46 protein-coding genes and 1 riboswitch (1 of these 47 cut by a window edge) are annotated in these 57,671 nt (G+C 71.7%); of the genes, 31 read left to right on the top strand and 15 right to left on the bottom strand.

The annotated features are described in order from the left end of the window. Positions 1-44: the start of a glycine oxidase ThiO gene (thiO, locus tag ACIQ9E_RS19360; RefSeq protein WP_403708539.1), read on the bottom strand. Its footprint begins 1,240 nt before the window's first position; 44 of the gene's 1,284 nt are visible here — the first part of the coding sequence; the start codon lies at positions 42-44; its stop codon lies beyond the left edge, outside the window. Further along, a riboswitch (TPP riboswitch) is annotated at positions 42-154 on the bottom strand. Its footprint overlaps the gene before it by 3 nt. Before the next feature lie 106 nt (positions 155-260). Between thiO and ACIQ9E_RS19355 the strand changes: the two genes are divergently transcribed. The 6 genes from ACIQ9E_RS19355 (at position 261) to ACIQ9E_RS19330 (ending at position 5,488) form a co-directional block, all read left to right on the top strand. Next, positions 261-599 (top strand): hypothetical protein, encoded by a 339-nt coding sequence (locus tag ACIQ9E_RS19355; RefSeq protein ID WP_403708537.1) that lies wholly within the window; start codon positions 261-263, stop codon positions 597-599. A 121-nt stretch (positions 600-720) separates the two neighbouring features. Next, positions 721-1,932, top strand: a complete 1,212-nt coding sequence (locus ACIQ9E_RS19350) for an NAD(P)/FAD-dependent oxidoreductase (RefSeq protein WP_403708840.1) — start codon at positions 721-723, stop codon at positions 1,930-1,932. A gap of 130 nt (positions 1,933-2,062) precedes the next feature. Then, positions 2,063-2,428, top strand: a complete 366-nt coding sequence (locus ACIQ9E_RS19345) for an Rv2175c family DNA-binding protein (RefSeq protein WP_366257779.1) — start codon at positions 2,063-2,065, stop codon at positions 2,426-2,428. Positions 2,429-2,722: 294 nt separating this feature from the next. After that, the gene (gene thiE, locus ACIQ9E_RS19340) at positions 2,723-3,388 is read left to right on the top strand and encodes a thiamine phosphate synthase (RefSeq protein WP_403708534.1); all 666 of its coding nucleotides are present in this window, start codon (positions 2,723-2,725) and stop codon (positions 3,386-3,388) included. Between the two features lie 69 nt (positions 3,389-3,457). Further along, a complete protein-coding gene (metF, locus tag ACIQ9E_RS19335; RefSeq protein ID WP_403708532.1) occupies positions 3,458-4,375 on the top strand; it encodes a methylenetetrahydrofolate reductase [NAD(P)H] in 918 nt (305 codons plus the stop codon). Between the two features lie 39 nt (positions 4,376-4,414). After that, entirely contained in the window at positions 4,415-5,488 is a 1,074-nt protein-coding gene (locus ACIQ9E_RS19330; RefSeq protein ID WP_403708530.1) for a hypothetical protein, read from the top strand. A gap of 133 nt (positions 5,489-5,621) precedes the next feature. Here ACIQ9E_RS19330 and ACIQ9E_RS19325 read toward each other — a convergent pair whose 3' ends face one another. The 4 genes from ACIQ9E_RS19325 to ACIQ9E_RS19310 all read right to left on the bottom strand — a co-directional run bounded on the left by ACIQ9E_RS19325 (position 5,622) and on the right by ACIQ9E_RS19310 (position 11,437). Further along, a complete protein-coding gene (locus tag ACIQ9E_RS19325) occupies positions 5,622-7,142 on the bottom strand; it encodes a phytoene desaturase family protein (RefSeq protein WP_403708528.1) in 1,521 nt (506 codons plus the stop codon). Between the two features lie 705 nt (positions 7,143-7,847). Beyond that, on the bottom strand, positions 7,848-8,456 hold the full coding sequence (locus ACIQ9E_RS19320) for a TetR/AcrR family transcriptional regulator (RefSeq protein WP_403708838.1): 609 nt from the start codon (positions 8,454-8,456) through the stop codon (positions 7,848-7,850). Positions 8,457-8,577: 121 nt separating this feature from the next. Continuing rightward, positions 8,578-10,665 (bottom strand): YhgE/Pip family protein, encoded by a 2,088-nt coding sequence (locus tag ACIQ9E_RS19315; protein ID WP_403708526.1) that lies wholly within the window; start codon positions 10,663-10,665, stop codon positions 8,578-8,580. Next, positions 10,637-11,437 carry an ATP-binding cassette domain-containing protein gene (locus ACIQ9E_RS19310; RefSeq protein WP_403708524.1) on the bottom strand — a complete coding sequence of 267 codons (801 nt, stop codon included), beginning with the start codon at positions 11,435-11,437 and terminating at the stop codon, positions 10,637-10,639. The genes ACIQ9E_RS19315 and ACIQ9E_RS19310 overlap by 29 nt, the downstream gene beginning before the upstream one ends. 173 nt (positions 11,438-11,610) lie before the next feature. On the opposite strand from ACIQ9E_RS19310, the gene ACIQ9E_RS19305 reads away from it, so the two are divergent. From ACIQ9E_RS19305 to ACIQ9E_RS19295, 3 genes are all read left to right on the top strand, one after another. Then, positions 11,611-12,192, top strand: a complete 582-nt coding sequence (locus ACIQ9E_RS19305) for an SAV_6107 family HEPN domain-containing protein (protein WP_403708522.1) — start codon at positions 11,611-11,613, stop codon at positions 12,190-12,192. 245 nt (positions 12,193-12,437) lie between these two features. Further along, positions 12,438-13,220 (top strand): class I SAM-dependent methyltransferase, encoded by a 783-nt coding sequence (locus ACIQ9E_RS19300; RefSeq protein ID WP_403708520.1) that lies wholly within the window; start codon positions 12,438-12,440, stop codon positions 13,218-13,220. Between the two features lie 256 nt (positions 13,221-13,476). Continuing rightward, positions 13,477-13,890: a DUF3040 domain-containing protein gene (locus ACIQ9E_RS19295; protein WP_403708518.1), complete on the top strand. Its 414-nt coding sequence runs from the start codon at positions 13,477-13,479 to the stop codon at positions 13,888-13,890. 375 nt (positions 13,891-14,265) lie between these two features. On the opposite strand, the gene ACIQ9E_RS19290 is transcribed toward ACIQ9E_RS19295, so the two are convergent. The 4 genes from ACIQ9E_RS19290 to ACIQ9E_RS19275 form a co-directional block, all read right to left on the bottom strand. After that, a complete protein-coding gene (locus tag ACIQ9E_RS19290) occupies positions 14,266-16,692 on the bottom strand; it encodes a DUF3488 and DUF4129 domain-containing transglutaminase family protein (protein ID WP_403708516.1) in 2,427 nt (808 codons plus the stop codon). Continuing rightward, positions 16,689-18,125: a DUF58 domain-containing protein gene (locus ACIQ9E_RS19285; protein ID WP_403708514.1), complete on the bottom strand. Its 1,437-nt coding sequence runs from the start codon at positions 18,123-18,125 to the stop codon at positions 16,689-16,691. The genes ACIQ9E_RS19290 and ACIQ9E_RS19285 overlap by 4 nt, the downstream gene beginning before the upstream one ends. Then, positions 18,125-19,168: an AAA family ATPase gene (locus tag ACIQ9E_RS19280; RefSeq protein ID WP_403708512.1), complete on the bottom strand. Its 1,044-nt coding sequence runs from the start codon at positions 19,166-19,168 to the stop codon at positions 18,125-18,127. Before ACIQ9E_RS19280 ends, ACIQ9E_RS19285 begins: the two co-directional genes overlap by 1 nt. Before the next feature lie 368 nt (positions 19,169-19,536). Beyond that, positions 19,537-20,079 carry a beta-class carbonic anhydrase gene (locus tag ACIQ9E_RS19275; RefSeq protein WP_403708510.1) on the bottom strand — a complete coding sequence of 181 codons (543 nt, stop codon included), beginning with the start codon at positions 20,077-20,079 and terminating at the stop codon, positions 19,537-19,539. Between the two features lie 412 nt (positions 20,080-20,491). On the opposite strand from ACIQ9E_RS19275, the gene rsmH reads away from it, so the two are divergent. The 16 genes from rsmH (at position 20,492) to ACIQ9E_RS19195 (ending at position 38,590) form a co-directional block, all read left to right on the top strand. After that, on the top strand, positions 20,492-21,457 hold the full coding sequence (gene rsmH / locus ACIQ9E_RS19270; protein ID WP_403708508.1) for a 16S rRNA (cytosine(1402)-N(4))-methyltransferase RsmH: 966 nt from the start codon (positions 20,492-20,494) through the stop codon (positions 21,455-21,457). Positions 21,458-21,566: 109 nt separating this feature from the next. Then, positions 21,567-22,094, top strand: coding sequence for a septum formation initiator family protein (locus ACIQ9E_RS19265; protein ID WP_403708506.1), 528 nt, complete (start codon positions 21,567-21,569; stop codon positions 22,092-22,094). 4 nt (positions 22,095-22,098) lie between these two features. Beyond that, positions 22,099-24,090, top strand: coding sequence for a peptidoglycan D,D-transpeptidase FtsI family protein (locus ACIQ9E_RS19260; protein WP_403708504.1), 1,992 nt, complete (start codon positions 22,099-22,101; stop codon positions 24,088-24,090). Positions 24,091-24,161: 71 nt separating this feature from the next. Then, the gene (locus tag ACIQ9E_RS19255) at positions 24,162-25,874 is read left to right on the top strand and encodes a UDP-N-acetylmuramoyl-L-alanyl-D-glutamate--2,6-diaminopimelate ligase (RefSeq protein WP_403708502.1); all 1,713 of its coding nucleotides are present in this window, start codon (positions 24,162-24,164) and stop codon (positions 25,872-25,874) included. 4 nt (positions 25,875-25,878) lie between these two features. After that, positions 25,879-27,309, top strand: a complete 1,431-nt coding sequence (murF, locus tag ACIQ9E_RS19250) for a UDP-N-acetylmuramoyl-tripeptide--D-alanyl-D-alanine ligase (protein ID WP_403708500.1) — start codon at positions 25,879-25,881, stop codon at positions 27,307-27,309. Beyond that, a complete protein-coding gene (mraY, locus tag ACIQ9E_RS19245) occupies positions 27,306-28,376 on the top strand; it encodes a phospho-N-acetylmuramoyl-pentapeptide-transferase (RefSeq protein WP_403708498.1) in 1,071 nt (356 codons plus the stop codon). Before murF ends, mraY begins: the two co-directional genes overlap by 4 nt. After that, the gene (murD, locus tag ACIQ9E_RS19240; RefSeq protein ID WP_403708496.1) at positions 28,373-29,794 is read left to right on the top strand and encodes a UDP-N-acetylmuramoyl-L-alanine--D-glutamate ligase; all 1,422 of its coding nucleotides are present in this window, start codon (positions 28,373-28,375) and stop codon (positions 29,792-29,794) included. The genes mraY and murD overlap by 4 nt, the downstream gene beginning before the upstream one ends. 85 nt (positions 29,795-29,879) lie before the next feature. Next, positions 29,880-31,289: a putative lipid II flippase FtsW gene (ftsW, locus tag ACIQ9E_RS19235; RefSeq protein ID WP_403708494.1), complete on the top strand. Its 1,410-nt coding sequence runs from the start codon at positions 29,880-29,882 to the stop codon at positions 31,287-31,289. Between the two features lie 6 nt (positions 31,290-31,295). Next, complete coding sequence (gene murG, locus ACIQ9E_RS19230; RefSeq protein ID WP_403708492.1) at positions 31,296-32,384, top strand: undecaprenyldiphospho-muramoylpentapeptide beta-N-acetylglucosaminyltransferase; 1,089 nt, start codon at positions 31,296-31,298, stop codon at positions 32,382-32,384. Positions 32,385-32,446: 62 nt separating this feature from the next. Beyond that, on the top strand, positions 32,447-33,235 hold the full coding sequence (locus tag ACIQ9E_RS19225) for a cell division protein FtsQ/DivIB (RefSeq protein ID WP_403708490.1): 789 nt from the start codon (positions 32,447-32,449) through the stop codon (positions 33,233-33,235). Between the two features lie 279 nt (positions 33,236-33,514). Beyond that, positions 33,515-34,711: a cell division protein FtsZ gene (gene ftsZ / locus ACIQ9E_RS19220; protein ID WP_403708489.1), complete on the top strand. Its 1,197-nt coding sequence runs from the start codon at positions 33,515-33,517 to the stop codon at positions 34,709-34,711. After that, a complete protein-coding gene (gene pgeF / locus ACIQ9E_RS19215) occupies positions 34,708-35,472 on the top strand; it encodes a peptidoglycan editing factor PgeF (protein ID WP_403708487.1) in 765 nt (254 codons plus the stop codon). The genes ftsZ and pgeF overlap by 4 nt, the downstream gene beginning before the upstream one ends. Then, a complete protein-coding gene (locus ACIQ9E_RS19210; protein WP_403708485.1) occupies positions 35,469-36,191 on the top strand; it encodes a YggS family pyridoxal phosphate-dependent enzyme in 723 nt (240 codons plus the stop codon). Before pgeF ends, ACIQ9E_RS19210 begins: the two co-directional genes overlap by 4 nt. 143 nt (positions 36,192-36,334) lie before the next feature. Then, positions 36,335-36,955 (top strand): cell division protein SepF, encoded by a 621-nt coding sequence (locus ACIQ9E_RS19205; RefSeq protein ID WP_403708483.1) that lies wholly within the window; start codon positions 36,335-36,337, stop codon positions 36,953-36,955. A gap of 71 nt (positions 36,956-37,026) precedes the next feature. Next, positions 37,027-37,317, top strand: a complete 291-nt coding sequence (locus ACIQ9E_RS19200) for a YggT family protein (protein WP_403708481.1) — start codon at positions 37,027-37,029, stop codon at positions 37,315-37,317. Positions 37,318-37,381: 64 nt separating this feature from the next. Continuing rightward, a complete protein-coding gene (locus tag ACIQ9E_RS19195) occupies positions 37,382-38,590 on the top strand; it encodes a DivIVA domain-containing protein (RefSeq protein WP_403708479.1) in 1,209 nt (402 codons plus the stop codon). Positions 38,591-38,928: 338 nt separating this feature from the next. On the opposite strand, the gene ileS is transcribed toward ACIQ9E_RS19195, so the two are convergent. Next, positions 38,929-42,066: an isoleucine--tRNA ligase gene (ileS, locus tag ACIQ9E_RS19190; RefSeq protein ID WP_403708477.1), complete on the bottom strand. Its 3,138-nt coding sequence runs from the start codon at positions 42,064-42,066 to the stop codon at positions 38,929-38,931. A 557-nt stretch (positions 42,067-42,623) separates the two neighbouring features. On the opposite strand from ileS, the gene ACIQ9E_RS19185 reads away from it, so the two are divergent. The 4 genes from ACIQ9E_RS19185 to ACIQ9E_RS19170 all read left to right on the top strand — a co-directional run bounded on the left by ACIQ9E_RS19185 (position 42,624) and on the right by ACIQ9E_RS19170 (position 46,901). Beyond that, positions 42,624-43,355, top strand: coding sequence for a TraR/DksA family transcriptional regulator (locus ACIQ9E_RS19185; RefSeq protein ID WP_403708475.1), 732 nt, complete (start codon positions 42,624-42,626; stop codon positions 43,353-43,355). A gap of 55 nt (positions 43,356-43,410) precedes the next feature. Then, the gene (gene lspA / locus ACIQ9E_RS19180; RefSeq protein ID WP_403708473.1) at positions 43,411-43,980 is read left to right on the top strand and encodes a signal peptidase II; all 570 of its coding nucleotides are present in this window, start codon (positions 43,411-43,413) and stop codon (positions 43,978-43,980) included. 64 nt (positions 43,981-44,044) lie between these two features. After that, a complete protein-coding gene (locus ACIQ9E_RS19175; RefSeq protein WP_403708471.1) occupies positions 44,045-44,986 on the top strand; it encodes an RluA family pseudouridine synthase in 942 nt (313 codons plus the stop codon). Positions 44,987-45,314: 328 nt separating this feature from the next. Beyond that, positions 45,315-46,901 (top strand): Na+/H+ antiporter, encoded by a 1,587-nt coding sequence (locus ACIQ9E_RS19170; RefSeq protein WP_403708469.1) that lies wholly within the window; start codon positions 45,315-45,317, stop codon positions 46,899-46,901. 10 nt (positions 46,902-46,911) lie between these two features. Here ACIQ9E_RS19170 and ACIQ9E_RS19165 read toward each other — a convergent pair whose 3' ends face one another. Next, positions 46,912-47,997, bottom strand: coding sequence for a mechanosensitive ion channel family protein (locus ACIQ9E_RS19165; RefSeq protein ID WP_403708467.1), 1,086 nt, complete (start codon positions 47,995-47,997; stop codon positions 46,912-46,914). Between the two features lie 23 nt (positions 47,998-48,020). Here ACIQ9E_RS19165 and ACIQ9E_RS19160 point away from each other — a divergent pair, with 23 nt between their 5' ends. Then, positions 48,021-48,683: a dienelactone hydrolase family protein gene (locus ACIQ9E_RS19160; protein ID WP_403708465.1), complete on the top strand. Its 663-nt coding sequence runs from the start codon at positions 48,021-48,023 to the stop codon at positions 48,681-48,683. 42 nt (positions 48,684-48,725) lie between these two features. Here the strand turns inward: ACIQ9E_RS19160 and ACIQ9E_RS19155 are convergent, their stop codons facing one another. The 4 genes from ACIQ9E_RS19155 to ACIQ9E_RS19140 form a co-directional block, all read right to left on the bottom strand. Continuing rightward, positions 48,726-50,378 (bottom strand): alkaline phosphatase D family protein, encoded by a 1,653-nt coding sequence (locus tag ACIQ9E_RS19155; RefSeq protein ID WP_403708463.1) that lies wholly within the window; start codon positions 50,376-50,378, stop codon positions 48,726-48,728. Between the two features lie 182 nt (positions 50,379-50,560). Beyond that, positions 50,561-51,388: a thioredoxin domain-containing protein gene (locus ACIQ9E_RS19150; protein ID WP_403708461.1), complete on the bottom strand. Its 828-nt coding sequence runs from the start codon at positions 51,386-51,388 to the stop codon at positions 50,561-50,563. 203 nt (positions 51,389-51,591) lie between these two features. Beyond that, complete coding sequence (locus tag ACIQ9E_RS19145; protein WP_403708459.1) at positions 51,592-52,293, bottom strand: hypothetical protein; 702 nt, start codon at positions 52,291-52,293, stop codon at positions 51,592-51,594. Positions 52,294-52,390: 97 nt separating this feature from the next. Then, positions 52,391-53,749 carry a DUF2252 domain-containing protein gene (locus ACIQ9E_RS19140; protein WP_403708457.1) on the bottom strand — a complete coding sequence of 453 codons (1,359 nt, stop codon included), beginning with the start codon at positions 53,747-53,749 and terminating at the stop codon, positions 52,391-52,393. 237 nt (positions 53,750-53,986) lie between these two features. Between ACIQ9E_RS19140 and dnaE the strand changes: the two genes are divergently transcribed. After that, positions 53,987-57,526 carry a DNA polymerase III subunit alpha gene (gene dnaE / locus ACIQ9E_RS19135; RefSeq protein ID WP_403708455.1) on the top strand — a complete coding sequence of 1,180 codons (3,540 nt, stop codon included), beginning with the start codon at positions 53,987-53,989 and terminating at the stop codon, positions 57,524-57,526. Positions 57,527-57,671: the final 145 nt, after the last annotated feature.

The following is a 57,671-nucleotide window of genomic DNA, read 5'->3' as shown; positions in this document are numbered from 1 at the left end:
GGCCGTGCGGCGGCCGGTGCGGATGCTTCGGGGGTACGCGACATGGGCGTCCAGCCCCTCCCTTCGCCGGCATGACCCGGATCAGGTTCGTACGGTCGGAGGCCGGTCAGCCTCCCTCTCAGCCCGGTCCGTCCGGGCTCCCGCGAGTGCTTTACGGTGGCCAGCCTAACCCCCGGGTCCGCAGCGGAGTAAGACGGTCGGGGCGGCTGCACCGGGCCGGTCCGCAGGGGACGCCCGGACACGAGGAGAGGCTTTCACCCATGGCGGGCTCACTGGACGGACGTGTGCTGTCCCCGGTCGCCGATCAGGCGCCGGGCCAGGTCGGCACCCGTACCCGATTCGACTACCACGAGGAGGAGGGCCGGATCTGGGCCGAGTACGAGGGGGGCGACGTGGTCCACGGCCGTCTGGTCGGCACCAGGGAGGGCGACCGCCTCGACTTCCGCTATGTGCAGCTCAAGACCGACGGCGGCACCTCGTCGGGCCACTGCGTCTCCACCGTCGTCGAACTGCCCGACGGGCGGCTGAGGCTGGAGGAGAGCTGGTCCTGGGAGTCCCGGGACGGCAGTGGTACGAGCGTGGTGGAGGAGCTGCCCTGACCGCGGCTGTCCGGGGCCCCATATCCCTGATGGAATGTCAGGTGCTTAAGGTGGAGGGGTGAACGATCAGCAGACGGAGCGGGTGCGGCAGCCGGCGGGCGTGGTCGTCGTCGGTGCGGGCATGGCCGGGGTGCAGACGGCGGTCGCCCTGCGGGAGCTGGGCCACAACGGCTCCGTGACGGTGATCGGGGCCGAGCCCCACCAGCCGTACGACCGGCCGCCGCTCTCCAAGGCGGTCCTGCTCGGGACGGCCGAGGGATCCGCCTTCGAGGTGGACTTCGAGGGGCTCGGGATCGAACTGCGCCTCGGGCTCGCCGTGACCGGGCTGCGCGCCGCCGCCCGGGAGCTGGACACGGAGGCCGGGCCCGTCCCGTACGACGTCCTCGTCCTCGCCACCGGTGCCGAGCCCGTGGCCCTGCCCGGTGCGGAGGGCGTGCCCGGGGTCCATCTGCTGCGGACCCTGGACGACGCCGAACGGCTCAGGCCGGTGCTCGCCCGGCAGCACGACGTCGTGGTCGTCGGTGCCGGTTGGATCGGGGCGGAGTTCGCCACCGCGGCCCGCGCCGCGGGCTGTGCGGTCACCGTCGTGGAGGCCGCCGGGCGGCCGCTGGCGGGCGCGCTGCCCGCCGAGGTCACCACCCCGATGGCCGACTGGTACGCCGAAGCCGGGGCCGAGCTGATCACCGATGCCCGGGTGGCGTCGGTGGAGCCCGGGGCCGTGGTCCTGTCCTGCGGTCGCCGGATCGCCGCGGGCGCCGTCGTCGTCGGTATCGGGGCCCGTCCCGCCACGGCCTGGCTGGCCGGTTCCGGCATCGCGACCGGCCCCGACGGTTCGGTCACCGCGGACGAAGGACTGCGCACCGGTCTGCCCGGGGTGTACGCGGTCGGGGACTGCGCCTCCTTCCCCTCCGCCCGCTACGGCCGACGTCTGCTCGTCCACCACTGGGACAATGCCCTCCAGGGCCCGCGCACGGTCGCCGCCAACATCATCGGAGACCTGGAGGCGGCCGCCCGCCCCGAGGACGCACCGCCCGGACCCGCCGCGGCCCCCGCCGTCTACGACCCCGTGCCGTACTTCTGGTCCGAGCAGTTCGGCCGCTTCGTGCAGTACGCGGGCGACCACGCCGGGGCCGACACCCTCCTGCGGCGCGGCGATCCCGCCGACGCCGCCTGGTCCGTGCTCTGGCTCCGGGACGGCGCGCTGGTCGCGGTACTCGCCGTGGGACGGCCCCGCGACCTGTCCCAGGGCCGCCGGATCATCCAGTCGGGCGGACGGCTGGATCCGGTCGCCGCGGCGGACCCCGCGACCCCCCTGAAGGCCGCCGCCCGCTGATCCGGCCCGGGTTCCGGCGGTGCTCCGGCCGCCGCCGCCGGCCGGCCGCCGGGTGCGGCGTGGGCCGGATGGCCGCTGTCCGAGGGGGCTCCCGCTACCCACTGTCGGCCCCAGATGGCACGCTTGTCCTGTGACCGAGATTGACGAAAAGATTGATGCCCTCGTGCCCGCCTGGCTCACGCTTCCCGATATCGCGGAGAAGCTGGATGTCGAGGTGACACGGGTGCGACAGCTTGTGAAGGAAGGCGGCCTGATCGCGGTGCGCCGCGGAGAGAACCGGGTTCTCCAGGTCCCCGCCGCGTTCATCAGCGGTGAGAAGGTCGTCAAGGGCCTTGCCGGCACCCTGACCCTGCTCAAGGACGACGGCTTCACCGACGAAGAGATGCTGGAGTGGCTCTTCACCCCCGACCCGACCCTCCCGGGCACCCCTGCCCAGGCCCTCAGTGAGAACCGCGGTACGGAAGTGAAGCGACGGGCCCAGGCGCTCGCCGTCTGACTCCGCCGCGGGTCCCCGGCAACCGGCGACCCGGCCCGGCGGGCGACCCGGGCCGGCGGCTGGCCGCCCGGGGCCGCGAGCCGGTGCCCGGTGTCGGCCCCGCCCGCGGGACGCCGCGGACCGGGGCGCTGCCCGGCTCCCCGCCGGTCCGGCCCTGCCCGCCTCCGGTCCGGCGCCTGCCCTGCTCCGGTACGCGGTCGGGTCCGACCGCCGGGCGCCGCACCGCTACCACCGGGTACTTTGCCGGGCCGGGCCCGACCGCGTACCGCCGAACCACCCCTGGGGGAATCCACCATGCCCGCGACACCGCACCACCGCGCCCGGCTCGCCGACGCCCGGCTCTATCTCTGCACGGACGCCCGGACCCGCCAGGGCGACCTCCCCGAGTTCCTCGACGCGGTGCTCTCCTCAGGCGTCGATATCGTCCAGCTCCGCGACAAGGGCCTGGAGGCGGCCGAGGAACTGGCGCATCTGGAGGTCTTCGCCGACGCCTGCCGCCGCCACGGCGCCCTCCTCGCGGTCAACGACCGCGCCGATGTCGCCCATGCCGCCGGTGCCGACGTCCTCCACCTCGGCCAGGGCGATCTGCCCGTACCCGCCGCCCGCGCCCTGCTGGGCGACGGGATCCTCGTCGGCCGCTCCACCCACAGCACCGCCGAGGCCGGGGCCGCCGCGCTCCAGCCCGGCGCGGACTACTTCTGCACCGGCCCCTGCTGGCCCACCCCCACCAAGCCCGGCCGGCACGCACCCGGCCTGGACCTGGTCCGGGCGACCGCCGCCCTGGACACCGACCGGCCCTGGTTCGCCATCGGAGGCATCGACGAGGGCAACCTCGACCAGGTGCTGGACGCCGGGGCCCGCCGGATCGTCGTCGTCCGGGCCGTCACCGAGGCCGACGACCCGGGTGCCGCAGCCGCCCGTCTCAGCAAGCGGATACGGGAACGCTGTGACCAGCCATGACGTGAACCGGGCCTGTCCGAAGGATGGACTGCGGTTGGGACACCTCCGTCCCCCCGATAACCTGCGAGTATGGCCCTAGGAACAGCATCGACCAGGACGGACCGGGCGCGGACCGTTCGCGAGGTTCTCGCGACCGGGCGGACGTCCCACTCCTTCGAATTCTGGGCGCCCAAGACCGAGAAGGGCGAGCGGAACCTCTGGAACGCGCTACGGCGGGTGGAGGCCGTCGCACCGAGCTTCGTCTCCGTCACCTACGGCGCGGGTGGCTCGACCCGCGCGGGCACGGTGCGGGCGACCGAGCAGATCGCCTCCGACACCACCCTGACCCCCGTGGCCCACCTCACCGCGGTCAACCACTCCATCGCCGAACTCCGCAATATGATCGGCCAGTACGCCGATGCCGGGATCCGCAATATCCTCGCCGTCCGCGGCGACCCGCCCGGCGATCCGATGGGCGAGTGGGTCCGCCATCCGGAGGGTGTGACCTACGCCGCCGAACTGGTCCGGCTCATCAAGGAGTCCGGCGACTTCTGCGTCGGTGTCGCGGCCTTCCCCGAGATGCATCCGCGCTCCGCCGACTGGGACACCGACGTCCGTCACTTCGTCGACAAGTGCCGGGCCGGGGCGGACTACGCCATCACCCAGATGTTCTTCCGGCCCGCGGACTACCTGACACTGCGCGACCGGGTGACGGCGGCGGACTGCGACACCCCGATCATCCCCGAGATCATGCCCATCACCAGCGTCGGACAACTGGAACGATTCGCTCAGCTCAGCAATGCGGCGGTCCCGCCGGAACTGAAAGAACGCATCCTCGCGGTCAAGGACGATCCGGCGGCTGTACGCTCCATAGGTATCGAGTTCGCAACGGAGTTCTGCGCGGAGCTGCTCTCGGAGGGTGTGCCGGGGCTGCACTTCATCACTCTCAACAACTCCACCGCGACGCTTGAGATCTACGAGAATCTCGGACTGCACGAGCAGGTGTGACCGGCCGTACCCGACGACGGCCGGAGGAGAGGGGCGGGGATGGGTCTTACGGTCCTCTACATCGCTTTCGGCGTCGTGGCGCTGTGGCTGCTGGGTGAGGTGCTGCTGCAGTACAAGGCGCGGCTGCGCTGGCGGCTCCTCGCCTTCGGCGGCTTCCTCACGGTCGTCCTGGGCGTTCTGGTGGCCTCCCAGGTGGTCATCGTCCTCGGCACGCTCGCCTTCGCCGTGGGGCAGACGTATGTGACGCTCTCCTTCCGGAAGGGCTTCTCCACCGGCTGGGCGATCGGCGGCCGTCCGGGCGCCAGCCGCCGCCGCAGGGACGGTGCGAAGGAGCCCCGCCCGGCGGCCGCGGACCGGGCCTCCGGCGAGGAGACCGGCCCCCGGCGGGCGTACGGTGCCGACGGCATCGCCCACACCGACGGTGCTGACGGTATCGGCGATATCGACGGCTTTGACGGTATCGGCGTTCCGGATGCCGGGGACCGGGGATTCCCGGCCACCCCCGAGGCCGGCGTTCTCACCGGAGCCGGACCCGGACCCGGTGCGAGTGCCGGAGCAGGCGCGGGAGCGGCGGGCGTCGCCGGTTCGGTGTACGAGCCGCAGCCGATGCCCGACGAGACCGGTCAGTACGGTGTCTACAGCGACACCGCCTACCTGCCCACGGTGCAGCAGCAGGACGGCGTCCTGCCGGACGGCACCCCGGACGGCGGTGCCTACGACAGCGGCTACGCCCCGTACTACGGTGAACACTCCGCCCCCGACGCGCCGGCCGGAGCCCCCGGCGGCTACGACTTCGGCGGTGAACAGCAGCAGTACCCCGCCTACTCGGATCCGTACGTGGGCGGCGCCCAGCAGTACACCCCCTACGAAGGCGGCTACGACAGCTTCGGCAACCCCCAGCCGTACGGCGCGCAGGACCCCTCCGGCTACTACCCGCAGGACGGGCTGACGGACACTCCGCCCGGCGGGGTGTGGGTGCCTCAGCAGCGGGACAACGAAGCGGCGCAGCATCCGGGCCCCGATGGCGAACAGCCCCCGTACGACTACGGCCAGGGCGAAGGCCACGGCCACGGCCAGGGGTACGACAACGAGCAGCAGCAGTACCGCTACTGACCCGGCGCCCGGACCCGGCGGAGCACCGGCCGGGTCCGCTGCCCGGGGCACCACGCGACCGGGTACCGGCCGATGGGCCCGCCGGACCTCCGGCGGGCCCATCGGCATGCGGGACGACCGGTGCCCCCGCGGCTCACCGGGAGCCGCGGAATCCCGCGCCCTCCACGATCAGACCGGCGACCAGCGCCCCCGACATTCCCTCGTGCGCCAGCCCGCCGCCCGGGTGGGCCCGGCCGCCGACGAGATACAGCCCCGGCAGCCGGGTGCTGTTCGCCGGATGCAGCCAGCGGCCCCCGGGCCCGGCCAGCGCGGGCGCCGGCAGGGCACCCGTCTCCGCGGGCGTCAGAACCTCCCGCCACAGCAGCCGTTCCCGCAGCGCCCCCGCCCCGCCGAAGCCGGGGTCCGCGGCGGCGACCGTGTCGATCAGCGTCTCCGCGACCCGCTCACGCAACGCCTTGTCGGTCCAGTCGGGGCCGGTCCCGGGAGCGCCCGGCGCATGGTGCCCGGCGACCGTCGCGGTCAGGGTGACGGCCTCATGCCTGTCGTCCGGGCGGCTCAGCGGATCATCCGGCCGCAGTACCGTCACCGTGGGCCGGTCCGCGATACCGCCGCCGAACACGGCCGCCGCCTCCGCCGACGGGTCGGGGGAGTGCACCACGCTCCGATGGGCCACGCCCGCCCCGGCCGCGCCCCGCAGCGCCAGCAGGACCGTGAACCGGCCGGGCGGCACCCGCTCCGGGAGCCGGACGTCCCCGTCCGACCAGAGCACGTCCGCCCCCTCGGTCAGCAGCGCCGCCGTGTCCGCGCCCGCGACCACATGATCCGCGGCCACGGCCGTGCCGTCGGCCAGGACGATCCCGCCGGCCCGGCCCTCCCGGACCGTGATCGACACCACCTCCGAGCCGAAGGCGAACTCCACCCGGCGCTTGCGGCACCGCTCGTACACGGCCCGCGCCAGCTCCCGCAGCCCGCCCGCCACGTACCAGGTGCCGAAGGTCTGCTCCAGATACGGCAGCACGGCGGCGCTCGCCGGGGCGTGGCGGGGGTCGAGCCCGTAGGCCAGGGCGTACCAGGAGAAGAGCGCGGCGAGCCGCGGATCGGCCAGCTCCCGAGTACCGACCTCGGCGACCGTCGACGCCCGGCGGGTCCGGAGGAAGGACCGCCGTTGCAGGGCCGGGTAGGGGTCGCGCTCCAGTACCTGCCAGTCGGCCCGGAGCGGCTCCTCCAGCAGCGGACGGCGGGAGCGGTCCCAGGCGTCCCTGGCCCGGCCGAGGAAATCCCCCCACCGGCTGCCCGCACCGGTGCCGAGTGCCCCGTCCAGTGCGGAGACGATTCCGGCGCGGGAGGCGTCCGGCAGCTCCACGACGGTGCCGTCGGCGAAGAGATGGCGGCTCGCGGGCGAGACCGGGACCAGGCCGATGCAGTCCTCCAGCGGCTCCTTGCCCGTCTTCAGGAAGAGATCGCGCCAGACTGCGGGCAGATGGAGCAGCCCGGGACCGGTGTCGAAGACGAACCCGTCCCGCTCCAGGACGCCGAGCGCGCCCCCGTACGTCCCCGAACGCTCGTACACCGTCACCCGGTGGCCGGCCACGGCCAGCCGGGCGGCGGCCGCCATCGCGCCCATTCCGGCGCCGATCACCGCAATCCTTGCCATGTCCGTGACTCTATCGACCGCCGTCGGCCGTCCGGGCACCTGCCCGGCCCTGCCCGCCCCCGTACGCGTCTCCGTGACGGGTGGGGCGGCGGAGGCCTGAGTATGCGTACCTAGCCACGCAGATGAGTAGGTATGCGGATGGGACCGGACCCCGCGGGGCGGGAGAGTGGAACCACCGAAGGGGAGAGGGCCGGTACCGCAAACACGGGGTTGCGGAACGGCAGGCTCCGCGGAGGGAACGGGGTGCAGTACGGAGGACTTCGCCAGAGGTTCTCCACGACCGCGGGGGAACAGCGGTTACGGGGCCGGACGGCCACGGGGGTCTCGGGGGAGACGGACGTCCGGAGCGGGAAACAGGGGGAACGGCCGTGTGCCGGTCCGCCCGGGGCCGGGAAGTGGGCCCGCGGCGGACCGGCACCGTCGTGCGTACGCGCCCCCGCCGCACGCCCCTATCGCACGCCCCCGCACACGACCTCGTACCAACCCTCCGCACACGACCTCGTACCAACCCTCCGCACACGACCTCGTACCAACCCTCCGCACACGACCTCGTACGGGCCGCGCGGCAAGAGACTTGTACCCGGCCTCGTACAGAGCCCTGGTACGAAGCCTCGTACAGAACCCCTCCCGCGGAGCCTGTCCGGGGCCCCGTCCGGACACCGGTCCACCCCGGTCCACCCCGGTCAGTCCCCGGTCAGTCCCCGGTCAGCGCCCGCTGACCCGCCCGTGCAGCAGCCGGGACAGCGCCGCGTGCACCTCGTCCAGCGACCGCTCCGGCTGGAAGGACTGCCAGTCCAGGGCGGCCACCAGCACCATCCCGACCAGCGCCGCCGCGGTGAGCGGAATGTCGATCTCCGCGCTCAGCTCGTCCTGCTCCACCGCCTCCGCGAGCACCGTCTCGACCACCGCGACCGCCTGCTGCCGCACCACCAGCAGCGTCTCCTGCCAGGCCCGGTTGGTCCGCCACAGCTCGGCGACGTACAGCTGGGTGAAGGCCGGATAGCGGTCGATGAAGACCAGACCGGCCCGGATCATCGCGTCCAGGGCCTCGACCTTGGTGCCGCCGCGCTCCGCCGTCTCGTCCGCGGCGGTCTGCAGCGACGAGGTCAGCAGCCCGACTCCGAACCGCAGCAGCTCCTCGAAGAGTTCGGTCTTGCTCTTGAAGTTGTAGTAGACCGTGCCCTTGGCCACTCCGGCACGCTCGGCGATCTCGTCCACCGTGGTGGCGGAGAACCCCTGCTCGGCGATGAGCACCACCGCGGCCTCGTAGAGCTTGGCCCGGGTCGCCCGGCGGCGGGTGCTGGTGCTGTCCATGGCGTCCATGGTGTCGATTCTCACAGGTCCCATCCGTTGCACGGACCGCCTTCCCGTACGGTCTCAACTGGTGATACCGGTGCGGCCGGGAACACCGGCGGCCGTACGGGAAGGCGAGGGGTCACAGGCTCAGTTCCGGGTGCAGCCGGTCCGGAGTCCAGACCTGCCTGCGCCGCGCGGTGAGCGCGGTGAGCGCCAGGGCGCCCGCGGTGAAGACCAGCAGCACCGCCGCGGCCTGCCACACCGGCTCCGTGCTCCCGCCCGTGATCAGCCGGCGCAGCGCCTCCACCACATGGGACATCGGCAGGAACGGGTGGATCGCGTTGAAGAAGCCGGGGCTGGTCTGGACGGGGTAGGTGCCGCCCGCCGAGGTCAGCTGGAGCATCAGCACCGCGAGGACCAGGATCCGGCCCGCCGCCCCGAACCGTGCGTTCAGCCACTGGATGATCGCGGCGAAGCAGCCCACGGTCAGGGCGAGGAAGGCGACCGTCGCCGCTCCGCGCACCGGGTCGAGGCCCAGCCCCCAGTGCAGGACGGCCATCAGGACGGCCACTTGGGCGAGCCCGATGGCGAACACCGGCAGCCAGCCCGCGAGCGCGATCCGCCAGGAGGACGCCCCCGCGGCCAGAGCGCGCCGGTTCATCGGCTGGATGATCATGTACGCGACCATCGAGCCGACCCAGAGGGCGAGCGGGATGAAGTACGGGGCGAATCCGGTGCCGTAGTTGGGCGCGGTGTGCAGGGAGCTGCCGGCCAGCTTCACCGGATCGGCCATCACCTCCGTACGGCGGTCACGGTCCTCCCGGCCGTAGTCGGGGATCTTCGCCGCACCGTCGGTGAGCCCGCTCGCCAGCTCCGTCGAGCCGTCGACCAGCTTGAACAGCCCGCCGTCGAGGTTTCCGGCACCCGTTTTGAGCCTGCCCACCCCGGTATCGAGTTCGGCGGAGCCCGAGGCGGCGTTCAGCAGTCCGCTGTGCAGCGCGTTGGCACCGTCCGCGACCTTCCCGGCCCCGGCGTTGAGCGCGTTGACGCGGGAGACCGCGGAGGCGAGGTCGTCGCCCAGCTTCGGCGCGCTCCTGGCCAGCTCGGCCGACTTCTTCTGGAGGTCGGCGAGCTGGGTGTCGAGACGGCCGAGGTCGGCCTGTTCGCCGCCGATCACGGTGCCGACGCGGTCGGCGACCGTACGGACCTCTGCCGCCGTGTCCCGGGCGCGCTGGAGCGCCGGGCAGAGCGCGGGGTCGGGGGCCGCGGCCCGCTCGCACTGCGCGGCGTACAGCTCGGTGAGTTCGGCGGCCGAGGTCCGCGCCTGGACGGCCGCGGGCGGGGCCGACTTCGTCAGCCGGTCGAGCTGTGTGCGCAGGGTGCCCGCGGTGTCGGAGACCTTACGGGCCGTCGCGCCGATCCCCGCCCCGCCGTCCTTGAGCTGCGGACCGGCGCCGTCGGCGAGGCCGTTGACCTTGGCCGCGAGGCTGCGGGTGCCGTCGGCGATCCGGCGCGAGCCCGATTCCAGTTCGCCCGCCCCCTCGGTGAGCCTGCTCAGTCCGCCGGACAGCTTCCCGGTGCTGTCCTTGGCGTTCTTCAGACCGTCGGCCAGATCGGCGGAGCCCTTTTTGGCCTTGCCGATACCGCCCTTCAGCTCGTCGGCGCCCTTGGCCGCCTGCTCGGTCCGGTCGTGGATATCGGAGAACGAGATGAAGATCCGGTCGAGGAAGGAGCGGGACGCCTTGGTGGAGGCGGCCGTACGCACCTCGGCGAAGACGGTCCGGGAGATCTGCCCCACGATGTAGTTGTTGGCGTCGTTCGTCCGCACCTGAAGGGCGCCGGTCTCGGGCGCATCGCCCGCACCGGACGCGATCCGCCGGCTGAAGTCCCCGGGCACGGTCAGCGAGAGGTAGTAGGTGCCGTCCTCGACGCCCTTGCGGGCCTCGGCCGCGCCGACCTCGTGCCAGGAGAAGACGTCGCTGTCCCGGAGCCCCTGGACGATCTCGTCGCCCGCGGCCACCTTCTCGCCGTCGGCCGTGGCCCCCCGGTCGTCGTTGACGAGGGCGACCGGGATCCGGTCGAGGTGCTGGTACGGATCCCAGAAGGACCACAGGTAGAGCGCGCCGTACAGCAGTGGCAGCAGCACGATCGACACGATCGCGGCCCGGGGCAGCCTTCCCCGTCCGAACCGCTTCAGCTCAAGCGCGGCCAGCTTCGGCGAGCGCATCGGCCGTCCCCTCCCCCTCGTTGTCGCCGTCGTCCTCGATGCCGGTGCCGGTGCTTGTCCTCCGGTCCGGTGCGCCGTCCGTACGGACGACGGTGGTGCACTCCTCGGTCCGCGCCTGGCTGCACACCGCGAGGACGGTGGTGCCGGAGTCCGCGACCGAACGCAGCAGTCGCCAGACGGCGATCCGGTCGGCGTCCGGGAGCTTGAGGTCGGTGTCGTCCACCGCGAGCAGCCCGGGGCGGCCGATGAGCGCCAGGGCGATCGACAGCCGCAGCGACTCCAGGCGTTCCAGATCGCGTACGGCGGTACGCCCCTCCTTCGCCAGCCCGGACCGGTCGAGGCCGGCCGCCGCCAGTGACTCGTCGATCCGGCGCCGCGCGTCCCGGGCCCCCTCGGCGCGCGGACGCAGCAGTGAGCGGAAGGGCGCGTCGAAGCGCCGCCGCAGCAGGGCCCGTTCGTGCAGATGCTCGTCGACCGTGAGCGCGGGGTCGAGATCACTCACTCCCGGTACGGGACCGAGGGCGCTGATCCGGCGTACGGCGGCCATACCGCGGGGCAGGGTGTGCCCGCCGACCTCGGCCCGGCCCTCGGTCGGCCGCATCCGGCCGGTGAGCGCCAGCAGCAGACAGGTACGGCCGGAACCGGACGGGCCCGCCAGGGCGATCAGGGAACCGGGCGCGGCTTCGATATCCACCGGACGGAAGGCCCAGCCGCGCGGGCCCTTCAGTCCCAGGCCCTCGGCGCTGACGGCCGCCCCTCCCGGGCTGTTCACATGCTCTCCCCTCAGGAGCCCGACGGTCAGTTTTTGAACTGACCGGTCAGTCCAAAAATTAGCGTGAACCGGGAACGGGCACAAAACCGCAGGTCAGGACGGATTGTCAGTGGTGGCGGCCACCATGGACACCTACGGCTATTACGCCGTCACACGACGACAGGAGGTTCGTCATGGCCCGTCACCATGCGGCCGCCGCACACCGGCGCCGCGCCACCGGCCCTGTCCCCTCACTGACCGGGCCCGCGGACGATGTGCACCCCGTGCCACGGAGTGCCTCCGCACCGCCGGCCGCCCTCGACCTGCTCGCCCGGGCCCGCGCCTGCCTGGCCGAGGCCGCCGGCCTCGACACGCCCAACGAGCGTTACGCCACCGCCCATCTCGCCGCCCTGCGCACGGCCGCCGCGGTGCTGGCCGCTCGGGGCTACCCCGAAGATCCGGTCCCGGCCGCCCCCGGCACCGCCCGGCGCCGCGGCCGCCGCGCGGGTATCCGCAGCGCCTGGGAGCTGCTGCCCGAGTCCGCCCCGGAGCTGGCCGAGTGGAGCGCCCACTTCGCGGCGGGAGCGGACCGCAGGGCCCGCGCCGTGGCAGGCATCCGCGGGGCCGCCGGACCGCAGGACGCCGACTCCCTGCTGCGCGATGCGGAGATCTTCCTCCGCCTCGCCGAACGGCTGCTGATGCTCCAGCCGGTGCTGCCCCGCCCGAGGCCGGAGCCGCCGCCCCCGGCGCCCGCGGCCGGTGAGCGGGCGGGCTGACCGGCACCGCACCGGCCGGCCGCCGGGGAAGGCGCCGGGCCCGGACCGGCGGGAAGGGGTGCGGCGTCCCGGCCCGGGGCCCCACCGGGAAGGGACGCGGCGTCCGGCGGGACAGGCCATAGGGTGGGGTTTGTCGTTCGGCACCACGAACGCCGCAGCGGCACCGCCGCCCGCACACCGTCCACCGCCCGTCCGGCCCCGCTTCCCGCGCGGCCGGACCCGCACCGCCCGAGGAGTCAACTGCCGTGCCGGACCAGGCCCCCCGTGGGGAGACCCCGACGCGTTCGCCCCGAGCCTCCCTCCGTACGTCCGTCGTATGGGAGGTGCTGAAGGAGGCCATCGACCGCCGGGCCGAAGCCACCGGATCGCCCGTGCTGGACATCCTCGACACCGGCGGCGGCAGCGGCTCCTTCGCCGTGCCCCTGGGCCGGATCGGCCACCGGGTCACCGTCGTCGACCCCAGCCCCAACGCTCTCTTCGCGCTGGAGCGCCGGGCCGCCGAGGCCGGTGTCGCCGACCGGGTCCGGGGCGTCCAGGGCGATGTCCACGGCCTCTTCGACGTCGTCGAGCCCGGAGGGTACGACGCGGTGCTCTGCCACGGCGTCCTGGAGTACGTGGACGACCCCGCCGAGGGCGTACGGAACGTGGTCGACGCGCTACGGCCCGGGGGCGCGCTCAGCCTGCTCGCCGCGGGACTCGGCGGTGCTGTGCTCGCCCGGGCCCTCGCCGGACACTTCGCCGAGGCCCACCGGGCCCTCGGCGACCCTGCGGGCCGCTGGGGCGAGGGCGACCCCGTTCCCCGCCGTTTCACCGCCGAACAGCTCACCGAGCTGGTCCGGAGCGCCGGGGCCGAGCCCGGTGCCGTCCACGGGGTCCGGGTCTTCGCCGATCTCGTCCCGGGGGTTCTGGTGGACACCCAGCCGGGGGCCCTGGACTCGCTGCTCGCCCTCGAAGCCGCCGCGGCCGAACTGCCCGCCTTCCACTCCGTGGCCACCCAGCTCCATGTACTGGCGCGGAAACCGGGCTGATCAGCGGCGCAACCGCAGACGGAGTACGCCGCGCACCCCCCGAACGAGTCGTTCGCACCGTATGATCGAGGGACACCGTCCGGCATGACGGATCGACGGCCGGGGAATCAAAGCCTCAGCAGCCGAGCCGCCGTGGCGGCCCGAACCAGCGATTTGACGTACTGACATAGAGGGCGGGTTTCACGGGGGCGATTCCCTGCCTATCCTGAAAGGGCCGCAAACGGTCGCCCCCGCGGCCGACGACTAGGAGGACTCCGTGCCGCTCTCGGAGCACGAGCAGCGAATGCTCGAGCAGATGGAGCGAGCGCTGTACGCCGAAGACCCCAAATTCGCGACAGCGCTTGAGGGAAGCGGGCTGCGTACGTACACCCGGCGACGGGTCTACCAGGCGATTGCCGGTTTCCTGGTGGGTATCGCGCTCCTCATGGCCGGGGTCGCGCAGCAGACGATCTGGATCAGCGTGGTGGGCTTCCTCGTCATGCTGGGCTGTGCGGCTCTGGCGGTCACCGGCTGGCGCAAGGCGCCCAAGCCGGGCGAGAAGCCGCCCCTGGGGGAAACACCGGGAGGAGCGGGCGCCCGTCGCCGGCCCCGCCGGACAGGTCAGCGCAAGTCGGTGATGAACCGCATCGAGGAGCGGTGGCAGCGCCGCCGTGACGAACAGGGCCACTGAGACAGTCCGCTCCTGAGACGGCACCGCCGTCCGGTGCGCCTGCCCGGCCGGAGCCGTCAGGCCCCGGGCGCCACGGCGCGGAGACGAACTCTCGACCCCGTCACCCCATGGTGACGGGGTCTTCGCATACCGCCACCGGGCCCGTCCCGGTGCGAAGGCCTCCATGAGCCGTTCCCCTCGGGGTCCCCGGCGGGTGTGCGCCGGGCTCAGTGCCCCGGCGCACCCACCCGGCGACCGTTCCGGCAGGATTCCGCAGGCGTCGCCATCGGGGCTCGCGGGCCCCCGGCTTCTCCGCGTCCGGTGGACCCACCCGCCCCCACGAGACCCGGACCCGTCCGGATCTCGTGGGGGCGGCCGCCCCGGACGGCCGCCCCCTCAGCCGCGTCCGCGGAAGGGCCTTCGCAGTCCTGGCAGACGGGCCTGCCAGGAGTCGGCCCGGTCCCGGAGCCGGCCGGTGACCGCCTGCCGACGGGCCGCGAGCGCCCAGACCACCCGGACGGACGACCGGGGGAACACCGCGGCCCGGATCCGCCCCCACCGGCCCGCACCCGCCGACAGCCCCGCCCGCACCCGGGCCACATCGTCCACGAGACCGGGCACCGGACGGGGGCCCGGTGCGTACAGCACCTGTTCCACGGCACGGGCCGTCCGGTGCACCGACTCCGCCGCCGCGCCCTCCAGCTTGCCCAGAAGCACGATCCGCACGGCCGACCGGCGGGCGGTGAGGGACTCGTCGGGCGGTATCCCGTGGTCCCACGCCAGATCGGTCACCTCCTGCCAGGCCAGCAGGGTCCGTTCGGCCGCATCCTCGTCCGTACGGCCCCGGGAGCCCAGCCGCCGGGCCGTGACGCGGATCCGCCACAGCATCGGTACCAGCGGCAGCAGAAGTGCCAACGCCGCGGCCGGTATCAGCAGGAACGGCCGCCAGGACGGCGGACCGCCCGAACCGGTGACCGCGCCCTCCCCGGCCGTGGCGCTCCCGGCGCACTCACCGCGCTGCCGCACGTCCGCCGGGCAGCTGTCCGAGGCGGACACGGTCGGCGCGGGCGCCTGCGACGCCGTCTCCCGCGGCTCCGACGGAGCCGCGGACTCCTCCGCCGAGGGGGAGTCGGGAAGGCTGTAGTCGGGGGCGCTGCCGATGCTCGGCGTCGGCTCGAACCGGGTCCACCCCACACCTTCGAAATACAGTTCGGGCCAGGCATGGGCGTTGCGGTTGCTCACCGACATCGAACCGTCACCGCGCGCGGTGCCCGGGGTGAAACCGACCGCGACCCGGGCCGGGATGCCCAGCGTCCGCGCCATGGCCGCCATGGAGGCGGAGAAATGGACGCAGAAGCCTTCCTTGTCCCGGAGGAAGCGGGCGATGGCCCCGGTACCGCTGCCCGAGTTCACATCGGTGTCGTAGGTGAAGCCGCCGGTCGTGGTGAACCACTCCTGGAGCCGTACCGCGGCGTCGTAGTCGCTCTCGGCGCCGGCCGTGACCTGGCGGGCGGTCTCCTCGACGACGCTCGGCAGCGAGGGAGGCAGCCTGGTGTACTCGGTGGCGATGTCCGCGGGCGGCGCCGGGGACGTCGCGAGCTGCTGGGCCGTCGGCTGCACCAGCAGACTCCGGATCGTGTACTCCAGGTCCCGGGTGTTCTGGCCCCGGTCACCGACCAGGGAACGCCCCTCCGGCTCGAAGCGCCACCGCCCTTCGGCGCTCACCCAGGCCGCGGGGAAGGGCATCGGCAGCCAGTCCTGCGCGTACGAACCGGCGGCGCTGATGCTGGTCTCGACCTCCTGGGTGCGGACCGATGAGCTGAGGCCCTCGGGCCGCGGCAGCCGGTCCGGCAGATCCTCCACATCGCGCTCGGACTGCATCCACTGGGAACCGTCGAACCGGTCGAGTGCGACCAGCCTGAGGTACATGCCGTTCGTGTCGGCGGCGTTCGTCCGGTAGCGCAGCCATTCGCGTTCGGCAGGCTGGTTCAGACTGTTCTGCAGCGACACCATCGGGTTGACCGCGCTGATCGTGCCGTTGCCGGAGCCGGAGCCGTCGGCCCCGCCGAGGTCCGACAGCAGACCGCCGTCGAGCGTGGGCAGCGCCAGCGGCACCACCAGGGCGATACCCAGCGCCAGCACACCGATCCGGCGGCCGGTGCGCACCGGCACCCCCGGAGTGCCCCCGCTGCCGAAGGCCCGCTCGCCCCGCTGCGGGGCCGACGGTGTCCCGGAGAAGACCCGGCCCCACTGGGAGAGCCGGTCCCGGCTCTCCGCCAGCAGGAGCAGCAGATACCCGGACGCGGCGAGCAGGAACCACAGGGCGCTCGCGGCACCCCCGGCCAGTCCTGCGGCCACGGAGTACAGCGCGAGCAGCGGCAGCCCGGCGGGAGCCGCGCTGCGGAACGTCACCGCGATCGTGTCCACCATGAGCCCGATCACCAGCACGCCGCCGACCAGCATCAGCCGGATGCCCTCGGAGGCGGGCGCGGGTATTGCATACCGCTCGATGTCCTGCCCGCCGATGCTCATGAGTTCACCGAACCGGACCAGCGTGTCCGGCCCCGGCACCACTCCCAGCAGGGCCCGGTCCCCGGCGAAGACCAGGGTGAGCAGCATCAGTGCGGTCAGGGCCTGAGCGGCGACGGTCAGCGCGGACGGCAGCGGCAGCCTCCGCGCCAGCGCGCCCACCCCGCTCTGCACCGCCAGCAGGAATGCGGCCTGGACCAGCCAGCCCGGCGAGTCGACCAGTGGCAGCAGCGCGCCGGCCGCCATCAGCGTCGCGGCGTACGCGCAGAGCGCGAGCCGCCCCCGGCCGCTCATCGGTGCCCCCCGGCCTTCAGCGCGGGACCGGATCCGAACGGCCCGGGCCCGGCCGGGCCGCCCACGGCCTCGGCCCGCTCCCGGGCGGCCTGCTCCCAGAGCGCGGGCAGCCCCGTACCCGGCGGCACCGCCAGCGCGGTCCAGCCCGCCTCGCGCAGTATGCGCAGCGCGTTCCCGGTCTCCCCGCTCATGGCCCCGCCCGTCCATGTCTCACCGTCGAGGAGGAAGGCGACGGCGGTCGCGCTGCGCTGCCGCATCCGGGCCACCAGCGCCGCCTGCTCCTCGTCGAGATCGCCGAAGAAGGCGATCAGCAGCCCCTCGGCGCCGTCGCGGAGCACCTCGTACGCGGATTCGACGCCCTCTCTTTCGGAGTGGTCGACCACCGCCAGCACATCCATCAGCAGCCCCGCCGATTCGGCGCTTTCCACGGCCGTCCCCGAGAGCCCGCCCCCGGCGGAGTCGGCCCCTCCGTGCAGCGGGCTGCCCTCGTCCGTCAGCAGCCGTACCGCATAACCCTGCGTCAGCAGATGCATCAGTACGGACGCCGCACCGGACACCGCCCATTCGAAGGCCGCGTCCGGACCCACCCCCCGGTAGGCGATGCCCCGGGTGTCGAGCAGGACCGTGCAGCGAGCCCGCCGGGGCTGCTCCTCGCGGCGGACCATCAGCTCGCCGAAGCGCGCGGTGGAGCGCCAGTGGACCCGGCGCAGATCGTCCCCGTGCCGGTAGGGGCGGGGGATGGTGTCGTCGTCGCCCGCGAGCGCGAGGGCCCGCAGCCGTCCGTCGCCCTGACCTGCACCGTCGCCCAGCAGCGGCACGGCGGGCAGCTCCTCGGTCCGCGGAACGACGGTGAGCTGGTCGAAGGCGGTGAACGAGCGGGTCAGCTCGCACATGCCGAACGGGTCGTTCAGCCGCAGCTGGAGCGGGCCGAGCGGATAGCGGCCGCGGAGGTCGGAGCGGACCCGGTACGAGACCTCGCGCCGGCCGCCGGGCTCCAGCCTGTCCAGCACGAACCGGGGCCGCGGCCCCAGCACATAGGGCACATGGTCCTGGAGCATCAGCAGCCCGGTGGGCAGCTTCGACACATTGTCCATCCGCAGATGCACCCGGGCCTCCGAACCGGCGGCCACCCGGGCGGGGGTGAGCCGGCGGCTGCCCGCGACCCGGTAGCGGGTGCGGTAGAGGACGGTGGCGCAGACCAGCGGCAGTACGGCCAGCAGCAGGCCGACCCGGAGCAGATCCTCCTGCCCGAGCACATAGGCGCACACCCCGGCGGCCAGCCCGGCGGCGACGAAGGACCGGCCGCGCGTGGTGAGCCCGGCCAGGGCGATCCGGACCGCCCCCTTGCCCCGGTCGCCCGGTGCCCGCCCGGGGCCCTCCTCGTCGGCTGTGCCCCGTACCTGGCCCGCGGCGGCGGGATCCCGGTCCGGCATCAGAGCCGCCGGTTGCCGGGCCGCTGGCCGTAGAGCGGCGCGGTCCGGCCGCCCGTACCGAACGCGGTCTCGGTGCCGTCGGCCGCCGGGACCGGGGTCCGCTGGAGGATCTCCAGCACGATCTGCTCGGCCGTTCTCCGGTTCAGCTGGGCCTGTGCGGTCGGCAGCAGCCGGTGCGCCAGCACCTGAACCACCAGCGCCTGGACGTCGTCCGGCAGGGCGTAGTCCCGGCCGGAGAGCGCGGCCTCGGCCTTGGCGGCGCGCAGCAGATGCAGGGTGGCGCGCGGCGATGCACCCAGCCGGAGGTCCGGATGGCTGCGGGTGGCGGCGACCAGTTCGACCGCGTACCGCTGGATGGACTGGGCGACGTGCACTTGGCGCACGGCCTCGATGAGTTTGACGATGTCATGGGCGTGGGCCACCGGCTGGAGGCCGTCCAGAGGGGACGCCCCGCCGTGGATCCCCAGCATCCGCAGCTCGGCGTCCGCGCTGGGATAGCCGATGGACACCCGGGCCATGAAGCGGTCCCGCTGGGCCTCGGGCAGCGGATAGGTGCCCTCCATCTCCACCGGGTTCTGGGTGGCGACCACCATGAAGGGGCTGGGCAGTTCGTAGGTGATCCCGTCGACGGTGACCTGGCGCTCCTCCATCGATTCCAGCAGCGCCGACTGCGTCTTCGGCGATGCCCGGTTGATCTCGTCGCCGATCACGAACTGGGCGAAGATCGCGCCCGGCTTGAACTCGAAGTCCCGCTGCTGCTGGTCGAAGACCGATACGCCCGTGATATCGGACGGCAGCAGATCGGGCGTGAACTGGATGCGCCGTACCGAACAGTCGAGTGACCGTGCCAGGGCCTTGGACAGCATGGTCTTGCCCACGCCCGGCACGTCCTCGATGAGCAGATGCCCTTCGGCCAGCAGGACGGTCAGCGACAGCCGTACGACCTCCGGCTTGCCCTCGATCACGCTCTCCACCGACCTGCGGACACGATCCGCGGTCGCGGTCAGATCCGTGAGACCAGTTCGCTCGTCATAGGTCGTCACCCGGCCCTCCTCGGCCCTTTCCCGGCCGGGGACACACATTGGCCCGGCCCACCCCGAGGCACCCAGCCCCGGTCTGTACCCGGGGGGTGCCCGTACCGGCATTCTTGTTGCCGTCGGCGTGTCGTGTCACTTGCCTGTGGACAACCGCAGGAGTTTTGTCGGATTGGCCGTTTTTTCCCGCGGTGTTCGACGCGTCACACGCACACTCCTCACACGTTGATCACCCGGAAAACGGTTCCGGGGGCACGGATTCCGGTGGCCGGTGGCCGGTGGCCGGTGGCCAAGGCCGGGTCCGGTAGTCGGCCGTGCGCGGTCCCCGGACGCGCGACCGCCCCGCCGGAGCACTCCGGCGGGGCGGTCGCGGCCCGCTACTGCGCCGGGTCGATCTCCCTCAGCAGCCCGCTCTTCACGTCGAAGACGAACCCGCGGACATCGTCCTTGTGCCGCAGGAACGGCGAGGTCCGCACCCGCTGCATCGACTGGCGTACGTCCTGGTCGACATCGCGGAACGCCTCGACCGCCCACGGCGGACGCTGCCCCACCTCGTCCTCCAGTTCGTGCCGGAAGTCCTCGGTCAGTGATTCCAGCCCGCAGCCGGTGTGGTGGATGAGGATCACGCTGCGGGTGCCCAGCGCCCGCTGGCTGATGGTCAGGGAGCGGATGACGTCGTCGGTGACGACTCCGCCCGCGTTGCGGATGGTGTGGCAGTCGCCCAGGTCGAGCCCGAGCGCGGCGTGCAGGTCGAGCCGGGCGTCCATGCAGGCGACGACGGCCACCTGCAGTACGGGACGGGCGTCCATCCCGGGGTCCTTGAAGTCGGCGGCGTAGCGCTGATTCGCCTCCACGAGGCGATCGGTGACCTGTCCGCCGGTACGCGTCGGTCCGGGGGAGGGGTGCGCAGAAGTCGTCATGTCGACGACGGTAACGGGGACCGGCGTCCGGGGCTCGTCGTGAGAGTGGACAAAGAACATCAACAACGCTTGTTGTGAGGTAACCCACAGAGGGGGTGCGCGGCCATCCGTTCGAGTGAATTGCGCGGTCGGAGGGGGCCCGCGCCACGCCGTCAACCGGTTGATTGACCGGGATGGGCCGTGGACTAGAGTGGCGCGCAGTCCACCGGCTCAACCCGTTTCACGACCGTACGTCCGTACCGTCCGGCGGACCCCGAAGTTCCGTCCGGTACACCTCCCGCATTCCCGCATTCCCGTATTTCCGTATTCCTGTACTTCTGTACATCCCCGCGTGTGCGGACTGCGCACGGCTCGGCCTTCCTCTCCAGCTCGCCGGTCGCACCAGCCCCGCGCCGGATCCTGAGAGGGCCCCTTGAGCAATACCCGACACGTCCCGGTAATGCTCCAGCGGTGCCTGGACCTGTTGGCGCCCGCCCTCGAAGGGGCCGGCGACCGGGAAGCGGTCGTCGTCGACTGCACCCTCGGCCTCGGCGGACACAGCGAGGCGCTGCTGAACCGGTTCCCCGCCGTCAGGCTGGTCGCGCTCGACCGCGACCCCGAGGCGCTGAGACTGTCCGCCGAACGCCTCGCGCCCTTCGGCGACCGCGCCGTGCTGGTCCATGCGGTCTACGACGAACTGCCGCAGGTGCTCGACCGGCTCGGGGTCCCCGAGGTCCAGGGTGTCCTCTTCGACCTCGGGGTCTCCTCCATGCAGCTCGACGAGGCCGACCGCGGTTTCGCCTACGCCCAGGACGCTCCCCTGGACATGCGGATGGACCAGACGACGGGGGTCTCCGCCGCCGAGGTCCTCAACACCTACCCGCCCGGCGAGCTGGTGCGGATCCTGCGGATGTACGGCGAGGAGAAGCAGGCCAAGCGGATCGTGTCCGCGGTCGTCCGGGAGCGGGAGCGGGAGCCCTTCACCACCAGTGCCCGGCTGGTCCAGCTGATCCGGGACGCACTGCCCCAGGCCGCCATGCGTACCGGGGGCAATCCGGCCAAGCGCACCTTCCAGGCTCTGCGGATCGAGGTCAACGGCGAGCTGAGCGTGCTGGAGCGGGCCGTTCCGGCGGCCGTACGGGCGCTCGCCGTCGGCGGCCGGATCGCCGTGCTGTCATACCACTCGCTGGAGGACCGGCTGGTCAAGCAGGTCCTCACGGCGGGTGCCGCGACGACGGCGCCGCCGGGACTCCCCGTCGTCCCCGAGGAGTACCAGCCCCGGCTGAAGCTGCTCACCCGGGGCGCCGAACTGCCGACGGAGGAAGAAGTGGCCGAGAACCGCCGGGCCGCCTCGGTGCGTCTGAGGGGGGCGGAGCGCATCCGCAAGGACGTGCGGTGAGTCGTACCATCCACAGCCCCGCACCGGACGGACCGCGGGACGGACCGGGCGGGGGGAACGGCCCCCGGCCGGCCGGTGACATCCGGGACACGGCCGACGGGAGGACAGGGTGAGCACAGCGGGCAAACAGCTCAGGGGACGCGCCGCGAGACTCGCCCGGCTGATGCCCGCGGGCCCCAGCAACGCCGCCCGTACCCCCTTCGTCCTGCTGGTGGTCGTCCTCCTCGGCGGCGGGCTGATCACCCTGCTGCTGCTGAACTCGTCCCTCAACGAGGGCTCGTTCGAACTGAGTGAGCTGAAACGCAAGACGACCGAGCTGACCGACGAACAGCAGGCGCTCCAGCGCGACGTGGACAGCCGGTCCGCACCCGACGCGCTGGAACGCCGGGCCGCGGAGCTGGGCATGGTCCCCGGCAGCGGCCCCGCCTTCGTCGACCCGGACGGAACGGTCCGGGGCGTCCCCGGCCGGGCCTCGGCCCCGCCCCCCGAACCGGAGCCCTCCGCCTCCGCCACGGGCACCCCGTCGGGCACTCCGACCGGACCCGGCCCGCTCACCGGCCCCGGCCGGTCACCCGCCCCGCCCACCGCCCCGGCCGACGAGTCCGCGCCGTCGGCCCCGACGCCCCCCGGCAGGTGACGCAGTGCCCTCCCACCAGGAACCCCGCCCGCGGCACGGTGCGCGCGACCGGGACACCGCGCCGCCCCGGGGCCGCGTACCCGGACCGGCCCCCCGCCCCGCCCCCCGGCGCACCGGCGGACCGCAGCGCCCCGGCGGCCCCCGCGGCGATACGAAGCACCTGCGCCTCGGCAGCCCCCGCCCCCGGCTGCGTCTCGTCGGCTTCGGTCTGACCCTCGTCATGCTGGCCTTCGTGGTCCGCCTCCTCCAGGTCCAGGCCGTGGACGCCGAGGCGTACGCGGCCAAGGCCGAGAAGAGCCGCTACCTCAGCGTCCGGCTCGCCGCCGAGCGCGGGGACATCACCGACCGTGCCGGAATCGCGCTGGCCACCAGCGTCGACGCCTATGACATCACCGCCGACCCTAAGATGTTCACCCCCGAGGAGAGCAAGGTCGGCAACGCCCCCGAACAGGCCGCGGCGCTGCTCTCCCCGATCCTCAAGGTCCCGGCGCCCGAACTGGTGAAGAAGCTGCGGACCCCCAAGTCCCGCTACACCGTCCTGGCCCGCCGCCAGACCCCCCAGGTCTGGAACCAGATCAAGGACCTGCGGAGCGTCTTCGCCGAGAAGGCCCGTGACAACAAGCCGGAGGGCGGCCCGGGCGTCAGCGTCCTCGCCGGGGTCTTCCAGGAGCCCAGCAGCCGCCGGGTCTATCCGAACGGCGAACTCGCCGCCGGGGTACTGGGCTATGTGAACGCCTCCGGCCGCGGCGGCGGCGGTCTGGAGTCCATGCTCGACCAGCAGCTCGCCGGGCAGGACGGCGAGGTCACCTACGCCCAGTCCGGCGGCCGCCGGGTACCCACCGCGGGCGGCACCCGCGAGACCCCCGCCGTGCCCGGCTCCGACATCGAGCTGACGATCGACCGCGATATCCAGTGGGCCGCCCAGAAGGCGATCAGCGACCAGGTCGCGAAATCCCGCGCCGACCGCGGATACGTGGTGGTCCAGGACACCCGGACCGGTGAAATCCTCGCCATGGCCAACGCCCCCGGCTTCGACCCGGGCGACCTGAGCCGCGCCGACCCCGCCGGCCTCGGCAACGCCGCGCTCCAGGACGCCTACGAACCCGGCTCCACCGCCAAGGTCATCTCCATGGCCGCCGTGCTGGAGGAGGGCGCCGCGACCCCCGACACCCATGTCGTGGTGCCCAACCGGCTCCACCGCGGCGACCGGCTCTTCAAGGACGACATCGACCACCCCACCTGGTACCTGACCCTCAACGGCGTCCTCGCCAAGTCCAGCAACATCGGCACCATCCTGGCCACCGGCCAGCTGGGGAAGACCCAGCCGGAGGCCAACCGGGTGCTCCACTCGTATCTGCGGAAGTTCGGCCTCGGCAGCCCCACCGGGCTGCGCTACCCGGGCGAGACCTCGGGCATCCTCGCCCCTCCCGCGAAATGGTCCACCTCCCAGCAGTACACGATCCCCTTCGGACAGGGCCTCTCCCTCAACGCCGTCCAGGCCGCCTCCGTCTACTCGACGGTCGCCAACGGCGGCGTCCGCATCGACCCCACGCTGGTCCGCGGCACCAAGGGCCCCGACGGGCGGTTCACCGCCGCCCCCGCCCCGGGGAAGACCCGGGTCGTCAGCGAGCGGACCGCCACCACCCTGGCGAAGATGCTGGAGTCCGTCGTCGGCGACGAGGAGGGCACCGGAACCAAGGCCCGTATTCCCGGCTACCGGGTCGCCGGCAAGACCGGCACCGCCAACCGGGTCGACCCGGAGCTGGGCCGCTACCGCGGCTACACCTCCTCCTTCGCCGGATTCGCCCCCTCCGACAAGCCCCGGATCACGGTCTACTGCGCGATCCAGAACCCCACCCGGGGCAGCTACTTCGGCGGCCAGATCTGCGGCCCCATCTACCAGAAGGTCATGGCGTTCGCCCTGAAGACCCTCCAGGTCCCGCCGACCGGGGCCGAGCCCGCCGGGCTGCCCGTCACCTTCGACCCGGGCGACTGACCGGAACGCACCCCCGGCGCCACCGTCCGCCGGACCCCAGACCCAGACCCGAGGTAATCCCAGTGCCACCAGTGACGACGATCACCCCCGAACCCGGGAACCACGGACCCGAGCGGACCTCTTTTGGCTCCCCGCACACCGAGCCCGGTACGCTCACCGCCGTGCCCCACCCTGATCAGTACGGAAACACCGCCCGGCCCTCCCCGTCCGCAGCCGCCCCGCCGTCGCAGCCGGGAGCGCCCCGTCCGGACCGGACCCGCCCCACCCCCCTCGCGGAACTGGCGGCCCTGCTCGGGGTGAGCACCCCGGAGCCCCCACCGGGCGGCGGCCCCGTCGAGGTCACGGGCATTACCCACGACTCCCGCGCGGTACGCCCCGGTGACCTGTACGCCGCCCTGCCCGGCGCCCGCGTCCACGGCGCCGAGTTCGCCGGCCAGGCCGCCGCGCTGGGCGCCGTCGCCGTCCTCACCGATCCGGCGGGTGCCGACCGCGCCGCCGCGGCCGGGCTGCCCGCCCTCGTCGTGGACGACCCCCGCGCCCGGATGGGCGCCCTGGCCGCCGAGATCTACGGACGGCCGGGCGAGGCACTGCTCCGCATCGGCGTCACCGGCACCTCCGGCAAGACCACCACGACCTTCCTGATCGAAGGCGGTCTCCGGGCCGCCGGACGCACCACGGGCCTGATCGGCGGAGTGGAGACCCGGATCGGCGCCGAGAGCGCCGCATCCGAGCGCACCACCCCCGAGGCCACCGACCTCCAGGCCCTCTTCGCGGTGATGCGCGAACGCGGCGTCGAAGCCGTCGCCATGGAGGTCTCCAGCCACGCCCTCGTGCTCGGCCGGGTCGACGGCTGCGTCTTCGACGTCGCGGTCTTCAACAACCTCAGCCCGGAGCACATGGAGTTCCACTCCGATATGGAGGACTACTACCGGGCCAAGGCGGTGCTGTTCACACCCGCCCGCAGCGTCCGGGGCGTGGTCAACCTCGACGACGCATGGGGCCGCAGGCTGGCCGGGGAGGCGACCGTACCGGTCACCACCTTCTCCGCCGAGGGCGATCCGGACGCCGACTGGCGCGCCGAGGACGTCGAACTCGGCGCCGTCGGCTCCACCTTCACCGTCGTGGCGCCCGACGGGACCCGCATCCCCGCCACGGCCCCGCTGCCCGGACCGTTCAACGTCGCCAACACCCTCGCCGCCGTCGTCGCCCTCGCCACCGCCGGGACCGACCCGCGGACGGCAGCCGACGGCGTCGCCGCCGTCCCCGGCGTCCCCGGCCGGCTGGAGCGGGTGGACGCGGGCCAGCCGTACCTGGCCGTCGTCGACTACGCCCACAAGACCGACGCCGTCGAATCGGTCCTCCGCTCCCTGCGCAAGGTCACCAAGGGCAGGCTGCACATCGTCCTCGGCTGCGGCGGCGACCGCGACACCACCAAACGCGCCCCCATGGGCGCAGCCGCCGCCCGCTACGCCGACACGGCCGTCCTGACCTCGGACAACCCGCGCTCCGAAGACCCCCTGGCCATCCTCGCCACCATGCTCTCCGGAGCCGCCACGGTCCCCGCCCATGAACGCGGCCGGGTCCTCGTCGAGGCCGACCGGGCCGCGGCCATCGCCGCCGCCGTCGCCCGCGCCGAGCCCGACGACACCGTCCTGGTCGCCGGAAAGGGCCATGAGCAGGGCCAGGACACCGCCGGAGTCGTCCGGCCCTTCGACGACCGGGTGGTACTGCGCGACGCGATTCGCGCCACCTCCGCCGCATCGCACGAGACCCCCCGGGGATGACCCAGTGATCACCCTCTCCCTCACCGACATCGCCGCAGTCGTCGGCGGGCAGCCGCACGACATACCGGATCCGGACCGCACGGTCACCGGACCCGTCGTGATCGACTCCCGGGCCGTCGTCCCCGGCGCCCTGTTCGCCGCCTTCGCGGGCGCCAGCACGGACGGCCACGACTACGCCGCCCGGGCCGTCGCCGACGGCGCCGCCGCCGTCCTGGCGACCCGGCCCGTCGGCGTACCCGCGATCGTGGTGCCCGATGTCACCGCCGCGCTGGGCGCCCTCGCCCGCCACGTCGTCGAAAGCCTCGGCGCCACCACCGTCGCGCTCACCGGCTCCGTCGGCAAGACCGGCACCAAGGACCTGATCGCCCAACTGCTGGCGCGCAAGGGCCCCACGGTCTACCCGGAGGGCAATCTCAACAACGAGATCGGGCTGCCGCTGACCGCGCTCCGCGCCGATGCCACCACCGAGCACCTCGTCCTGGAGATGGGCGCCCGGTACGTCGGTGACATCCGCTATCTGACCGAACTCGTCCCGCCGCGGATCTCCGTCGTCCTGAACGTCGGCACCGCCCATATCGGCGAGTTCGGCGGCCGGGAGAAGATCGCCGAGGCCAAGGGCGAGATCGTGGAGGCCCTGCCCGCCGACGGAACCGCCGTCCTCAACGCCGACGACCCCCTCGTCCGGGCCATGGCCGACCGTACCCGCGCCCGCGTCGTGTACTTCGGAGAGTCGCCGAACGCCGCCGTCCGCGCCGAAAATGTCCGGCTCACCCGGCAAGGTCGGCCCGCCTTCACGCTTCACACCCCCACCGGGTGCGGCGAAGTGACCATGCGGCTGTACGGTGAGCACCACGTGTCGAACGCGCTCGCCGCGGCCGCCGTCGCCCATGAGCTGGGCATGCCCGTCTCCGAGATCGCCGACGCGCTCTCCGAGGCCGGCACCCTCTCCCGCTGGCGCATGGAGGTCACCGAGCGACCGGACGGCGTGACGATCGTCAACGACGCCTACAACGCGAACCCCGAGTCCATGCGGGCGGCGCTGCGCGCCCTGGCCGCCATGGGACAGGACGCACAGAGCCGGGGGGGACGGACATGGGCGGTGCTCGGTCTCATGGCGGAGCTCGGTGACGAGGCGCTCGCCGAGCACGACGCCGTCGGACGGCTCGCCGTCCGGCTCAACGTCAGCAAGCTCGTTGCAGTCGGGGGCAGGGAAGCGTCCTGGCTGCAACTGGGCGCATATAACGAGGGTTCGTGGGGTGAGGAGTCGGTGCACGTGTCCGACGCACAGGCGGCGGCCGACCTGTTGCGCAGTGAGCTGCGCCCAGGAGACGTCGTGCTGGTGAAGGCGTCCAGATCTGCCGGTCTGGAACGGCTCGCGCAGACGCTGATTGACGACGCGGCGGTGGCCGCGGACGGGCGGGGTGCCGGTCGATGAGGCAGATCCTCTTCGCGGGGGCCATCGGCCTCTTCCTGTCGCTCGTCGGTACGCCGCTGCTGATCAAACTGCTGGCCCGCAAGGGCTACGGGCAGTTCATCCGGGACGACGGCCCGCGTACCCACGGCAGTAAGAAGGGGACGCCCACCATGGGCGGTATCTCCTTCATCCTGGCCACGCTGATCGCGTACGCGCTCGCCAAGGTCTTCACCGGCGGTGAGGTCACCTACTCCGGTCTGCTGGTCCTCTTCCTGATGGCCGGTATGGGGCTCGTCGGCTTCCTCGACGACTACATCAAGATCGTCAAGCAGCGGTCGCTCGGTCTGCGGGCCAAGGCGAAGATGGCCGGGCAGCTCATCGTGGGCATCGCCTTCGCCGTCCTCGCGCTCCAGTTCAAGGACGCCCGCGGGAACGCCCCGGCCTCGGAGAAACTCTCCTTCATCACGGACTTCGGCTGGACCATCGGCCCGGTGCTGTTCGTGGTCTGGGCCCTGTTCATGATCCTCGCCATGTCCAACGGCGTGAATCTGACGGACGGTCTGGACGGTCTGGCCACCGGCGCATCGGTGATGGTCTTCGGCGCCTACACCTTCATCGGCCTCTGGCAGTTCCAGGAGTCCTGCGCCAACGCGACCACGCTCACCAATCCGGACGCCTGTTTCGAGGTCCGCGATCCGCTCGACCTCGCCGTGGTCGCGGCCGCCCTGATGGGATCCTGCTTCGGCTTCCTGTGGTGGAACACCTCACCCGCCAAGATCTTCATGGGCGACACCGGCTCCCTGGCCCTCGGCGGCGCGCTGGCCGGTCTGGCGATCTGCTCCCGTACCGAACTGCTGCTCGCCATCCTCGGCGGCCTCTTCGTCCTGATCACCATGTCCGTGGTCATCCAGGTCGGCTCCTTCAAGCTCACCGGGAAACGCGTCTTCCGGATGGCCCCCCTCCAGCACCACTTCGAACTCAAGGGGTGGTCCGAAGTCCTTGTGGTGGTCCGGTTCTGGATCATCCAGGGCATGTGCGTGATCGTCGGTCTCGGACTCTTCTACGCGGGCTGGGCGGCGGACAAGTGAGTACGCGTGAGGATCTCGCGGGCCGGCGGGTCACCGTCGCCGGGCTCGGGGTCTCCGGAATCCCGGCCGCCCGGGTGCTGCACGGGCTCGGGGCGCTCGTCACCGTCGTCAACGACGGCGACGACGAGCGCGCCCGGGAGCAGGCCGCCGTGCTGGCGGCCGAGGGCATCACGGTCCGGCTCGGCGACGGCGACACCCTCCCCGAGGGCACCGAGCTGATCGTCACGGCCCCCGGCTGGCGGCCCGACAAGCCGCTGTTCGCCGCGGCCGCCGCGGCGGGCACGGAGATCTGGGGCGATGTCGAGCTGGCGTGGCGGCTGCGGCGCCCGGACTCGGCCCCCTGGCTCGCCGTCACCGGCACCAACGGCAAGACCACCACGGTCCGGATGCTCGCCGCCATCCTGGAGGCGGCCGGACTGCGGACGGCCGCCGTCGGCAATATCGGCGTCTCCCTCCTCGACGCGGTCCTCGCGGAGGAGCCGTACGACGTACTCGCCGTCGAACTCTCCAGCTACCAGCTCCACTGGGCGCCCTCGCTGCGCGCCCACTCGGCCGCCGTGCTCAATCTGGCGCCCGACCATCTCGACTGGCACGGCTCCATGGAGGCGTACGCCGCCGACAAGGGCCGGATCTACGAGGGCAACACGGTCGCCTGCGTCTACAACACAGCCGATCCGGCGACCGAGGACCTGGTGCGCGAGGCCGATGTGGCCGAGGGCTGCCGGGCGATCGGCTTCACCCTCGGCACCCCCGGCCCCTCCCAGCTCGGGATCGTCGAGGGCATCCTGGTCGACCGGGCCTTCGTCGAGAACCGGCAGCAGCAGGCCCAGGAGCTGGCCGAGGTCGCCGATATCGACCCGCCCGCCCCGCACAACATCGCCAACGCCCTCGCGGCGGCCGCCCTGGCCCGTGCCTACGGCGTCCCCGCGAGCGCGGTCCGCGACGGGCTGCGGGCCTTCCGCCCCGACCCGCACCGGATCGAGAAGGTCGCCGATGTCGACGGGGTCGCCTACATCGACGACTCCAAGGCCACCAACACCCACGCGACCGAGGCCTCCCTCGCGGCCTATGACCCGATCGTGTGGATCGCCGGAGGTCTCGCCAAGGGCGCCACCTTCGACGAACTGGTGGCCGGATCCGCCGGCCGGCTGCGCGCCGCGGTGCTGATCGGCGCCGACCGGGCCCTGATCGCCGAAGCCCTCGCGCGACACGCCCCCGATGTCCCGGTCGTGGACCTCGACCGGACGGACACTGGGGCGATGGCGGCGGCGGTCCGTGAGGCGGCGCGGCTCGCCCGGCCGGGGGACACCGTCCTGCTGGCCCCGGCCTGTGCCTCGATGGACATGTTCACCAATTACAACAAGCGGGGCGAGGCCTTCGCGGAAGCGGTCCGCACCCTCGCCGCCGAGCGCGCCTGACCGGCCCGACCTGTGCGTCCGGTGTGCGCCCCGACCCCCGGGGCGCACACCGGAGCTCCGGGCCCGACTGGAGGGGACAGCGCCGATGCGCATGCTGGACACGATGCTGCTGCGCGGGTACGCACCCGCCGTCGCCGCGGGCCGCGCGCTGCGCAGCCGTACCGGAGGCGAGAGGAGCGGCACCGGGAAGACGGCCCGCGCTCCACGGGTGCCCCGGGCGGGCGGCGGACGCCCGGCCGTCCCGTCCCGTCCGCCGCGCGGCCGCGGCGCCCGACAGCTGTACGAGCGGGCCCGAAAGGCCTGGGACCGGCCGCTGACCGCGTACTACCTGATCATCGGCAGCAGTCTGCTGATCACCGTCCTCGGGCTGGTGATGGTCTACTCCGCTTCGATGATCAAAGCGCTGGAACTGTCGCTCTCCAGTTCCTACTTCTTCCGCAAGCAGTTCCTGGCCGCCCTGATCGGCACCGGACTGCTGCTGCTGGCCTCGCGGCTGCCGCCGAAGCTGCTACGGGCCCTGGCCTACCCGCTGCTGATGGTCACCGTCTTCCTGATGGTCCTGGTGCAGATCCCCGGAATAGGGGTGTCGGTCGGCGGCAACCAGAACTGGCTGTCGATCGGTGGTTCGTTCCAGCTCCAGCCCAGTGAGTTCGGCAAGCTGGCACTCATCCTCTGGGGCGCCGACCTGCTCGCCCGCAAGCACGAGCGGAAACTGCTCAACCAGTGGAAGCATCTGCTGGTGCCGCTGGTCCCGGTCACCTTTCTGCTGCTCGGCCTGATCATGCTCGGCGGGGACATGGGCACCGCGATCATCCTGGCCGCGATCCTCTTCGGCCTGCTCTGGCTGGCGGGCGCCCCGACCCGGCTCTTCGCGGGGGTACTCGGCGTCTCCGCCCTGGTCGGCTTCATGCTGATCAGGACCAACGAGAACCGGATGGCCCGGCTGGAGTGCATCGGCGCCATCGACCTGGGCCCCAAGGGGGAGTGCTGGCAGGCCGTCCACGGCATCTACGCCCTCGCCTCCGGCGGATGGTTCGGTTCCGGCCTCGGGGCCAGTGTGGAAAAATGGGGACAACTGCCGGAACCGCATACCGATTTCATCTTCGCCATCGCCGGTGAGGAGCTGGGCCTGGCGGGGACGCTGTCGGTGCTCGCCCTGTTCGCGGCTCTAGGCTATGCGGGTATCCGCGTGGCCGGACGCACGGAGGACCCCTTCGTGAGATTCGCCGCGGGAGGCGTGACCACCTGGATCACGGCCCAGGCCGTGGTGAACATCGGGGCGGTGCTCGGACTGCTGCCGATCGCCGGGGTTCCGCTCCCGCTGTTCTCGTACGGAGGGTCCGCCCTGCTGCCGACCATGTTCGCGGTCGGACTGCTGATCGCCTTCGCACGGTCCGAACCCGCGGCGAAGGCGGCCCTGGCGGTGCGTACGCCAGGCGTGAGATGGAAGACGATGAGACGGCGCGTCACCAGGCGTCCGTCCGGAGAGCGGTGAATTTCGGTGCATGTCGTACTCGCCGGTGGGGGGACCGCCGGCCACATCGAGCCCGCGCTCGCCCTCGCGGACGCCCTGCGCAGGCAGGACCCCACCGTGGGCATCACGGCACTGGGCACGGAGCGCGGTCTGGAGACCAGGCTCGTCCCCGAGCGCGGTTACGAGCTGGCGCTGATCCCCGCCGTACCGCTGCCCCGGAAGCCGACCCCGGAACTGATCACCGTCCCCGGACGACTGCGCGGCACCATCAAGGCCGCCGAGCAGATTCTGGAGCGTGCCAAGGCCGACTGCGTCGTGGGCTTCGGCGGCTATGTCGCCCTTCCCGCCTACCTCGCCGCCAAACGGCTCGGGGTGCCCATCGTCGTCCACGAGGCCAATGCCCGGCCCGGCCTCGCCAACAAGATCGGCTCGCGGTACGCCGCCGGGGTCGCCGTCGCCACCCCCGACAGCAAGCTGCGCAACTCCCGCTATATCGGCATCCCGCTCCGGCACTCCATCGCCACCCTCGACCGCGCCCGGGTGCGCCCCGAGGCACGCGACGCGTTCCAGCTGGACCCGCAGCTCCCCACCCTGCTGGTCTCGGGCGGCTCCCAGGGCGCACGCCGGCTCAACGAGGTGGTACAGCAGGCCGCCCCCGTGCTGCAACGCTCCGGAATCCAGATCCTGCACGCCGTCGGCCCCAAAAATGAACTGCCGCGCGCCGAGAACATGCCCGGAATGCCGCCGTACATCCCGGTACCGTACGTGGACCGGATGGACCTCGCCTACGCCGCGGCCGACATGATGCTCTGCCGCGCCGGTGCGATGACCGTGGCCGAACTCTCCGCCGTCGGGCTCCCGGCCGCCTATGTCCCGCTGCCGATCGGCAACGGCGAACAGCGGCTGAACGCCCAGCCGGTGGTGAAGGCCGGCGGCGGACTCCTGGTCGACGACGCGGAACTGACCCCCCAGTGGGTCCAGAACAACGTCCTTCCGGTGCTGGCCGATCCGCACCGGCTGTACGAGATGTCCCGGGCGGCCGCCGAGTTCGGCCGCAGGGACGCCGACGACCTCCTCGTCGGCATGGTGTACGAGGCGATCGCGGCCCGCCGCTGAGCCCCGGCCCCACCGGGCCCGGGGCCCCGGGGAAGCGACCCAGCCGGAAGGAGACCGGGAGCGTGGCCGGACCGAGCACCGCAGAACGCGGGGTGCGCAAACCCTCTACGGGGCCCTCGGCCCCGCCGACCCGCCGGGCGGTCCGGATCCCCGGCGGCCCCCGGACCCTGCTGACCGCCCTGGCGGTACTGGCGCTCACCGGGGGAATCCTCTGGGCGCTGTACGGATCCTCCTGGTTCCGGGTCCGGGAGGTTTCGGCAAGCGGCACCCGGGTCCTGACGCCCCGGCAGGTCGTCGACACGGCCCGGGTGCCGATGGGCGAACCCCTGGTCTCGGTCGACACCGACGACGTCGAGGCCCGGCTCAGGGCCCGGCTGCCCCGGATCGACCGGGTCGACGTCTCCCGGTCCTGGCCCGGCGGGATCACCCTGGAGGTCACCGAAAGGCGGCCCGTCCTGGTGCTGGAGCAGGGTGCCCGGTTCGTCGAAGTGGACGAGGACGGCGTGCGGTTCGCCACCGTCGACCGGGCCCCCGACGCCGTACCGCGACTGCGCCTGGAAGCATCCGGATCACCCAGTCTGCGGCGGTTCGGCACCGATCGGCTCATCACCGAAGCGGTCCGGGTCCGGGGGGAGCTGCCGCCGAAGACCAGAACCGAACTCCGCGCCCTGGTGGTCCGTTCATACGACGACATCACCGCAGAGTTGACGCGTGGCCGCACCGTGGTCTGGGGCAGCCCCGAAGAGGGCGAGCAGAAGGCCCGCGCGCTGGTCGCGCTGATGAAGGCCGAACCGGAGGCCCTGCGGTACGACGTCAGCGCCCCCACCGCCCCGGCGGCAGCCGGGAGTTGACGCACACATGCCCACCACCCGCCCCCTGGGTGGTGCGCGCAACGGCTGATCACATAGGGTGAAAAGAAAAACGGGAGGTTCGGCGTGTTCGTTGAACGCGCGCCACGTGTCGACTTAGTGTCCTGTTCGGAAGAGTCCGGCGGCCGGACACACTGGTAACCCTAAACTTCAGCGTTAGGGTTCGGGTCGGCGCTCCGGACCGTCCCATCGGCATCCGTCGCCGAGGTGCGTGAACCGCACCGCGGCAACACCTGTTTTTCGAGGCGAGAGGCCTTCGACGTGGCAGCACCGCAGAACTACCTCGCAGTCATCAAGGTCATCGGTGTCGGCGGCGGTGGTGTCAATGCCATCAACCGAATGATCGAGGTCGGCCTCAAGGGCGTCGAGTTCATCGCGATCAACACCGATGCCCAGGCACTGTTGATGAGCGACGCCGACGTCAAGCTGGACGTCGGCCGCGAACTGACCCGGGGGCTCGGCGCCGGCGCCAACCCGGCCGTCGGCCGCAAGGCCGCCGAAGACCACCGCGAGGAGATCGAGGAGGTCCTCAAGGGGGCCGACATGGTCTTCGTCACCGCCGGTGAGGGCGGTGGCACCGGCACCGGCGGCGCCCCCGTGGTGGCCAATATCGCCCGCTCACTGGGCGCCCTGACGATCGGTGTGGTCACCCGCCCCTTCACCTTCGAGGGCCGCCGCCGGGCGAACCAGGCCGAGGACGGCATCGCCGAACTCCGCGAAGAGGTCGACACCCTCATCGTCATCCCCAACGACCGGCTGCTGTCCATCTCGGACCGCCAGGTCAGCGTGCTGGACGCGTTCAAGTCCGCCGACCAGGTGCTGCTCTCCGGCGTTCAGGGCATCACCGACCTCATCACCACGCCCGGTCTGATCAACCTCGACTTCGCCGACGTCAAGTCCGTGATGTCCGAGGCCGGATCGGCGCTGATGGGCATCGGCTCCGCCCGTGGCGACGACCGTGCGGTGGCCGCGGCGGAGATGGCGATCTCCTCGCCGCTGCTGGAGGCCTCCATCGACGGCGCCCGCGGGGTGCTGCTCTCCATCTCCGGCGGCTCCGACCTCGGCCTCTTCGAGATCAACGAGGCCGCGCAGCTGGTCAGCGAGGCCGCGCACCCCGAGGCGAACATCATCTTCGGTGCGGTCATCGACGATGCGCTCGGCGACGAGGTCCGGGTCACCGTGATCGCCGCCGGGTTCGACGGAGGTCAGCCGCCCGCCCGCCGCGACAACGTCCTCGGCTCCTCCTCGGCCAAGCGCGAGGAGCCGGCCCCGGTCTCCCGTCCGGCCGAGACCTCCCGTCCCTCCGGGCTCGGCACCGTACCGGTGCGCGAGGAGTCCAAGGCCGCCGAGCCGGCCCCGGTGGCCGAGCCCGTCGGCCAGGCCCCGCAGGTACCGTCGACCCGTTCCTACACCGACGCCTCCGCCGAAGAGCTGGACGTGCCGGACTTCCTGAAGTGACCGTGCGGCACGGCGCGATACACGAGAACGGCGCGCACTTCGCCTTCACCGACCGGTGGGGCGGGGTGAGCGCCGTTCCGTACGAGGAGCTGAATCTCGGCGGCGCGGTCGGCGACGACCCCGAGGCCGTACGCACCAACCGGGCGATCGCGGCGAGGGGACTGGGCCTCGACCCGGAGCTGGTGGTCTGGATGAACCAGGTGCACGGCCGCGAGGTCGCCGTGGTCGAAGAACCCTGGGCCGACGGGCCGGTTCCGGCGGTGGACGCGGTGGTCACCGCCCGCCGCGGACTCGCCCTGGCCGTACTGACCGCCGACTGCGTACCGGTCCTGCTCGCCGATCCGGTTGCCGGTGTGGTGGCCGCGGCGCACGCGGGCCGCCCCGGGATGGTCGCCGGAGTCGTCCCCGCCGCGGTCGAGGCCATGGTCTCCCTCGGTGCCAGGACCGAGCGGATCACCGCCCGGACCGGTCCCGCGGTCTGCGGGCGCTGTTACGAAGTGCCCGGGGAGATGCGGGCCGCGGTCGCCGAGGCCGAACCCGCCGCCTTCGCCACCACGAGCCGGGGAACTCCGGCCGTGGACGTGGCCGCCGGCGTGCACGCCCAGCTGGCCCGGTTGGGCATCACGGACCGTCAGGACGTCGGCGTCTGCACCCTGGAGTCCCGGGACCACTTTTCGTACCGGAGGGACCGTATGACCGGACGGCTCGCCGGATATGTCTGGATCGGGCGGTCGGACGGGCCCGGGAGGGAAGCACCATGACGGATCGCCGGAGTGAACTGGCCGAGAACCTGGCCGCGGTGGAGGAACGTATCGCCGCAGCCTGTGCGGCCGCCGGACGCCGGCGCGGGGAAGTGACGCTCATCGTCGTCACCAAGACGTACCCCGCGAGCGATGTACGGATCCTGCACGAACTGGGCGTCCGCCATGTGGCGGAGAACCGCGATCAGGACGCCGCCCCCAAGGCCGAGGCCTGTGCGGATCTCGACCTGACCTGGCACTTCGTCGGACAGTTGCAGACCAATAAGGTCCGGTCCGTTGCGCAGTATGCCGATTTTGTGCAGTCCGTCGACCGGGTAAGACTTGTCACAGCGCTGGCCGGAGCGGCGGAGCGGAGCGGCCGGGAGATCGGCTGTCTGATCCAGGTCGCCCTCGACGCCGGGGAGGGGGCCGCCCGCGGTGAGCGCGGCGGCGTCGCGCCCGGCGGAATCGAGGAGTTGGCCGCCGCTGTGGCGGCCGCCCCGGGGCTCCGGCTCAAGGGGCTGATGACCGTCGCGCCGCTGGCCGGACCCTATGCCGGGCGGCCGCGGGCGGCCTTCGACCGGCTGACGGAATTCTCATCGGGCCTGCGCGCCGGGCATCCTGCTGCGAACATGGTGTCCGCGGGGATGAGTGCGGACCTCGAAGAGGCCGTGGCGGCCGGAGCGACACATGTGCGCGTCGGCACCGCGGTGCTCGGAGTCCGTCCCCGGCTCGGGTAACGTCGCGAAGCAGGTCGGACCACAGCAGAAAATATGGTCATTCCCGCCAATAAGCGGGCATGCCACGTGGATCGCGGGCACTTGGTGACACTGCACTATCGGCGGCACAAGGCGATCCACCACAGAGCGGAGGACTCAGAGCAATGGCCGGCGCGATGCGCAAGATGGCGGTCTACCTCGGCCTCGTGGAGGACGATGGGTACGACGGCCGGGGATTCGACCCCGACGACGACTTCGAACCCGAGCCGGAGCCCGAGCGGGAGCACCGGCGGCACCAGCCCCCGCACCAGATGGAGCGCGAGGAGCCGGTGCGTGTGGTGCAACCCCCCGCGCCCCGCGAGCCGGTGGCGCACGTCGCGCCTCCGATGCCCGCCGAGAGCGGGCGTCCGGCCCGTATCGCCCCCGTGGCATCCATCACACCTGAACGTCCGAGCCTGGAGAAGAACGCACCGGTGATCATGCCCAAGGTCGTGTCCGAGCGGGAGCCGTACCGCATCACCACATTGCACCCCCGGACCTACAACGAGGCCCGTACCATCGGGGAACACTTCCGTGAGGGCACTCCGGTGATCATGAATCTCACGGAGATGGACGACACCGATGCAAAGCGACTTGTCGACTTTGCCGCCGGTCTGGTCTTCGGCCTCCACGGGAGTATTGAACGGGTGACCCAGAAGGTCTTCCTCCTGTCTCCTGCTAACGTCGACGTCACGGCGGAGGACAAGGCCCGCATCGCAGAGGGCGGATTCTTCAACCAGAGCTGAGAAACACGCCGTCGGGACAACCCCGGCCGAGAGGCCGGGCCACGTGAGCACAGGGGAGAGGGAAGCACGGCATGGGCGTAGCGCTGCAGGTGGTCTACATCGCGTTGGTGTGCTTCCTGGTCGTGCTGTTCTTCCGGTTGGTCATGGACTACGTCTTCCAGTTCGCTCGTTCATGGCAACCCGGGAAGGTGATGGTGGTCATCCTTGAGGCCACCTACACTGTCACCGATCCACCACTCAAGCTTCTTCGGCGGTTCATCCCGCCGTTGCGTTTCGGGGGCGTGGCACTCGACCTGTCCTTCTTCGTTCTGATGATCATCGTCTACATCCTGATCTCCATCGTGGGACGTTTCGCGGGGTGAACGGGGCAACTGTGGACGATACGGTCTTGCCGACTGCCGACGACTACGTAGAGGTGAAGAAGAGATGCCGCTGACCCCCGAGGACGTGCGGAACAAGCAGTTCACGACCGTCCGACTCCGAGAAGGCTATGACGAGGACGAGGTCGATGCCTTTCTCGACGAGGTCGAGGGCGAACTGACCCGCCTGCTCCGCGAGAACGAGGACCTGCGCGCCAAGCTGGCCGCGGCGACCCGTGCGGCGGCGCAGAACCAGCAGCAGGGCATGCGCAAGGGGCCCGAGCCCCAGGACGCCCGGCCGGGAGGTCCGGTGCCCGCTGCCATATCAGGACCCCCGGTACAGCAGCAGCCGCAGATGGGTCCCCCCCAGCTGCCCGGCGGTGCTCCGCAGCTGCCTGCCGGTCCCGGTCACGGCGGACCGAACCACGGCGGTCCCAACCACGGTGGCCCGAACCACGGCGGTCCCATGCAGGGCGGCCCGATGCAGGGCGGTCCGATGGGCGGCCCCGGTCAGATGCAGGGCGGCCCCATGGGCGGTCCGCAGATGGGCGGAATGCAGGGTGGTCCCATGCAGGGCGGCCCGATGCAGGGTGGTCCGATGGGCGGCCCCGGTCAGATGCAGGGCGGCCCCATGGGCGGCCACCCGCAGCAGATGCCCGGCCAGGGCCCTGGTGGCGACAGTGCCGCGCGGGTGCTCTCCCTGGCGCAGCAGACCGCCGACCAGGCGATCGCGGAGGCCCGTTCCGAGGCCAACAAGATCGTCGGCGAGGCTCGTTCGCGCGCCGAGGGCCTGGAGCGGGACGCCCGTGCCAAGGCCGATGCGCTGGAGCGGGACGCCCAGGAGAAGCACCGCGTCGCGATGGGCTCGCTGGAGTCGGCCCGTGCCACGCTGGAGCGCAAGGTCGAGGATCTGCGCGGCTTCGAGCGCGAGTACCGCACCCGCCTGAAGTCGTACCTGGAGAGCCAGCTGCGCCAGCTGGAGACCCAGGCCGACGATTCGCTCGCCCCGCCGCGGACCCCGGCTGCCGCCTCGCTGCCGCCGGCCCCCTCGATGGCCTCCGCCGGAGCGCCCTCGATGGGTCACTCCGGTCACTCGATGGGCGGCGGTCCTTCGATGGGCTCCCCGATGAGCGGCGGTCCGTCCTACGGCGGTCAGCAGCAGATGGCGCCCGCGATGACCCAGCCGATGGCTCCGGTCCGCCCGCAGGCTCCGCAGCCGATGCAGCAGGCTCCGTCGCCGATGCGCGGTTTCCTGATCGACGAGGACGACAACTGACGGGGCGGCGCTCGGCCCCGAGCGCATAGCCCGTCGGCAGTCGGCACCATGAGGGCCGGGCCCGGACATCCGTCCGGGCCCGGCCCTTTGGTGTACCGGGTGCCCTGCGGGCGGCGATACGGAAACGCCGTATCCCCCACCGGGCGGTGGGGAATACGGCGTTTCCGGTGCCGGGGGCAACGGGGGCTCGGCCGGGGCGGACGGTCCGGGCCCGTGCGGGCCCCGGGCTGTGACCGTGGAATCGCGGCTCAGCGGGCCGGGATCCCTGTCGGGTCCGCCCGCCGAGGGCCACCGGGTGGCCGGACCCGGCAGGGCTACCGGCCACCGACGCTCCGAGGTCAGACCTTGCGCAGGTGGAAGGTGAGCCCGAGGGATTCGTCCGTGAAGGCGGGGCCGTACGAAGCGTCCGCGGCGGCGCTCGCGAAGGAGGCCGCGAGAACCTCGTCCGCGATCAGCGCGGCGTGCTCGTTCAGCGCCCGTACCGTCTCGTCCTGCGGCGATGTCCACACCACCGCGATCCGGTCCGCGACATCGAGACCGCTGTTCTTACGGGCCTCCTGGATGAGCCGGATCGCGTCCCGGGCCAGACCGGCGAGCCGCAGCTCGGGCGTGATCTCCAGGTCCAGGGCGACGGTGGCACCCGATTCCGACGCCACGGACCAGCCCTCGCGCGGGGTCTCGGTGATGAACACCTCGTCCGGGGTCAGAGTGATGGTCTCGCCCTCGACCTCCAGCGACGCCTCGCCCCCGCGCAGCGCCAGGGCCAGCGCCGCCGCGTCGGTCTCCGCGACCGCGCGGGCCACCGCCTGCACCCCCTTGCCGAACCGCTTGCCCAGCGCCCGGAAGTTCGCCTTCGCGGTGGTGTCGACCAGCGAACCGCCGACCTCGGCGAGCGACGCCAGCGACGAGACGTTCAGCTCCTCGGTGATCTGCGCGTGCAACTCGGGGGAGAGCGCCTCGAAACCGGTCGCCGCCACCAGCGCGCGCGACAGCGGCTGCCGGGTTTTGACGCCCGACTCCGCGCGGGTCGCCCGGCCCAGCTCGACCAGCCGCCGTACCAGCACCATCTGCCGGGACAGCTCCGGGTCGACGGCCGAGCCGTCGGCCTGCGGCCAGTCGGTCAGATGCACCGAATCGGGCGCGCCCGGGGTGACCGGGACGACCAGATCCTGCCAGACCCGCTCGGTGATGAACGGTGTCAGCGGGGCCATCAGCCGCGTCACCGTCTCGACGACCTCGTGCAGGGTGCGCAGCGCGGCCGCGTCCCCCTGCCAGAAGCGGCGCCGCGAGCGGCGCACGTACCAGTTCGACAGATCGTCGACGAAGGACGACAGCAGTTTTCCGGCGCGCTGGGTGTCGTACCCCTCCATCGCGTCCGTGACCTGCTCGACCAGGGTGTTCAGCTCGCCGAGCAGCCAGCGGTCCAGCACCGGGCGGTCGGCCGGCGCCGGGTCGGCGGCGGACGGGGCCCAGCCCGCGGTGCGCGCGTACAGCGCCTGGAAGGCAACGGTGTTCCAGTAGGTGAGCAGGGTCTTGCGGACCACTTCCTGGATCGTGGAGTGCCCCACGCGCCGCGCCGACCAAGGCGAACCGCCCGCGGCCATGAACCAGCGGACCGCGTCCGCGCCGTGCTGGTCCATCAGCGGGATCGGCTGGAGGATATTGCCCAGATGCTTGGACATCTTCCGGCCGTCCTCGGCGAGGATATGGCCGAGGCAGACCACGTTCTCGTACGACGACTTGTCGAAGACCAGGGTGCCGACCGCCATCAGGGTGTAGAACCAGCCGCGGGTCTGGTCGATGGCCTCGGAGATGAACTGCGCCGGGTAGCGCTTCTCGAAGAGTTCCTTGTTGTGGTACGGGTAGCCCCACTGCGCGAACGGCATGGAACCGGCGTCGTACCAGGCGTCGATGACCTCGGGCACCCGGGTCGCCGTACCGGCGCACTGCGGGCAGTCGAAGGTGACGTCGTCGATGAACGGGCGGTGCGGGTCGAGCCCCGACTGGTCGCTGCCGGTCAGCCCGGAGAGTTCGGCGCGCGAGCCGACGCAGGTGAGGTGGCCCTCTTCACAGCGCCAGATCGGCAGCGGGGTACCCCAGTAGCGGTTGCGGGAGAGCGCCCAGTCGACGTTGTTGTTGAGCCAGTCGCCGAAGCGGCCGTGCTTGACCGAGTCCGGGAACCAGTTCGTGTTCTCGTTCTCCTCGATCAGCCGGTCCTTGACCGCGGTGGTGCGGATGTACCACGACGGCTGCGCGTAATAGAGGAGAGCGGTGTGGCAGCGCCAGCAGTGCGGGTAGCTGTGCTCGTACGGCACATGCCGGAAGAGCAGCCCGCGGGCGTCGAGGTCGGCGGTCAGCGACTCGTCGGCCTTCTTGAAGAAGACCCCGCCGACCAGCGGCAGGTCCTCCTCGAAGGTGCCGTCGGGGCGGATCGGGTTGACCACCGGCAGACCGTAGGCGCGGCAGACCTTGAGGTCGTCCTCACCGAAGGCAGGGGACTGGTGGACCAGACCCGTACCGTCCTCGGTGGTCACATAGTCGGCGTTGACCACGAAGTGCGCGGGCGCCGGGAAGTCCACCAGGTCGAAGGGGCGCCGGTAGGTCCACCGCTCCATCTCGGCGCCGGTGAACGACTGCCCGGTCGGCTCCCAGCCCTCGCCCAGCGCCTTGGCCAGCAGCGGCTCGGCGACGACGACCTTCTCCGTACCGTCGGTCGCGACCGTGTAGGTGACATCCGGGTGGGCGGCCACGGCGGTGTTCGACACCAGGGTCCACGGGGTCGTCGTCCACACCAGCAGCGACGCCTCTCCCGCCAGGGGACCCGAGGTCAGCGGGAAGCGGACGTAGACCGAGGGGTCGACGACCGTCTCGTACCCCTGCGCCAGCTCGTGGTCGGACAGCCCCGTACCGCAGCGGGGGCACCAGGGCGCGACCCGGTGGTCCTGCACCAGCAGGCCCTTGTCGAAGATCTGCTTCAGCGACCACCAGACGGAGTCGATGTACTCCGGCTTCATCGTCCAGTAGGCGTCGTCGAGGTCGACCCAGTAGCCCATGCGCTCGGTCAGCTCGGCGAAGGCGTCGGTGTGCCGGGTCACCGACTCGCGGCATTTGGCGTTGAACTCGGCGATGCCGTACGCCTCGATGTCCTGTTTGCCGGAGAAGCCCAGCTCCTTCTCGACGGCCAGCTCCACGGGCAGGCCGTGGCAGTCCCAGCCGGCCTTCCGGGCGACGTGGTATCCGCGCATCGTACGGAAGCGGGGGAAGACGTCCTTGAAGACGCGGGCCTCGATGTGGTGTGCGCCGGGCATGCCGTTGGCGGTCGGGGGGCCCTCGTAGAAGACCCACTCCGGGCGGCCCTCCGAGCGGGCGAGGCTCTGGGCGAAGACCTTGTTCTCGCGCCAGAAGTCGAGCACGGCGTGCTCCAGCGCGGGCAGATCGACCTGGGCGGGCACCGGGCGGTACTGCGGGGGTGTCATGGGCGAACTCCTCCGGCGGACAGATTCTCTTCCGTCGGAGGGACGAGAGCCTCCGGCTCCCGCGGTACCACCCTCCTTGGCGGCGCACGGCGCGCCGCCCCCTCATTGGGTCGCGAGGCCGGGTCTAATGGCCGCACGGGGCAGGCCCGCGGCTTTCTTCCGGCAGCTCCGGGGTGATCCTTCACGCCGCGCTCGCCCCCGGGCTCGCACCGTCCCCGGGTCGCTCATGGCTGCGTACGACGCTACTCGTCCCCATCCAAGCCTTTCGCTCCGCCCAGTGTACGGGTTCCCGTACACCTTTTCCGCTGCCTTTCCGGCGGGCTCCGCCGGGGGTCGGGGCCGACCCGAACGGTCCAGACCGGCCGGTACGGCGGCCGGGGCGCCGCCGCGGGGGCGGATTACCCGGCGGGGAGCCGGGCACAACGGATGCAGGTCCGTCTCGCCCGCTCCGGGGCGGCCCCGAAGGCGGCGTGCCCCGTTTGCCGCGGGACCCGGGTCGATTTATCGTCCCAGCACGATTCGCGTGCAAGATCACAGTATGTGAAGGGGCCGCGGCCATGGTGGCGAAGAAGACCGCTGCGAAGAGAACCGCTGCGCCCGGAGCCGCGGCGGAGGAGCAGCAGGGGAAGGCCCCCGCGAAGAAAGCGGCTCCCGCGAAGAAAGCGGCACCGGCGAAGAAAGCGGCGAAGAAGGCCGTGAAGAAGGTCGCCGTGAAGAAGGCGGCGACGGGGCCCGCGAAGGCGGCCAAGGCTGCGAAAACCGCGAAAGCGGCTAAAACTGCGAAGAAGGCTGCGAAAAAGACAGGAGCCAGGACAGTGGGAGCGAAGAAGACCGTGGCCGTCGGAGAGAGCCCCACGGCGGTGCCCACCGCCCGCGCGGCGGCGGCACCCGCCGACGAGCTGGCGGTACGGCCCGGCGAGGAGCCGTGGACCCCGGAGGAAGTCGCCGAGGCCCGCGCCGTGCTCACGGCGGACATCGCCCGGCTCAACGCCGAGCGGACCGCCTCCGAGGCGGCCCTGGCCGGACTGATGCGGGATTCCGGCAACGGCGCGGGCGACGACGACGCCGACACCGGCACCAAGAACATCACCCGCGAGCACGAGCTGGCCCTGGCGGCGAACGCCCGCGAAACGCTGGAACAGACCGAGCGGGCCCTGCTGCGGCTCGACGCCGGGACCTACGGGATCTGCGAGAACTGCGGCAAGCCCATCGGCAAGGCCCGGATGCAGGCCTTCCCGCGGGCCACCCTCTGTGTGGAGTGCAAGCAGAAGCAGGAGCGGCGGGGCTGAGCCCACGGGCGTGACGTACCCTCGTGGACACATTGACCTAGGTTGAGGGACACACGTGGCAGAGGCGGAGCGCATCATCGGTACGCCGGACAACGAAGCCGAGGCCGGCGCGGCGGCGGCCCCCGCCGAGCAGCCCAAGGGCCGGCGCAGGATCGCCGTGCTCGTCGGTGTCGCGGTGGTCGCCTATCTGATCGACCTGATCAGCAAGACCATCGTGGTCGCCAAGCTGGAGCACCGGCCGTCCATCGAGATCGTCGGCGATCTGCTGAAGTTCACGGCGGTACGGAACCCGGGCGCCGCCTTCGGTATCGGCGAGGCCTTCACCGTGATCTTCACCGCCATCGCGGCCGTGGTGATCATCGTGATCGTCCGGCTGGCCCGGAAGCTCTACAGCCTTCCCTGGGCCATCGCCCTCGGACTGCTCCTCGGCGGTGCGCTCGGGAACCTCACCGACCGGATCTTCCGGTCCCCCGGGGTCTTCAAGGGCGCCGTCGTCGACTTCATCGCCCCCGCGCACTTCGCCGTCTTCAACCTGGCCGACACCGCGATCGTCTGCGGCGGCATCCTCATCGTCATCCTCTCCTTCCGGGGTCTCGACCCCGACGGGACCGTCCACAAGGACTGAGCGCGCCCCGTCCCGGACGTCCGGCGGTCCTTCCCGGTCCGCCGGGCAAGGCATACTCGGACGGGTGAGTACGCTTCCCGAGATCCGCACCCTGCCCGTACCGGACGGCCTGGAAGGCGAGCGCGTCGACGCCGCCATCTCCCGGATGTTCGGTTTCTCCCGTACGAAGGCGGCGGAGCTTGCCGCGGCGGGGAAGGTGCAGGTCGACGGTGCCGTGGTCGGCAAGAGCGAGCGGGTTCACGGCGGCGCCTGGCTGGAGGTCGAGATGCCGCAGGCGGCCGCGCCCGTACAGATCGTGGCGGAGCCCGTCGAAGGAATGGAGATCGTCCACGACGACGACGACATCGTGGTGATCGTCAAGCCCGTCGGGGTCGCCGCGCACCCCAGCCCCGGCTGGACCGGCCCGACCGTGATCGGCGGGCTCGCCGCCGCGGGCTACCGGATTTCCACCTCCGGCGCCGCCGAGCGGCAGGGCATCGTGCACCGCCTCGACGTCGGCACCAGCGGGCTGATGGTCGTCGCCAAGTCCGAGCGGGCGTACACCCTGCTGAAGCAGCAGTTCCGGGAGCGTACGGTCGACAAGCGCTACCACGCGCTGGTGCAGGGACACCCGGACCCCATGAGCGGCACGATCGACGCACCGATCGGACGGCACCCCAACCACGACTACAAGTGGGCCGTGACCGCGGACGGCAAGCCTTCGGTCACCCACTACGACCTGATGGAGGCCTTCCGGGCGGCCTCCCTGCTGGACATCAAGCTGGAGACCGGCCGCACCCACCAGATCCGCGTCCATATGTCCGCGCACCGGCACCCCTGCGTGGGCGACCTCACCTATGGCGCGGACCCGACCATGGCGAAGCGGCTCGGGCTCACCCGGCAGTGGCTGCACGCGGTACGGCTGGGCTTCGAGCACCCGTCGGACGGGCGCTGGGTGGAGTACGCGAGCGGGTACCCGGAGGACTTGCAGTCGGCGCTGGACCGTATCGCGGCCGAGAGCGCGTAGCGCTCACCACTCAGGGGCCCGGGCCCCGGGCGCGCCGTTGCCCGCGGGTTGCGGGCGGCTCCTGCGCCTCGGGCTCCCCCAGGGCTGCGGGCGCTTCACTCGGCAGGGGCGGCGAGGCAGGTAACCGAGGGGCGCGGGGAACTGCGCGAACGGCCCACGACGGCCCGCGGCCGGACATCCGACCCCCGCCCCCCCCAGGTAGTGCCCGCCCCCCAGGACCCGCGGCCCTCGGCGTGGCCCGCCCCCGGGAGCGACACGGCACAGGAGAAAACCGGCATAGTGGGGCGAACGTGTCACTCTGGGGGCCTCGTCGGCCCGGAGGGGGCGTGTGGAGCAGGTCGCCTTGGTGCTGGGGCTCATGTTCGGGGCCGTCGTGACCGTTCCGCTCGGGGACCGTCTCGACCTTCCCGCGCCCGTGCTGATGACCCTTGTCGGCGCGGGTGTCGCGTTCCTCCCCTTCGTACCGAACGTCGATATCCCGCCCGAGTTCATCCTGCCGCTCGTACTGCCGCCCCTGCTGTACGCGGCGGTGCAGCGCACCTCGTGGCGGCAGTTCACCGCGAATCTCCGGGCGATCCTGCTGCTCGCGGTCGCCCTGGTCTTTGTGACGACGGCCGCGGTCGCGTTCGTCGTCGGCGCGCTGGTCCCCGGGCTGCCGATCGCCGCCGCGGTCGCGCTCGGCGCCCTGGTCGCGCCCCCGGACCCGGTCGCCGCGACCGCCGTCGCGGGCCGGCTGGGGCTGCCCCGGCGGCTGGTGTCGACCCTGGAGGGCGAGGGGCTGTTCAACGACGTCACGGCGATCGTGCTGTACCACGTGGCGATCGCCGCCGCGGTCACGGGCTCCTTCTCGCTGCCGTCGGCGGCCTGGCAGCTCGTGCTGTCGGCGGTCGTCGCCGTCGCGGTCGGGGTCGCCACCGGCTGGCTCTCCAACCGGCTGATGGGCTATCTGGGGGATGCGACGCTCCAGGTGGGGCTCACCCTGATGGTGCCGTTCGTGAGCTATGTCGTCACCGAGGAACTGCACGGCTCCGGTGTGCTCGCCGTCCTCACCACCGCGCTCTTCCTCGCCGAGCACGCGGCCGACGCGGATGACGTGATGGGACGGCTGGCCGGAAATACCTTCTGGGGCATTGTGGACATCCTGGTGACCGGTGCCGCCTTCGGGCTGATCGGCCTGGAGCTGCGCAATGTCTTCGGTACGGCCGACGGCCAGGTGCTGCGGATGCTCGGCTGGGGTGCGATCACCACCGTCGTGGTGATCGGGGTGCGGCTGCTCTGGCTGCTGCCCGCGACCTGGCTGGCCAAGCGACTGCACGGCAAACGGGACTACGACGAGGACATCCCGGTCTCCTGGCGGGAGACCGTCGTCGTGTGGTGGTCGGGGATGAGGGGGGTCGCCTCCGTCGCCCTGGCCCTCGCGATCCCGCTGACCACGGACGACGGCAGCCCCTTTCCGGGCCGGGACGAGATCGTGTTCATCGCCTTCGTGGTGATCCTGTCGACTCTGCTGCTCCAGGGGCTGACCCTGCCCTGGCTGGTCAAACGGCTCGGGGTACGGTCCGACACCGACAAGGAGCGCGAGTTGGAGCACCGGTTGGCACTGCGCGCCGCACAGGCCGCCCGGCACCGGCTCAGGGAGATCGAAGAGGTCGAGGAGCTGCCGGAGGAGGTCAGCGAACGGCTGCACCGGGCGGCCTACGACGTGGGGGCGCGGATCAGCCCCGACCTCCTCGACGAGGAGCGCCGCGATTTCCACGCCCGGCGGGTGGAGCGGCTGCGGACGGTCCAGCGCATCCAGCGGGAGATGCTGTCGGCCGCCCGGCACGAGGTGCTCGCGGCCCGCAGCGAACCGGGCGCCGATCCGGAGATCGTGGACCGGGTGCTCCGGCATCTGGACGTCCGCAGCCTGCGCTGACCGGGGCGGGTCAGTCCTCGCCGGAGCGCTGGTGTCCCACGTCCGCCCGGTCCCGCGACGTGCCCGGTGCGGGCACGGTGGCGATCCGGGGCAGGGCGTACGGATGCTCCTCGTACAACCAGGTGATCATCCGCTCCCGGACCTCGCACCGGATGGTCCACAGATCGTCCGGATCCTTCGCGGTGACCACGGCCCGGACCAGGATCGTCGACGGGGTGGTGTCGGTGACCGCGAGCGACTGGTCCCGGCGGTCCCACGCCGGATGCGCTCCGACGATCTCGGCGAGCCGCTGCCGCATCAGGCCGACCGGCGCCGAATGGTCCAGGTGGAAGAAGACCGAGCCGGTCATCCGGATACTGCCGCGGGACCAGTTCTCGTACGGTTTCGCCGTGAAGTACGAGACGGGCATGGTGATCCGCCGCTCGTCCCAGGTGCGGACGGTGAGCGCGGTGAGGGTGATCTCCTCGACGATGCCCCACTCCCCGTCGACGACCACCGTGTCCCCGATCCGCACCATGTCGCCGAAGGCGATCTGGAGTCCGGCGAAGAGGTTGCCGAGGGTGGACTGGGCGGCGACGCCCGCGACGATGCCGAGGACCCCGGCCGAGGCCAGCATCGAGGCCCCGACGCCCCGCATCGCGGGGAACGTCAGCAGCATCGCCGCGCAGGCGACCACGCCGACGACGGCGATCACCACCCGCTGGATCAGGGTGACCTGGGTACGGACCCGGCGGACCCGGGCCGGATCACCGGCCCCGGCCGCGTACCGGCGGTAGGCGGATTCGACGATCGCGGCCGCCACCCGGACCACCAGCCAGGCCGAGGCCCCGATCAGCACCAGCGTCAGCACCTGGCCGATACCGCGCTCGTGGCGTTCCACGATCCCGATGCCGCTCTGCCGGTACGCGCCTCTCAGCAGCGCAGCGCAGAGCACGAACTGGAGCGCGGGGCGGCCGCGGCGCAGCAGTCCCCACAGCGGGGTGTCGGAGTGCCGGGCGTCGGCACGTTTCAACAGGCGGTCGACGGCCCAGCCCACCAGCAGGGTGAGGACGACCGAGCCGCCGATGACGATCCAAGGGCGTAGCGCGTTCTCCATATCAGGGAACGTAACCTGACCCGATGGACATCATGCTTTTTCATTCCGCCTACGGTCTGCGGCCCGCGGTGCGGGCGGCTGCCGCCCGTCTGGAGGGGGCGGGGCACCGGGTGTGGACGCCCGATCTGTTCGAGGGGCGGGTTTTCGGCACGGTCGAGGAGGCCAGGGTCTTCCAGGACGAGGTGGGGCGGGACGAACTGCTCCGGCGGGCGGTGACCGCGGCCGCCCCGCACTCGGAGGGCGGACTGGTCTACGCCGGGCTGTCGCTGGGCGCTTCGATCGCGCAGAATCTGGCGCTCGGCGACGAGCGGGCACGGGGTCTGGTGCTGCTGCACGGGACCTCGGACCTTGCGCCGGACGCGACCACCGACGGGCTCCCGGTCCAGTTCCATATCGCCGATCCGGACGCCTTCGAGCCGCACGACTGGCAGACGGCCTGGTATCTCGGGATGGGCCGGGCGGGGGCCGAGGTGGAGGTCCACCGGTATCCGGGGGCCGGGCATCTGTACACCGACCCCGGGCTGCCGGACTGGGACGAGGAGGCGGCGGAGCGGACCTGGCGTGCGGTGCTGGCCTTCCTCGGCGAACTCGGCGAGACCGCCCGGCATGATGAGCCCGCCCGGCACGACGGAGGCGCCCGGACGGATGGGGCTGCTGCGGCCGATGGGAGCGGTGGGCAGGGCTGACCGCGGTACGGGCCCGCCGGCCGCGGGCCCGTACCCGGGATGTCAGCGGACCGGTGCGTCCACCCGCTCGACCTTCTGCGTTCCGCTCCGGGTGCGGTAGGACCGGGCCCAGGCCGAGGTCGCGTTCCGGTCGGTGCGGTCCGATACGACGTAGTAGTCCATCTGCGAGCGTTCGGCGGTGATATCGAGGACGCCGTACCCGTGGCCGTCCATGTCCACCCACTTCACATGCCGGTTGGCGGCCCTGATCGCGGTCGCGGCGATCACGGATGCCGTGCGCGGCGGCACCTTCAGCAGATCGTCCAGATTGTCCGAGGAGACCGAGGTGACCACGAACTCGGTGGCCACCGAGCCCGACGCCGGATAGGTCGCCGCCCTCGCGGGCACCTCGGTCGCCCAGGCCATATGGATGTCGCCGGTGAGGAAGACGGTGTTCCCGATGCCCTGCCCGGTCAGATGGCCCAGGAGTTCCCGGCGGTCGTCGGTGTAGCCGTCCCACTGGTCGGTGCTGATGGCCAGGCCCTCCTTCGGCAGTCCGAGCAGCTCGGCCACGGGGGCGAGCAGCCGGGCCGGGAGCGCGCCGAAGGCCACCGGGGAGATCATCACGGAGGTGCCGACGAGCTGCCAGTCCGCATCCGATCCGGCGAGCCCCGCCTTCAGCCAGTCGAGCTGGGCGCGGCCGGTGATCGTCCGCTCCGGGTCGTCCACCGCCCCGCTGCCGAAGCCCGACTGCCGGGAGCGGAAGGAGCGCAGGTCCAGCAGGTGCAGATCGGCGAGCCTGCCGAAGCGGACCCTGCGGTAGACCGTGCCCTCGGTGGAGGCGCGGACCGGCATCCACTCGAAGTACGCCTGCCGGGCCGCGGCCGCACGTACCGCGAAATCGCCCTCGGTGCCCGGGGTGTGGTTCTCGGCACCGCCCGACCAGGCGTCGTTGGCGATCTCGTGGTCGTCCCATATGGCGATCACGGGATGGGCTGCGTGCAGCGCCTGGAGATCGGGATCGGTCTTGTACACGGCGTGCCGCAGCCGGTAGTCGGCGAGGGCGACGATCTCGTGCTCCGGCACATGGCGGCGGACCACCTCGGCCGGCTTCGGATAGGTGCCGGTGGCGTACTCGTAGAGATAGTCCCCGAGATGGAGGACGGCGTCGAGATCGGTCCGGGCGGCGAGATGGCGGTACGCGGAGAACCAGCCGGCCTCCCAGTTGGCGCAGGACACCACGCCGAGACGGAGCCGGTCCACGGCTGCGTCGGCGGGCGGGGCGGTACGGGTGCGGCCGGCCGGGGACACGGCCTCCCCGGCCGTGAACCGGAACCAGTAGGCGGTCCCCGGGCGGAGCCCGCGGACATCGGCCTTGACCGTGTGGTCGCCGGCGGCGCGGGCGGTGGTCGCGCCGCGGGAGGTGATCCGGGTGAACTCCCGGTCCTCGGCGACCTCCCAGACGACGGGGGTGTCGGGACCGAGGCCGGAGCCGGGGAGGGCGTCGTCGGTGGGGGTCACCCGGGTCCACAGCAGGACGCCGTCGGGCAGGGGATCGCCGGAGGCGACGCCGTGACGGAAGACGGTGGGCGAGGAGCGCGGCCCGGCGGCGAGGGCGGGGCTTGCGGCGGGCAGGACCGCGGGTACGGCCGCGGTGGCGGCAGCGGCCTTGACGACCGTGCGGCGGCTGGGAGTTGACGGAAGTCGACTGGTCACGGCCCGTCAGATTACCGGGAAGTAGGGCCGATCGGGTCGTCTTGCGGCCGCTCCGGGAGTGTCGTGGCGGAACAGCTACGGTTTCCGGACATCCGGGGGCTTCCGCCCGCCCGGGGGGCGCCGGATACGGCGGCGGCCCCGGGAACACGGGGTTCCCGGGGCCGCCGCCGTACGTCCGGCAATCAGCTCGCCGTGCCGGCGCTCAGTGCCTTGTCGACCGCCGCACGGTATTCGGCCACCGTCATCGGGGTGTTCTCCGAACCCTCGGCGTTGATCTTCTTACCGTCCATCTTCAGCGACGGAGTGCCCTTGATATCGCTCTTGTCGAACTTCGCCGACATCTTCATCGCCCAGGCGTCGAAGGTTCCGTCCTTGACGTTCTTCTCGAACGCCGCGTTGTCCTTGAGGGCCGGAACCGAGTCCGCCACCTTCAGCAGATAGGAGTCCTTCGCGAAGTCGTCCTTGCTCTCGGTGGGGAAGAACTGCTTCGAGTAGAGGGCGGCCTTGTAGTCGCTGAACGCCTCCGGGCTGACATCGAGCGCCGCGCCCAGCGCGCTGAGCGCGTTCTTCGAGCCCTCGCCGCGGGTGGCGTTGTCGATGAAGGTGGCGCCGACGTACTGGACCTTGTACTTGCCCGCGGCGACGTCCTGCTTCATGGTCTCGCCCACGGCCTGCTCGAAGGAGGCACAGGCCGGGCAGCGCGAGTCCTCGTACACCTCCAGCGTCTTCTTCGCCGCCGGCTTGCCGATGACGACGGTCGTGCCGTTCTCGCCGCTGGTGTTCTTCGGGGCGGTGACGGTCTTGGCGTCCTTGGCCGACTCCCAGGCGTCGGGCTCGTTGGCCTGCATCACGCCGTAGCCGATACCGGCGGCGAGGGCGAGGACCGCGACCGTGGACCCGGCCACGATCAGCCGGCGGCGCGTCCGCTCCTTCTTGGCCTGCTGCTCGCGCTCCAGCCTGATCCGCTCGCGGGCCGCGGTCTTGTTCGTCTTGCTGTTCCGTGCGCTCATGAGGATTCACTCCGGGTGGGGACGTATCCGTCGGATACGGACGATGTGGTGAGAGTGGGCGAGGGCGGCTTCCGGGACGGCGCAAGGGGCTCTGCGCCGGATGTGTGGAAGCGCCCGGGGGCGTGCGCATGACGGAGCACACCGGTCGGCGCGCCGTGACGGCCGGACGGGCCGGACGAGCGGGCGCGGAGGGTGACCGGAGGCTACGCGGCGAGCGCGAGGCCGGCCGGCCGGCGCGGGGGACCTCGCCGTCCGAGCGCATGCACCAGCAGCAGGGTGCGGAAGGTGGCCCGCAGGGGCGCGGGGCGCGGCCCCCGGCGGACCTGGTGGCAGACCGCGACCACGACGGCGACGGCCAGCAGCAGCGGACGGAAGGCGTACGCCTCGACGGTCCGCAGCAGGCCGGCGAGGGCGGCCTCGCCCTGCCACAGCCAGAGGGACGCCAGCAGGCCGACCGTGATGTGGACGGCGAGCAGCAGCCAGGGGGTGGCGGGTCCGGGGGAGGACAGCAGGCTGGTACCGCTGCCGCCCGCGCCGGTGATACCCGCCACACCGGGCAGCGGCCCGCCGACCGGGCCGCTGCAGAGCACATCGAGCCCGAGGGCCCGCAGGGAGCCGGTGACCGGTCCGCCGCCGGGGCCGTAACAGGCGTTCTGGCTGCCGTTGAAAACGGTGTCGGCGGCCAGCTCCAGCGGCACCAGCAGACCCGCGATCCGCCAGAAGCCGCGCTCACGGCCCGAGAGGGCGTAGGCGACGGCGAAGACGCCGGCCGCCAGTGCGGCGACCGTGAACCACGGCAGCGGGGCCCGGGACAGCAGTACGTGCGAGGCGGCGGACAGCGTCACGACCACTGCCGTGAAGATCGCCGCCCGCAGCGCTCTCAGCCGCTTTCCCGAAACGTCCATTGCCTGCGAGTGTGCCATGACTGTGTGAAAGACGGCTTAAAGATCCTGGCGTGCTACCGCCCCGGGACCGGGCCGTCCCCCGGTGCCCCGGAGCAGGTCAGAGGCCGGGTATCCGGCCGTTCCGGAAGAGGTCGACGAAGATCTGGTGGTCGCGCCGGGCCCGGCTGCCGTAGGCGTGGGCGAAGTCGACCAGCAGTTTCGCAAAACCTTCCTCGTCCGCCGCAATCGCCGCGTCGATGGCCCGCTCGGTGGAGAACGGGACCAGTGAATGGCCGCTCTCGTCGTCCGCGGCGCCGTGCATCGTGGCGGTGGCCCGGCCGAGATCGGCGACGACCGCCGCGATCTGGACCGGATCGTCGAGATCGGACCAGTCCAGGTCCACCGCGTACGGCGAGACCTCGGCGACGAGCTGACCGGAGCCGTCCAGCTCGGTCCAGCCCAGCCAGGGGTCGGCATGGTCCTGGAGGGCGCGCTGGGAGATCACCGTGCGGTGGCCCTCGTGGTGGAAGTAGCCCCGGACCGCCGGGTCCGTGATGTGCCGCGAGACGGCCGGGGTCTGCGCCTGCTTCATATAGATCACGACGTCGTTCTCCAGGGCGTCGCTGGTGCCCTCCAGCAGGATGTTGTACGAGGGCAGTCCGGCCGAGCCGATACCGATCCCGCGCCGCCCCACCACGTCCTTCACCCGGTACGAGTCGGGGCGGGCCAGGCTGGACTCGGGCAGCGTCTCCAGATAGCCGTCGAAGGCCGCCAGCACCTTGTACCGGGTGGCCGCGTCCAGCTCGATGGAGCCGCCGCCGGGGGCGAAGCGCCGTTCGAAGTCACGGATCTCGGTCATCGAGTCCAGCAGCGAGAAGCGGGTTAGCGACCGGGCGTCACGGAGCGCGTCGAGCAGCGGGCCCTCCGCGGTGTCCAGGGTGAACGGCGGCACCTCGTCCCCCCGCGCGCCGGTGGCCAGGGCGCTGATCCGCTCCCGGTAGGCGGCGGCGAAGATCTGGACCAGCTCGGTGATCTGCCGGTCGGAGAGGGCCTTGGTGTAGCCGATCAGCGCCAGGGAGGCCGCGAGCCGCTTCAGATCCCAGGTGAAGGGGCCCACATAGGCCTCGTCGAAATCGTTGACGTTGAAGATCAGCCGGCCGGTGGAGTCCATATAGGTGCCGAAGTTCTCCGCGTGGAGATCGCCGTGGATCCACACCCGGCCGGTCCGCTCGTCGAGATACGGCCCGGCGGCGATCGCGCCGTCGCCGCGGTCCGTGTGCTCCCGCTCCAGGTCGTGGTAGAAGAGGCAGGCCGTCCCCCGGTAGAAGGCGAAGGCCGAGGCGGCCATCTTCCGGAACTTGACCCGGAAGGCGGCCGGATCGGCGGCCAGAAGCTCGCCGAAGGCCGTACCGAAGACGGCGAGGATCTCCTCGCCGCGCTCGTGGGCCGTGATCTCGGCGGGGTGCGGAACGGGCATCGGTGCGTGCCTCCTGCGAAGGGGTGGATCGAGAGTCCCGGCCGGGGCCGGGGGAGAGCGGTCTCCGCCCTCTCCAACGCCCGGCGCCCGCCGGAGGTGCCCGTCGCGACGGCGATGGCGGGTGTACGCCACCGCCCCGCGACTGTCGGCGGGGAGTCGTAGACTTCGACGCTGTCCCCCCGGGCACTTCCGCATCCGTATGCCCCGCCGCCCCGTCGTTCTCTGGAGGCCCCCGCCGTGACGAAACCGCCCTTCACGCATCTGCACGTACACACGCAGTACTCACTGCTGGACGGTGCGGCGCGGTTGAAGGACATGTTCGCCGCGTGCAACGAGATGGGCATGACCCATATCGCGATGACCGACCACGGGAATCTGCACGGGGCGTACGACTTCTTCCACCAGGCGGTGAAGGCGGGGGTGACGCCGATCATCGGGATCGAGGCGTACGTCGCTCCGGAGTCCCGGCGGAACAAGCGGAAGATCCAATGGGGGCAGCCGCACCAGAAGCGGGACGACGTCTCCGGTTCCGGCGGTTACACCCACAAGACGATCTGGGCGTCGAACAGCACGGGCCTGCACAACCTCTTCCGGCTCTCCTCCGACGCCTACGCCGAGGGCTGGCTCCAGAAGTGGCCCCGGATGGACAAGGAGACCATCGCCCAGTGGTCCGAGGGGCTCATCGCCTCCACCGGCTGCCCCTCCGGCGAACTCCAGACCCGGCTGCGGCTGGGGCAGGAGAAGGAGGCGCTCCAGGCGGCCTCCGACTACCAGGACATCTTCGGCCGGGACCGGTACTTCCTGGAGCTGATGGACCACGGCATCGAAATCGAGCGGCGGGTCCGGGACGGGCTGCTGGAGATCGGGAAGAAGCTCGGGATCCCCCCGCTGGTCACGAACGACTCCCACTACACGTACTCCCACGAGTCGACGGCCCACGACGCCCTGCTCTGCATCCAGACCGGCAAGAACCTCTCGGACCCGGACCGGTTCCGGTTCGACGGCTCGGGCTACTACCTGAAGTCGACCGACGAGATGTACGCGGTCGACTCCTCCGAGGCCTGGCAGGAGGGCTGCCGCAACACCCTGCTGGTCGCGGAGCAGATCGACACCTCCGGCATGTTCCAGGAGCGGAACCTCATGCCGAAGTTCGATATCCCCGAGGGGTACACCGAGGTCACCTGGTTCCAGTCCGAGGTCCGCTCCGGAATGGAGCGCCGCTTCCCCGGCGGCGTCCCGGACGACCGTGCCCGCCAGGCCGAGTACGAGATGTCGGTCATCATCGACATGGGCTTCCCGGGGTACTTCCTCGTGGTCGCCGACTTCATCATGTGGGCCAAGCGCAACGGCATCGCGGTCGGCCCCGGCCGTGGCTCCGCGGCCGGTTCGATCGTGGCGTACGCGATGGGCATCACCGACCTCGACCCCATCGAGCACGGGCTGATCTTCGAGCGGTTCCTCAACCCCGAGCGCATCTCGATGCCCGATGTCGACATCGACTTCGACGAGCGTCGGCGCGTCGAGGTGATCCGGTACGTGACCGAGAAGTACGGCGCCGACAAGGTCGCCATGATCGGTACCTACGGCAAGATCAAGGCGAAGAACGCCATCAAGGACTCCGCCCGGGTCCTCGGCTATCCGTACGCCATGGGCGACCGGCTCACCAAGGCCATGCCCGCCGACGTCCTCGGCAAGGGCATCGAACTCTCCGGCATCACCGACCCCTCGCACCCCCGCTACAGCGAGGCCGCGGAGATCCGGGGGATGTACGAGAACGAGCCGGACGTCAAGAAGGTCATCGACACCGCGCGGGGCGTGGAGGGCCTGGTCCGGCAGATGGGTGTGCACGCGGCGGGCGTGATCATGTCCAGCGAGCCGATCGTGGACCACGCCCCGGTCTGGGTCCGGCACACCGACGGCGTCACCATCACCCAGTGGGACTATCCGCAGTGCGAGTCGCTGGGCCTGCTGAAGATGGACTTCCTCGGCCTGCGGAACCTCACCATCATGGACGACGCCGTCAAGATGGTGAAGGCGAACAAGGGCATCGAGCTGGAGATGCTCGCCGTACCGCTGGACGACCCCAAGACGTACGAACTCCTCTGCCGCGGTGACACGCTCGGCGTCTTCCAGTTCGACGGCGGTCCCATGCGGTCGCTGCTGCGGCTGATGAAGCCCGACAACTTCGAGGACATCTCCGCCGTCTCGGCCCTCTACCGGCCGGGCCCGATGGGAATGAACTCCCATACGAACTACGCGCTGCGGAAGAACAAGCAGCAGGAGATCACCCCCATCCACCCGGAGCTGGAGGAGCCGCTCCGGGAGGTTCTCGACCTGACCCACGGCCTGATCGTCTACCAGGAGCAGGTGCAGAAGGCCGCCCAGATCATCGCGGGCTATTCGCTCGGCGAGGCCGATATCCTCCGCCGCGTCATGGGCAAGAAGAAGCCCGAGGAACTGGCGAAGAACTTCACGATCTTCCAGGCGGGCGCCCGGAAGAACAACTACTCGGACGAGGCCGTCCAGGCACTCTGGGACGTGCTGGTCCCCTTCGCCGGATACGCCTTCAACAAGGCGCACTCCTCCGCGTACGGCCTGGTCACCTACTGGACCGCCTATCTCAAGGCGAACTACCCCGCCGAATACATGGCGGCACTGCTGACCTCGGTCAAGGACGACAAGGACAAGTCGGCGGTCTATCTCAACGAATGCCGGCGCATGGGCATCAAGGTCCTGCCCCCCAATGTCAACGAATCCCAGTCGAACTTCGCGGCCCAGGGCGACGAAATCATCCTCTTCGGCCTCTCCGCCGTCCGGAATGTCGGGACCAATGTCGTCGACTCCATCATCCGCTGCCGAAAGTCCAAGGGGAAGTACAGCTCCTTCCCCGATTTCCTCGACAAGGTCGAGGCGGTCGTCTGCAATAAGCGGACCGTGGAATCGCTGATCAAGGCCGGGGCCTTCGACGAGATGGGCCACACCCGCAAGAGCCTGGTCGCCCACCACGAGCCCATGATCGACAATGTGGTCGCGGTCAAGCGCAAGGAGGCCGAGGGGCAGTTCGACCTCTTCGGCGGGATGGGCGACGAGCAGAGCGACGAACCCGGCTTCGGTCTGGACGTCGAGTTCTCCGATGTGGAGTGGGACAAGACCTATCTCCTCGCGCAGGAGCGCGAGATGCTCGGACTCTATGTCTCCGACCATCCGCTCTTCGGGATCGAGCACGTCCTCTCCGATAAATCGGACGCCGCGATCTCCCAGCTCACCGGCGGCGAACACGCCGACGGCGCGGTCGTCACCATCGGCGGCATCATCTCCGGCCTCCAGCGGAAGATGACCAAGCAGGGCAACGCCTGGGCCATCGCCACCGTCGAGGATCTCGCCGGATCCCTGGAGTGCATGTTCTTCCCCGCCACCTATCAGCTCGTCTCCACCCAGCTGGTCGAGGACACGGTCGTCTTCGTCAAGGGGCGGCTCGACAAGCGGGAGGACGTGCCCCGGCTGGTCGCGATGGAGCTGATGGTCCCGGACCTCTCGTCGGCGGGCACCAACGCGCCCGTGATCGTGACCATTCCGACCGTGAAGGTCACCCCTCCGATGGTCACCAGGCTGGGGGAGATCCTCAGCCACCACCGGGGGAACACCGAGGTACGGATCAAGCTCCAGGGGCCGAGGAGCACCACCGTCCTCCGGCTCGACCGGCACCGGGTCCAGCCCGATCCCGCGCTCTTCGGAGATCTGAAGGTCCTGCTCGGACCGTCCTGCCTGGCCGGCTGACCTCCGTCCGGCAGCAGTGGAGGGGGGGGGGGGGGGGGGGGGGGGCCCCCCGAATTTTGAGTTGCGCGAACCCGATGACGCCCGGCGGTTAGTGCCGAAACCCGCGGGGGGGGGCGGGGCACCCCCCGCCGCGGGGCCACGGGCC

The organism is Streptomyces sp. NPDC094448 (assembly GCF_044763775.1).
In the GTDB taxonomy this organism is placed as follows: Bacteria; Actinomycetota; Actinomycetes; order Streptomycetales; family Streptomycetaceae; genus Streptomyces.
This window is presented reverse-complemented; position numbering and strand designations above follow the sequence as displayed.

What these genes read in the sequence shown, in the direction of transcription:
- ACIQ9E_RS19355 (WP_403708537.1), top strand. Translation starts at nt 261, where the DNA reads ATGGCGGGCTCACTGGACGGACGTGTGCTGTCCCCGGTCGCCGATCAG.
- ACIQ9E_RS19350 (WP_403708840.1), top strand. Translation starts at nt 721, where the DNA reads ATGGCCGGGGTGCAGACGGCGGTCGCCCTGCGGGAGCTGGGCCACAAC.
- thiE (WP_403708534.1), top strand. Translation starts at nt 2,723, where the DNA reads ATGCCCGCGACACCGCACCACCGCGCCCGGCTCGCCGACGCCCGGCTC.
- metF (WP_403708532.1), top strand. Translation starts at nt 3,458, where the DNA reads ATGGCCCTAGGAACAGCATCGACCAGGACGGACCGGGCGCGGACCGTT.
- ACIQ9E_RS19330 (WP_403708530.1), top strand. Translation starts at nt 4,415, where the DNA reads ATGGGTCTTACGGTCCTCTACATCGCTTTCGGCGTCGTGGCGCTGTGG.
- ACIQ9E_RS19325 (WP_403708528.1), bottom strand. Translation starts at nt 7,142, where the DNA reads ATGGCAAGGATTGCGGTGATCGGCGCCGGAATGGGCGCGATGGCGGCC.
- ACIQ9E_RS19320 (WP_403708838.1), bottom strand. Translation starts at nt 8,456, where the DNA reads ATGGACAGCACCAGCACCCGCCGCCGGGCGACCCGGGCCAAGCTCTAC.
- ACIQ9E_RS19315 (WP_403708526.1), bottom strand. Translation starts at nt 10,665, where the DNA reads ATGCGCTCGCCGAAGCTGGCCGCGCTTGAGCTGAAGCGGTTCGGACGG.
- ACIQ9E_RS19305 (WP_403708522.1), top strand. Translation starts at nt 11,611, where the DNA reads ATGGCCCGTCACCATGCGGCCGCCGCACACCGGCGCCGCGCCACCGGC.
- ACIQ9E_RS19290 (WP_403708516.1), bottom strand. Translation starts at nt 16,692, where the DNA reads ATGAGCGGCCGGGGGCGGCTCGCGCTCTGCGCGTACGCCGCGACGCTG.
- ACIQ9E_RS19285 (WP_403708514.1), bottom strand. Translation starts at nt 18,125, where the DNA reads ATGCCGGACCGGGATCCCGCCGCCGCGGGCCAGGTACGGGGCACAGCC.
- ACIQ9E_RS19275 (WP_403708510.1), bottom strand. Translation starts at nt 20,079, where the DNA reads ATGACGACTTCTGCGCACCCCTCCCCCGGACCGACGCGTACCGGCGGA.
- mraY (WP_403708498.1), top strand. Translation starts at nt 27,306, where the DNA reads ATGAGGCAGATCCTCTTCGCGGGGGCCATCGGCCTCTTCCTGTCGCTC.
- ftsW (WP_403708494.1), top strand. Translation starts at nt 29,880, where the DNA reads ATGCGCATGCTGGACACGATGCTGCTGCGCGGGTACGCACCCGCCGTC.
- ACIQ9E_RS19210 (WP_403708485.1), top strand. Translation starts at nt 35,469, where the DNA reads ATGACGGATCGCCGGAGTGAACTGGCCGAGAACCTGGCCGCGGTGGAG.
- ACIQ9E_RS19205 (WP_403708483.1), top strand. Translation starts at nt 36,335, where the DNA reads ATGGCCGGCGCGATGCGCAAGATGGCGGTCTACCTCGGCCTCGTGGAG.
- ACIQ9E_RS19200 (WP_403708481.1), top strand. Translation starts at nt 37,027, where the DNA reads ATGGGCGTAGCGCTGCAGGTGGTCTACATCGCGTTGGTGTGCTTCCTG.
- ACIQ9E_RS19195 (WP_403708479.1), top strand. Translation starts at nt 37,382, where the DNA reads ATGCCGCTGACCCCCGAGGACGTGCGGAACAAGCAGTTCACGACCGTC.
- ileS (WP_403708477.1), bottom strand. Translation starts at nt 42,066, where the DNA reads ATGACACCCCCGCAGTACCGCCCGGTGCCCGCCCAGGTCGATCTGCCC.
- ACIQ9E_RS19185 (WP_403708475.1), top strand. Translation starts at nt 42,624, where the DNA reads ATGGTGGCGAAGAAGACCGCTGCGAAGAGAACCGCTGCGCCCGGAGCC.
- ACIQ9E_RS19165 (WP_403708467.1), bottom strand. Translation starts at nt 47,997, where the DNA reads ATGGAGAACGCGCTACGCCCTTGGATCGTCATCGGCGGCTCGGTCGTC.
- ACIQ9E_RS19160 (WP_403708465.1), top strand. Translation starts at nt 48,021, where the DNA reads ATGGACATCATGCTTTTTCATTCCGCCTACGGTCTGCGGCCCGCGGTG.
- ACIQ9E_RS19150 (WP_403708461.1), bottom strand. Translation starts at nt 51,388, where the DNA reads ATGAGCGCACGGAACAGCAAGACGAACAAGACCGCGGCCCGCGAGCGG.
- ACIQ9E_RS19145 (WP_403708459.1), bottom strand. Translation starts at nt 52,293, where the DNA reads ATGGACGTTTCGGGAAAGCGGCTGAGAGCGCTGCGGGCGGCGATCTTC.
- ACIQ9E_RS19140 (WP_403708457.1), bottom strand. Translation starts at nt 53,749, where the DNA reads ATGCCCGTTCCGCACCCCGCCGAGATCACGGCCCACGAGCGCGGCGAG.